Source organism: Vibrio sp. 1167, from assembly GCF_033340375.1.
GTDB classification, from domain to species: domain Bacteria; phylum Pseudomonadota; class Gammaproteobacteria; order Enterobacterales; family Vibrionaceae; genus Vibrio; species Vibrio alginolyticus.
The window spans coordinates 57,672-114,827 of sequence record NZ_JAWOWK010000001.1; the positions used below are offsets into that span (position 1 = coordinate 57,672).

The window sequence follows — 57,156 nt, forward strand, 5'->3', positions numbered from 1 at the left end:
CGTTACGTAGATAAGCTGACATAACTTTGTCGCTAAAGAGGTTGATAAGCGGAGGAACGTACTCATCGTCTAGTATAACTTCCCCTTCAGGAGTTACCTCTTTGATCCTTAAGATAGGTAACTCCACATAACCCGCTAATTTGTCATTACTCGCTTTCAACTCTAGGTTAAGGGCTGCAACTTGGATGGTTTCTTCATCTTGTCCTGTAAGGTTATCTATCACGTCGATATCTTGAAGTACATAACGAGAGACGATCGATTCGCTTACATCCGAAACGTTTTTACCTGTAACACTTGAAAGAGGGAGAGTTATTTTTACTAACGTATTTTCAGTGTTTTTATCAATAAGTAGAGGCGAAACTGAATCGTTGGATATTAACGTATTAACCAACGTCATATCTGGCAAAACAGCTTCAAGATGCTCAAGTTCAATAAGACCATCTTTTAGCGCGTGTTTTTTTACTCGACATTTCCAAACTCCCCAATTGTAAGCCCCACCTAACTGATGTAAGCCCTTGAATTCTTGAGAGGTTGCGCGTTCTTGTTGTTGGAAGTGCTGGGGACGTAAAAACATTCCTTCGCACCAAGCCGTCTTGGAGTATTGCGTCATTTATAATTAGCCAACTAAACGTTATTTAACGACCAAAGACAGATCTTCTAACAATACTTGATATGTGTTGTAACCGGTCTTATCCACTTTAATGACTTGTCGCCAATTTGAGTTTTCAATATCTCGAAACGCTACGACAATGCCTAAATATTCTGTCTTTGGAGACATACTTGCTTGATATGTTTCTTTCTGACCTGGAGTTAATGAAACTTCATATTTATTCACTAAATCAGGTCCTAAGACTTTTTCACTTTCTTCATAAATAGAAAAAAAGTCCTGGCTTTCGAAAATGGTATTTGACGTTAATTCAAATACATACACCACTACAGGAGAAGGCCTGCCGTTTGAATCAGGATTAATGTTATGACTTGCTGCTATTTCTAAATCTGAGTATGGATCAACAACTAGGTTCGCTGCTGAGCACCCAAATAAAGCTATTGAAATTAATAACAAAATATATTGGTAAAACTTTTTCATCACCCTAATTCCTAGCCTTTGTTTTTTAATGCTAATTCATAGTGCTTAGCGAAGTCTTCTAAATAGAACGGAGACTCTTTATTGATAATATCATCGGATAGCTTTTCATGAATATCCTCAAACCTCTTCCAACTTTGAGCATATTTCCTAGCTGGAATAACCTTATTAATAACCGTGTCTTTCGCTAAAGCATCTGAGTATATAGAAGTAGGTTCAACAAGTGACATAACACTCGAAACCGTACCTTCAACACCTTTCATTAAGGCTTGCTCATGACTTTCGATGTCATTAAATGCTTCTTTAATGGCTGCATTTGGCTTTAAGAAGCTAGCGGTTTGACGGTTATATAAGTTATGAATCGCATCTTCTAAGTTTGCAGAAAACTTTAAAGGGTTATTTTCTGACTTACGAAATGCGGTATGACTAAGTCGATTTGTTTGTTTAAACACTGCTCTGTTATGCAGTGTTTCCATTAAACCAACTAGCATCAAAGAAAATGACTCCCCCAGTTGTTCGAACCATTCCTCTCGGTTATCGCTGGGAATCATCATTGGATCTATACCCACCCCTCTAACAAAAGCCGCAAGTTCACCCCCATTGGTATCAAAGTTGGGAGTCGATAGGTGTTCTGATTGTCGGTTAACTTTCGGTAAAGTTTCAGATACGGTGCTCTGTTTTTCGGGCTTTGGGATATCAATAAAATCATCGACTAAACCAATATCTAGCTGAAAATCAGAAGGAACACTTTCGTTTAAGAGTTCACTAGCACTAAGGCCTAGGTCAACAAATTCTGCTTCCGATGGACTTGAGACTACTTCAGGGGGTGCGCTAGAAAGACTTTTACTTGTCTCAAGACTGACTACATCTGTATCTGTTTGAATAGAAACTGAAATTTGATAATCCCCTAAGCTAACCATATCGTCATCGCTTAGTGCTATTTCATTTCCTTGACCCACAGGAGTTACAGCATTATTTACAAAAGTACCATTAGTTGAGAGGTCTTTTATCAAGTATTTGTCACCAAACTTAATCAGTTCTCCGTGGGTTCCGGATACCACTCTTTCAGGATCTGGTAGTGTCCAATCACATTGTTCAGACCTACCAAATGTAACCTTGGCATGTTCATCACTTGATTCAAACACGAACTCACTCTCAATCTCTGGAGTAAATTTGTGAAAACTTGTTATGGTTAAAACCAACTTCATGTAAACCTCGCCAAAGACCTGCTAGATATTATTTTTAATTTTATTATTAACTACTTTCTTATTAACAGTAAGATTAATAAAAATCTTAATACTGCCATTGAAAATCATGCACGGAATAATGAATCATTTTTTTATCAAAGCAATCACGTATTGTTCAACAATTTTAATTATCCAACCAAGTTCAAATTTTTGACACTTAGACTTTCATCAATAAAAAAACGAATGTTAGTTTGGCCGAGAAATTCTAACATAATGACTTTTCATTGAGCAGAAAGGTATATATTCCCCCATCATTTATACGGAGTTCTTGTGATGGAAGACAGTAATAAAAACAATTCTATAAATAACGAAGAAAGCGGAGATAAAACTAAAATTGTAAAGACTCAAAAACGAGACAATGCAATTAAATCAACCAAACTCACTAATAATGAAACCTCCGTTAAAAATAAAAATGAAACAAATACAAAACTGTCTCAAAAAGAAAACACTCCGTTAGTTAATAAGAAAAAAAACAATAAAGATGACTCATTAAATAATAACAAAGATGTTATTAACGAAAGCTTAATAGGAGCGACCGTTAAAAATCGGTATGAAATTGAGTCGGTTATTGGGCATGGTGGGCTTTGCGATGTTTACTTAGCTAAAGATAGGATTCTTGAATCTTCAGGTTCAGAAACACCCTACGTTGCGTTAAAAATATTACAGAAAGAGTTTGCTTCTCAACCAGAGACTGCACGCATGTTAATACGTGAAGCTCAACAAACTCAAAGGTTAAGCCACCCTAATATCATTAGGGTTTTTGATTTTGGTGTTGATGGCGAAATATACTTTTTAGTTATGGAGTATATTAACGGAGAAACATTAGAGAGTTTAATACAGCGTTCTAGGCCCCATGGGCTGAAGTTTAATGCAACTTTATCAATCCTAAATCAGGTACTCGATGCACTCTCATATGCTCACTCTCTTGGTGTAGTGCACGCCGACCTAAAGCCCGCTAATGTGATTTTAACGTCTGAGGGTAACGTTAAGTTGCTTGATTTTGGTGTATCTAAAACTCATCAATTAAAGCAGGATCAATATGCGGCTAAACGTAAATCCGAAAATGTTGAAACGCTTGGTTATACTCCCAACTATGCATCACTCAACCTGTTATCCGGTAAGGAACCGAACTTAAGCGACGATATGTTTGCTCTATTTTGTATTGCTTACGAGCTATTGAGTTGCAAACACCCTTACGCAAGAACTCCAGTTAATGAAGCTCTCAAAAAGAAGATCAAGGTCTCTAAACCAACTAACATGCCTGCATCTAAGTGGCCAATATTTTCAAGCGTATTTTCAACTGGCATCATTCCGAACGAGCTGACCCCTGAGCAGTTGAAACGCAAATTGAATATGCGCTATTGGCCTATCGCTAGCGGCGCGGCAGCGAGTATATTATTAGTTAGCGGCATTGTATTTGGTTATCAGCAGCAACAAGAAACCATCGCCAATTTGGAAACCGTTATTAGCAAGCAAAATGATCAAATTGCCGGACAAGAGTGGCAGCTTGATACGCCAGCAGAAAAAAGTTTGGCACTGATTGATAGTGAAAAAAGCTTACATCCAGTCGTTAAGGCTGGCTTATTACGCTTACACAAGACCTATATTCTCAGCGAGTTTGAATCTGAAATTGATCAGGTTTTGAATTCTGATGCCAACAACTACCCGAATTATGATGAAATTGAGTCCATACTTGATAAAGCAAAAACCTACTACCCTGACTCACATAAAATAGAAGTTCTTGCCTTAGATATTCAGTCAAGCAAGCACTCCACGTTACTTTCGATAGCAAGGCAAATCAACAGTCAACTTGAAAAGTCTCGGTACAGTAAAGAAGACGGCAGTAAATCCATCTATGAGCTCAAGGATGAGTTAAATCAGATTCATCAAGGTTATCCTTTCACGCCAAGTTCGTTATCTAGCGATGTTTTCGGTCAGCACCTCACTGAAGCACTCAAAAAGAAAGACGCAGCTGCACTTGTTGCTCTTATTAAGGTTGGGAACACCTTCTTTTCAAACGTAGAAGAGCATCAAGAGAACTTACAGATAAGTAATGCGATGAAAGATGCAGTGCTGGAAATGAAATTATATGAGACAGCGCTAGATTCCAACAGCCCTCTACCGTTTCCAGAAGATGCCGCTAGAATCCTGTTCCAAGAAGAGTTTGAAAACTTTTATTCTCGCCTAGAAAAGGCAAGGACGACAACTCATCTCGATAACTTGGTGAAGGATGTGGATCTGTTCTCGAAAAACTTTCCTATTGGTTTTCAGGATGTTAACGATTTAAGATTCAAAACTGCTGATAAATACTTACGCTTCTCCGATATATTGCTTAATAAGCGAAGGACTTCAAGCGCAAGACGCGCTATGAAGAAAGCCAACGAGCTTATGAAGCAAATAGAACAGGACTCTAAGCAAAGCTAGTAATACAAAAGGGACGCGAGTCCCTTTTTTGCCGTAGATTACTTGCCAATATGCAACTAGATTGCTAATTTATACTTGTACTTAATGAGGAGAGTTAGCCTTGACTGAAGGAATAGTCAAAGTTGGCGAACGTCTGGCGTCCGTATGTAACGATAGCCTTAAACTAGGACTGCAAGACACTTACCGACTCGGCGTTTTACTTGGAAACATCCCCTTTGCTACTTGTGTTAAAAACACGCGAGTTGAAGTTTTTTCATCCCTACATTTCGACCATTGCCGTTTGGATATAAGTCAAAATATCTTTAACAATGACTTTCTTTTTGTAAGTTTATCTCAAGCGACAAGCAAACTATTTCTGCTCAAATACTGGTTATGCCATTCATACCTTCGGCTAAGCCTTCATTATCCGAAACATTCTTCTACCTCAACGTTTAATAGGGGTATACATGATTAATTTTGATGTTCTCAATACATACATGGATAACGACGTAGATCTGATCGTCACTGTTTTTTCTACATACCTTGAAGATCACACGAATGATATAGAGCGTATAGATGAGCTATATGCAAGCAAATGTTGGTCAGAACTCTATCTATTAGCTCATAGTTTAAAGGGCATTTTAGAGAGTTTCGGAGAAGACACCGCGGTCATTGCGTTTCAAAGAATAGAAGAAAAAACCAGAAACGATACAGCGCCAGATAGCTCAGATATAGCTATAGTTACTAAAGAGCTAGCTGCAATTAATCAACAAATCTTCACTTACTTGAAGAATATGCAATAAAGAAATTCAAGGCTTAACTGGGGGAAATATGGCAATGAATAATAGCAATTTCAGGGAGTTGATTGAGTCTCTCAAAGACTTAACACCAACTCAAAAAAGGTACTTACTTAGCCGTACAAAGATGGCGCTAGATGATGAAAGTAATATGTTAAACATCAGTGATATTCTAACACCAGAAGAGTTGGAGGCGTTACTATCACCGGCACCAACAACGAATACAAAATAACAATGATATACAACGCAACCGTCAGATTAACGCTAGGGACCAAGTGAAGCAAATCGACTTTGCTTGGTTGTTAGTTTCTCTCCCTATTCCTTTTCACTACAACAAACGTATTGTTTTCGAAACCTTTTTCCAATGTAAACAGGTCAGATAATTGAGCGACTAACATCAGTCCGCGACCTGAGGAGGACCAACTATCGTCATCCATTAAGTTAGGTGCCTCAATCTGTTTATTTTTATGTTGGATGAACGTCTTTTCATTGATCGGCGCTCCGCAATCAGAGACTCTCAGTTCCACGAAACCGGACACTTGGTCATCCCCAACCCTACACTCCACTTCAATTGGTAGGCCTTCTATTTCACTGTAAGAATGAATATAAGCGTTATTCATGAGTTCAACGACACAAAGCTCCAATGATTGAATTGCATTTAAGGGGATTTGATGACCCATCAAAAACCGAACAACGTCTTTGCTCGCACTTCGTGAGTGAGTAAAGGAGCTCCCGTAAGTTCGTTTAAATTCGCTCTTTGACATTCTTTTCCTTAAAATCGAGCCTCTCACCATGCCATTTTACCTGTAAAAGGCTGGCATCATCATCAAACTCATCTTCGTTATGCCAAGATTGTACTTTTTTAAAGACGTCTCCCACTTGGTCTTCAACTGTCAGCGTGCAAACAACTTTTATACTCGATGCCAATCGTTGTAGTGAAAACATCTCCTCACCCTGCCTCGCTTCAATCAAACCATCCGAATAAAGCCACAATGCATCGCCCTCATCCAGACTAATTTGGTTACCGATATATTCCATCGGCTGCATTGCACCAACGATAAAGTTATCGTCACCTATCTGTTCCATCGTTTTCGTACTCGTTCGCCAAACTAAGATCCTGGGGTGGCCAGCCGTGCAATAGCTAAGTTGCCCTGATTTTGTGTTAAGAATGGCGTAAGCCATAGTAAAGTAAAGTTGACTGTTTCTAGTTTGCTGATAACGCCGATTTAGCCGTTCAATCACAGATGCAGGCTCACTTACGCAATAGCCGTCATCTCTCAACTCCATCGTGATCGAATCAGGCCCCTGACTTTGAGATAGCGTCTGTTGAATAGAAAAAGCCATCAAAGCTGAAGAAATACCATGACCAGAAACATCAAATACATAAAACGCAACATGTCGTTCATCGAGCTCCAAATACCCCAACATATCACCACCAATCTGGGAGCATGGTTTGTAGACATAGCTAAAATTTACATTCTGAATAGTTGATTCAGCAGGGAGTAGTTGCTCCATCAGATGACTAGCAGACTGTAGGTCTTGGTGAATTGTTTGATAGGCCGCATCTAGCTCTTTATTTCTCTCAACGAGTTTGTTGTGCAGTTCTAAAGTACGAAACCCCGCACGGATTCTGGCCTGAAGTTCCTCTACAGACGTCTTCTTATCTACGAAATCATCTGCGCCAGCATCAATGCCTTTCACGATCGAACTTTGGTCATTTCTAGAAGACAGTAGAACAAAGAAAATGTAACGTTCGCTAACTTTAGATTTTAATTGGCGACACAATTCAATACCATTAATTCCAGGCATCATTAAATCACTCAGCACAAACTGAATATCAGGGCGGAGGGTTAGCACCTCAAGCGCCGCTCTTCCGTCTTCAACTGCAACCACTTCATAGCCCTGCTTTTCCAATGCACTGCTGATGTAAAGCAGTACTGTTTTACTATCATCGACCAAAAGAATGGGTTTCATCTTCCTCCTTAATACGGTTGCTTTACTGGCTAACGCAAAACACTAGTCACTGACTGCTCATTTCTAAAACGGCTGTAGTCTTCGGCTAATAATTGGTGTTGATATCGAGTGTAAGACAACGCTTCATTAGAAATTAGTATCTGATGCTCTTTTTCGATTAACTGACTTTGCAGCCTTTCAATCTGTTCATTCTGCTGTGTGTAATTGAGGTACAGTGCGAATAGACCAAAAACCGAAACCATTAACAGGGCGATTAGAATATTATTGATAGTTTTCACTTGAATACTCATGACCTCTCCTTGTCTATTATTAGACTTTCCATGATGAAAGAGAGCGTCTACGGACCAAGAGCCCAAGGCTCTAAAACGCAACGAAGCAAATTGAGGTTGTTTTTCCAATTATAGGCGATAGGAGAAAAAATAAGAAAAATCTGAAAAAATTTGAATATCCTGCTGAGTTAAGAATCGGTAAGGTGGTAGCAGCGAGCTATCATCCACTCGCTGCAATACATTAACTCTGAAATGCAGGTCTAGCTAAAATTTGGTTATACCATCGAGCAATGTTTGGCGACGTCGATAGCACATCAATTTCTAGGCCTTTAATTGCGAAACTGATCAAAATAAAGCCTGTTATATCGACGATAGTAAAATGGTCTACGGCGATAAAATCATTATGTTCAAGGCGCTTGTCTAAGACAGGCAGAAATTCGTAGACGCGTTGTTTTGATTCTTCGCCCCATGCTTCAACGCAACGTTCTCTGTCTCGATAAACTCCGGTCATGTTTCGAAACGCCTGAAATGCCGCATTTAGTCCTTGGAACTCCACCACACGATGCCACATTTCCACCTGAGCACGTTCGAGCTGGTTAGCACCAAACAGCGCCAGATCATTTTCAAACGCTTCATCTAGGTAGCGACAAATCGCCACGCTTTCACAGATCGTCGTACCATCATCCAGTTCCAGCAGAGGCACTTTGCCATTCACGCTTTTCGATTTAAACGGTTCAGATAGGTTATCGCCCTCACGAACGTTCAGCGCAATTCGCTCAACCTCGCCACCGATTTCCTTCAGAAAAATGCTAACTCGCTTACAACTTGGAGTCATTGCGGTTTCATAGAGCTTCATTTCACATCCTTTTATCTTTTTCTAACCGATTGGTTAGGATATACTGTAGTCAGTTTATAAACGATCAGTCAAGAACTTCACTATCAAAAATTTTCAAACAGTTGTGGGTCTGTTTGCTGAGCGAGATTTTTGATGCCGTTTGTGAGTTCACATGAATTTGGAGGCTGATACCCAAGCATAGATGGGTATTCATCATATTGGTTCAGTTCGAACGCTAGAGGTTCTCTGTACCATCCCTCCAAAGCAATTTAATTACCCGATAAGCAGACCCAGGCAGGTAATTTATGGCAAGAAAAGCCAACTTCGACCGAGATGAAAAGCTTCTCGTGGCTATGGATGTGTTTTGGCGCAAGGGCTTTGCGAACACGTCTATCTCGGATCTCACCGACGAGTTGAACATCAACCGCTTCAGTCTTTACAACACCTATGGTGACAAGCAACAGCTCTACTACGAAGCGCTCGATACTTACTTAAAAAAGGTCTCGCTACCGTCACTCAATGATTTGGAAAAAGACGATGCGTCTTTACCTGAGTTAGAATCGTTCCTTAAATCTTTTGCTGAGCTGCAGCGCAAACGGAACTGTGGGTGCTTTATTCAAAATGCGTTGATTGAGCACGCTGGCGAAGACGATGATGTACTGCGTAAAGGGCATTTTTTGTTTGACCATCTTATCGACATCATTGCGGATGCGCTGACCAATGCGCAAAAAGAAACCTTAGTGCCGAAAACGCTGAAACCAGAAGAGCTCGCTCGTTTTGTTCTCAACAACATGCAAGGCATGCGCGTACTTGGCAAAGCCAAACGTTATGCCGATTTGGATACGGCGCTTTCCTGCTTGCTGGTTTTGATTAGGAAGTGACATGTCGATTGAAGTGATAGCAGTACGTCTTACCAAAGGCATGGACTTAAAGCTGAGCCTAGCGAAATTGGTCGAGCAGCATGGTATCAAAGCAGGCTCGATTGCCTCATGCGTTGGCTGTACCTCTTACCTCAACCTTCGTTTGGCAGGTGCAGAGAGTACGTTAACCAAACAAGAGCCATTTGAAATTGTCTCTGTGATGGGAACCCTAACGGCTGAACATCAACACGTTCATATCTCGGTGTCTGATCGTGAAGGACGAGTTTGGGGTGGGCATTTGTTGGAAGGCACAGTGATTGATACTACCGCAGAATTGATCATCCATTCTTACTCAGAACTTGAGTTCACTAGAGCGATGGACGACTCGACTGGCTATACCGAACTACAAGTGAATCCTTGCGAATAATTAAAAGCTCCAGAGCCTTACCGTGTGGTCTCTGGAGCTTTATCCGCTTATCTCTTACGCTAAGAATTTACTCATATCGAGCAGGCAAATTTCTAGGATCATTCTTCGACTAAATAACAAACCTGATTATCGTCGACCGTTACTTGCCAAGTTTTTAGACAGTACGCTTCATCTTCCAAACACTGCCCACTCTTTAAACTGAAATGCTGTTTGTACAGTGGTGATGCAACACACATCTCACCATCGATATCACCGACAATCCCTCGACTCATCACATAAGCCTTACCAATTGGGTCCCAATCTTGAACGGCATAAACACCACTATCAGGAATGTAGAATAACGCGACATGCTCACCTTCAATCAATACAGTGGCACCGATAAACGGCATTAAGTCATCAAGCTGACACAATTTCACTTTGGTTAAAGCTGCCATTTACACCTCCTGTTTCACCGGAATACGCTGACCGCGCACACGTTGGTACGGCAAGACTTTGCTGCCCGACGTGCTGTTCAAGAAAGGACGGAAGCGTTGCAATTTCTGAGGATTATCCAGCGTACTCTTCCACTCACATTGATAGGTATCTATGACTCGCGCCATTTGCTCATCCAATGAATCACATAGGTTGAGAGAGTCATCCAAAATCACTTGTTTAAGGTAATCTAGGCCCCCTTCCATGTTCTCCATCCACACCGACGTACGCTGCAAGCGATCAGCGGTGCTGACGTAGAACATCAATACTCGGTCAATCATGGTGATCAACTCTGATTTGGATAAGTCAGATGCAAACAAATCAGCGTGTCTTGGTCTCATGCCGCCATTCCCGCAAACGTATAGATTCCAGCCGTTTTCGGTGGCGATCACCCCAATGTCTTTACTTTGCGCTTCTGCACACTCGCGAGTACAGCCCGATACGGCAAACTTAAGCTTATGGGGCGCTCGCAATCCTTTGTAGCGGTTCTCTAACTCAATAGCTAATCCGACCGAGTCATCAACACCATAGCGACACCAAGTAGAGCCGACGCAAGATTTCACGGTGCGCACCGATTTACCGTAGGCATGCCCTGTTTCAAAACCAGCATCAATTAAGGTTTGCCAGATTTCAGGAAGCTGTTCTAATTGCGCACCAAATAAATCCACGCGCTGACCGCCAGTGATCTTGGTGTACAGATCGTATTGCTGAGCAACTTCGCCTAGCACGATAAGTTTGTCTGGTGTGATTTCACCGCCCGGAACACGAGGCACTATCGAGTAAGAGCCATCTTTTTGCAGGTTAGCCATAAAGGCATCATTAGAATCTTGCAGAGATTGATGCTGCGGCTCCATGATGTGTTCATTCCACAAAGAAGCAAACACAGATGCCGCTGTAGGCTTACAAATATCACACCCATGCCCTTTGCCATGCAGTGCAATTAAGGTGTCGAAGTCTTTGATTTGTTCCACTTGGCAAATATGGAACATCTCTTGGCGACTGAGCTCAAAGTGCTCACAAAGGTGGTTGTTAACCTCTACCCCCATGGCTGCCAATTGAGTATCCAATACCGACTTGACCATATTGCTACAGCCACCACAGCCAGTACCGGCTTTGGTGTTGGCTTTAAGGTCCGTCAGGTTGGTAGTACCAGCTTGAATCTCGGCAACTAAGTCGCCTTTTGTGACGTTGTGACAAGAACAGATGATGGCGCTGTCTGGCCTTTCTCCGTCCAGCATTCCGGTATCAAACAGCAGGTTCGCTGCATGGTCTGGCAAGACAGTTTTGTTCAAATAACACTGTAAGAGCGCATCGTAGTCACTGTTGTCACCAACGAGAATCGCACCAAGTAATTGGGTGCCGCTCGCATCAACCACCAGCTTTTTGTAGATGCCTGCAACCGCATCTTGCAATACCATTTCTTGAGCGCCTTCGGTTTGCATTTGTGCATCGCCGATAGACGCCACATCCACCCCAAGCAGCTTGAGTTTGGTGCTCATGTCTGCACCTTTAAAACCTTCGCTCGGCATACCAGTCAAAACATCGGCAGTGGTTCTCGCCATGGTGTAACCGGGAGCGACCAAACCAAAGATCTTCTGCTCCCAAAGGGCACATTCGCCAATCGCGTATATGTTCTCATCGCTGGTTTGGCATTGGTTATTTATCACAATGCCGCCTCGCTCACCGACCTCTAGCTCGGCCAATCTTGCCAACTCATCTTGAGGGCGAATGCCTGCGGAAAAGACAATCACATCCACTTCGAGAGGATCTTTGTCTTTAAACACCATACGATGCTTAGCCGTTTCACCATCGCAGATTCGCTCCGTACCCGTTGAGGTGTGAACGGTTAGCCCTAGCGCTTCAATCTTCTCTTTTAGCACCAAGCCTGCACCATCATCTAATTGCACGGGCATCAGGCGAGGCGCAAACTCAATGACGTGAGTTTCTAACCCCAATAGTTTGAGTGCGTTTGCCGCTTCTAAACCCAACAAGCCGCCGCCAATCACTGCGCCTGTTCTTGCGCCTTCACATGCCTTTTTGATTTGTGAAAGGTCATCAAGCGTGCGGTAGACAAACACGTTGTCTCGGTCTTTACCTTCAATTGGAGGCACAAACGGGTAAGAACCGGTCGCGAGCACGAGTTGGTCGTAACCCAGCACATCTTCACCATCAAGCAGAATACGCTTTTGCTCTCTGTCGATGCCTGTTACTTGGCTGCCAAGTACGAGTTGGATGCCATGCATGTCGTACCATTCTTGGTTACTCAGCATCAAATCATCATGAGACTTACCCGCAAACAAAGAGGACAACTGTACACGGTCATACGCGATAAAGCGCTCTGCACCAATCACGGTAATTCGGTGCTCCAAATGCGCGTTTTTCTGCACTAATTGCTCGACGAGGTGTTGCCCGACCATACCGTTGCCTACCACAACGATGTGGCTCAATGCGTTCTTTACTGGAATCGTTAAAGGACTGTTCATCGCTGTCTCCTTATGCCGTTTGCGCTGCGGTTTTGGGTTTGTCTTCTTTCGAAGCAGGAATCTCGACTTTGGATTGCTTCTCGTAAAGGAACTTCAACACGGCTTGGCGACACTTCTGATACTGCGCATCATCCGCCAGTGCGACACGCTCACGGGGACGCGGTAAATTCACTTCTAACACTTCACCAATGGTTGCCGCCGGTCCGTTAGTCATCATCACGATTTTGTCGGATAGCAACACCGCCTCATCCACATCGTGGGTAATCATGATGACGGTGTTGTTTAGCTCGGCTTGAATCTTCATCAGTGCATCCTGCAAATGCGCACGAGTTAACGCATCCAACGCACCAAATGGTTCATCCATCAGCAAAACCTTTGGTTGAAGTGCCAGTGCTCTGGCGATGCCGACTCGCTGCTTCATACCACCCGAGATTTCATCCGGCTTTTTGTGCGCGGCATGCTGCATTTGAATCAACTCCAAATAGTGATTCACTTGCTCCTGAATCCACGCTTTGCCCTTTTTGCCGGCAATTTGTTTTACAGCTAGCTCAACGTTTTGATATACGGTGAGCCAAGGCAACAATGAATGGTTTTGGAACACCACTGCGCGGTCAGGTCCCGGTCCAGCTACTTCTCGTCCATCGACGATTACGCCGCCGTCTGTTGGCATGTGTAGCCCTGCAACTAAGTTCAATACCGTTGATTTACCGCAGCCAGAGTGGCCAATCAGCGATACAAACTCGCCTTTATTGATTTGTAAATCGACGTTCTTAAGCGCGATGAACTCGCCATCTGGCGTTGGGAATCGCATCCCTAAACGCGTTAGATCTAATAATGCTTTTTCCATGATCTTTTCCCTTATCTCAACGCTTGTTGTTTATTCCAAGACAGCCACTTTTGAAGTTGCAACATGCCTCTATCGAGCATCAATCCAATAAAGCCGATGGTGATGACGGCGACCATAATACGACCCAATGATGCCGAGCTGCCGTTTTGGAATTCATCCCAAACGAACTTGCCTAACCCTGGGTTCTGAGCGAGCATTTCTGCCGCAATCAACACCATCCAAGCGATACCTAAAGAGAGACGTAAACCTGTGAAGATCATTGGAATGGCAGAAGGTAAAACGATAGTGCGGATGTGCTGCCACCACGAAAGTTGAAGCACTTTACTCACGTTGATTAAGTCTTTATCAACGCTCGTTACACCCACAGCGGTATTAATCAGCGTCGGCCATAAGCTACACAGCGCCACGGTGATCAGTGAATTGATGAACGACTTAGCAAACATCGGGTCATCACTCACATAAGTGGCACTTACAACCATAGTGACGATAGGCAGCCAAGCCAAAGGTGATACAGGCTTGAGCAATTGAATGATTGGGTTGAACGCTTGATACAGCCCTTGATTAAGACCAAGCACGATACCAAGCGGAATTGCGATAACCGTCGCCAGTAAAAAGCCCGCGGTTACAGTCACTAGGCTTGTTATGATTTGATCGAAGAACGTCGGTTTACCTGTGTAGGGACGAATCTTCACTTCCGCGTCCGGATTCTTGGCTAACTTCGCAGCATTGCGCTTTTCCTGACGCTCGATAAACGCTTGTTCCTTTTCTCGCTCTTGCCAATGGTCATCGACAAGGTTGCTGAACTGCTGAAAAGTTTGCACAGGCCCCGGTAGCGTACCTAATGAGGTTTGCACTTCTCTCGCTGCTAAGTGCCACATTGCCAAAAAGATCAGCAAACCAATGACGGGCAAAAGTACCAACCGACTTCGGTTCACTACCTGCTTAGCAGGAAAAAGGGAAATGACATTACTAGACATACTCACTCCTAAGAAATTTACATCCTTGTTACCACAAGCGAATTCCCTCGCCTGTGGCATCTATACCCAAGTGACCTCAAAGGGGCGGATTCAGAGCGTTGTCACTGATTCAAATTCAAGGCAAACAATGCCGTGGAAGAACCTTTTCTTTCCAAATTGTTTAACGATGAAGTTGTGTCAGTGACACGCTCCCACAGGGCGAGTTGTTTTTGCTTGTATACTTCGTTAACGACTTTCAATTTAGAACCACTAGATTTTCAACTCGTTGCCTCGTCTTCAAGCAAATACATCCTCGCTGAACCTCGCCTCTTGGGGTTACTTGGGTATACTGTTATGGTTAAACCTTGTCTTTTCCTTTAAGCCCGATAGAGAACTTCTCTAAATATTTATTTGGCTCGCGACCGTCATAAACGATGTTGTCGATAAAGTGTGTTTGTGGCGCACGGAAACCATCTTCAGCACTAAAATCTGGGAAGTCTTTTTTGCTCAACACACCATCTTCAATCAGCGCTTGAGCCGCTTGTTGGTAGATATCTGGACGGTAAACCTCTTTTGCCACATCCATGTACCAATCATCGGATTTCTCGCTTGAGATTTGTCCCCAACGGCGCATTTGAGTCAGATACCAAATCGCATCGCTGTAATACGGATAAGTGGCGTTATGACGGAAGAACACATTGAAGTCTGGCACGTCTCGTTTGTCGCCTTTCTCGTATTCAAATGTGCCGGTCATTGAGTTGGCAATAACTTCGGCATCGGCTCCGACGTATTCGCTTTTTGATAGCATCTTCACTGCTTCTTGGCGGTTGGCATTGTCGTTTTCATCCAACCAATGTGCAGCTCGAATCAAGGCTTTCACTACGCGAATGTGCGTGTTTGGATACTTCTCAGCCCAAGCTTTGGAAACACCAAATACTTTCTCTGGGTTGTTCTTCCAGATCTCGTAGTCGGTCACGACTGGCGTACCAATGCCTTTGAATACAGCTTGTTGGTTCCATGGTTCGCCTACGCAGTACCCTTTGATCGTGCCCGCTTCCATTGTGGCTGGCATTTGTGGTGGCGGTGTAACACTCAAAAGAACATCAGCATCCAGCTGGCCACTGTTATCGCCTGAGTCTGGTGCGTAAAAGCCTGGATGAATCCCCCCTGCCGCTAACCAGTATCGCAACTCATAGTTGTGCGTCGATACAGGGAACACCATCCCCATGTTGAACGGTTTGCCTTTATCCAGATAGCTGTCGACCACAGGCTTCAGTGCATCCGCTTTGATTGGGTGAACAGGTTTGCCATCTGGTTGTTTTGGAATGTATTGCTTCATCTGCTCCCAAGTATCATTGGAAACCGTGATTGCGTTGCCGTTCAAATCCATACTGAACGCAGTAATCACTTCTGCTTTTGTGCCAACACCAATCGTTGCGCCCAATGGCTGACCAGCAAGCATGTGCGCGCCAGCAAGCTCACCGTCGATGACTCGGTCTAATAGCACCTTCCAGTTTGCTTGTGCTTCTAAAGTGACGTACAAGCCTTCGTCTTCAAAAAAGCCTTTCTCATAAGCAACCGCCAGCGGTGCCATATCGGTTAACTTAATAAAACCAAACTTCAGGTCTTCAATTTCTGGCTCACCCAACTCTGCCTTTACGCTGACCGTGGTGAATACCGATAACGAAATTGCTGACACTTTCAGCATCGAACTCCATTTCATTGGTTTGCTCCCATAAAAAAAGCGCCACTACTCCGAAGAGCAGTAGCGCCGTTGCTAAGTCTACAATTACCGCCGTTGATAATTGAGATAAGCGATTCAACAATAAACCCAATTCTACTAATCCAATTACTGTGCCAACTTATTTTTCACAGTAAATACAATAAATTAGCACATTCCGCAGTTCGTTATCCCCCGTTATTGCTTGCTGATAGTGCAACACGCACCACGTTAGAAAATGCGCCCTAACCCTAAAGTGGTAGAGCAACTAATCCAACACTTCCAAAGTAGTTATCAAATTCTTGGCAACTTGTGCGAGCGTTTGGCTCGATTGCATGGCTGAATTTCTTAGCGCTTTATACGCCTGTTCTTCATCAACGCTGTGCATCTTCATCAGCAGACCTTTGGCTTTTTCCACCAGCTTGCGCTCTTCAATCTTATTGGTCAGTAATTTAATTTCCGATTGCATACTTTCGAATTTCGCTCTCACTAATGTCGCATGTTCAATCCAAGGTTGAAGTGCAAACTCACTATCATGCGGCATAAGTACATAGTCCATTTTTTCTGATAACCGATTGATATCATTAGATGATAACTGCTTTAAGACGATAAGAAGTGGTGCCGATTTTCTGCGGCAGAAATCGACGATCAAACGCAGTTCCGCGGTTGGTTGCTGCCATCCAACCACAACGCTTGCCGACGGTTCTCGTTGCATTAACGTTTCTAGTTGTGCCAATTGGCAGCCGATGATGTTGTCGTAATCTTTGCTCAATAAGCCGGACAATCGAGCCTGCTCTTGGAGGCTATCACAGCATACTATGATGGGTGTTTTTGACGTTGATTGAGTCATGCACATTCCTTGTTTATATCTCACTCACTAAGAGAGACATAACAAGGAATGTGCCAATTAAAGTTGAAGCGTTTTAACTAGAGGCGAGATGTTCTTTGAAGAAACCTAGTGTGCGTTCCCACGCGAGCGCCGCTTCTTCTGGTGCGTAGCGAGCCGTTGAGTCGTTATGGAAGCCATGGTTGACGTTTTCATACATTAACGCCTGATATTGCGCATCGTTCGCGATCAATTGCTGCTCATAGGCAGGCCATGTGTCGTTGACGCGCTTATCGAGCCCTGCGAAGTGAATCATCAACGGCCCTTTGACTTGCTTTTGGATCTCTTGTGCCGCTGGTGTTCCATAAAAAGGCACACCTGCATCGAGCTCTTCAGGCATTACCGCTGCAAGCATATTGACAATGTATCCACCGAAGCAAAATCCAACCGCGCCCAATTTACCGTTGCCACCCTCGTATTGTTTGAGGAAGTTAGCGGCTGCAATAAAGTCTTGTTCGATCTTGGCTCTGTCCATCTCTTTCTGCATCGCGCGACCTTCATCGTCGTTCCCCGGATAGCCGCCGAGTGGATAAAGCGCGTCTGGAGCGAAAGCAATAAAGCCATCTTTTGCAAGTCGTCTTGCGACATCTTTGATATAAGGGTTCAGACCTCGGTTTTCATGAATCACCAACACGGTCGGCGATTTCAAGGTCTTCTTCTGTGGCATCACCAAATAACCACGCCCTTCTCCATGCCCATTTGGAGATGGAAAGGTTTCGTAAGTTGCTTTGATGTCAGGATCGTTAAATGAAACTTGTTCTGCGAGTGCGTAATTCGGGGTTAGCGCATCGACCAGTGCTGTCATGCTAAAGCCAAGCACAGCAAGGCCACCCAGCCTATTTAGAAACTCACGGCGCGAGATTTTTCCGTGGGCGTATTCGTCGTACCAATCGAAAGCTTCTTGCGGGATCGGGTGGGAAGCCTTTTCACTAGGAGTGGTATGCTTTAGAACCATTATCCATGTCCTCTGTGTCTTACCATATGGGATTTTCTCATTCTCAAAAGCGAAGCGAGAAACGAACGCGATTGAGGCTAAAACTGCGGTTTCACCACTCTGATACGGAGCAAGGTGGTGAAACACATCATTGGCGAGCTAGGATCTTTTACCTTCTTCAAACAATAGATAATGGATTCAGATTCAACAACTTTGCGTCGTTGGTTTTGCATTAATTGACAATAGTTCGTTATTGCTGGCCGCAATAGGCCTGCCAGTAAGAGAAGGCGCGTTCGAATGCTTTTTCTCTGTCGTGCATTTGTGCAAACAAGACCACTGTCATCGTAGCGAGAACCGTATTCGCCATTTGGTTCATGTCATCTTCTGACGTCCCAAACGGGCAGTTCGCAGGCATTGGTACCTCAGACAGCATTTGTTCCGTCCAGTAATGCGATGTCACGCCGCTTGTTTGGCTTAGCCATACCGTTTGGCTTACTTTCGGGTTGTATTCTGACTCACCCGATTGTCCTTTGAATGACACAACGGCATGAGCGGTTTGACCAATCTCGTATTCGACTTCAGCATGAAGTTGTTGGAACCCAGGATGGAAGCTACCACGAATACCAACCGTCGCCTGCCCCGGATTCAATGCTCGAACCACGGTATTAATCGGCGTTCTAAGCCCATAACGATTCTTCCAACCGATCATGGTTTCTGCTTGAGGAGCAAACGCACTCAGCGGCAGATACACAATGTTTTGTGTTTCTAATACACGCTTTGCGTCTTCTGCTGATTCCGCTTTCGTAATAGCAAATTTGTCGAGGTAGTCTTCAGCGTGTAAACGACCAGATTGGCGGTCGTGATAGCCGTGCATCAACACTTTATGACCATTATCGGCGAGGATCTTTGCTGCCAACAGGTGCCAAGGTTGACCTGCCGCTTCACGTTTGCCTGCATAACATGGCCAGTCGATGTCTGCACCAATAGCAGGCATGCGGGATTGGAATGCTTTCACAAAGCCAGCGATTTCTTGTTGAGTCTCGTTCTGTACACGAATCAGCATCAATAACATTGCCATCTGATCGTCGTCGCACTCACCGTTTAGGTATTCATCCATAACTCGAAACGCTTGGTCAAAGTTCAGTGGTTTTCTACCACGTTCGCCACGACCGACTGTTCTAATACATTCCAAAATGCTGCTCATATTCCCTCGTATTCCGTCACTGACTGTACGGTTTCTATTAGTTGTTCGCGCAGTTTGACAACTTCTCCCATCACAATCAATGCTGGGCTCACGCCTTTAAGTGTAATCGATAAATCATTGAGCTGATTGAGTTGTGTAACGTGCACTTGTTGTTGAGGGCTGCAACCATGAGTGATGATCGCGACTGGGAAATCTGCTCTCAAACCGGAGTTGATTAAACCCGTTTGTATTTGAGATGACTTTTCTAACCCCATATAGAAAACTAACGTTTGTCCGCTTTGCATCAGTTGGCTCCACGCTTCAAATGCGCCTGTTACCACTTGCCCCGTCACAAAGGTAACGCTACGAGCAACGCCACGATGAGTCAGCGGAATCAAGCTGTTTGCTGAACATCCAATCGCAGCGGTAATGCCGGGAATGACTTCGTACGCGATTGAGTGTTTGACGAGTGCTAACGCCTCTTCGCCTCCACGGCCAAATACGAATGGATCTCCCCCTTTTAAGCGCACAACTCGCTTTCCTTGTTGAGCGAGCGATACCATCAAATCACAAATTTCTTCCTGACCAATGCTAGGTTGTCCGCATCGTTTGCCCACGTAAATCCAATCGGCTTGTGGCGAAGCCAACTCCAAAATATCTTTGTTCACCAAACGGTCGTACAGCAGAACCTCTGCCGACATAATCGCTTTCACAGCCTTTACCGTTAACAATTCAGGATCGTGCGGCCCTGCTCCGACAATCGAGACAAAACCTTTGTGGTTCGCGTCCAGGTCTAGTGAATGGTCTTCTAAAAGTTGGTTCAGTTTGCTTGCTTGATCATGCTTAGAAAAGCGAGACGAGCGTTCTTGTTTCTGACTCGCTTGTCCTTTCTTAAACCAAGACTTTTGATAAGGCGCTTCCATGTGCTTATCCTCTTTATGACTTACTTTATTTGAATAGCCAAACTTTGCTGGTTCGCTTGCTGTTTGCCCTTTTGATGCTGATGGCTGTCGACCATTTGTTTGATTTGAGAGACGCACGAGCCACAGTTAGTACCGCATTTGAGTTTGTTTTGAAGTTGGGTCACTGACGTGCAGTCTTGTTTCTCCATCGCGTCATGTATTTGTTTATCGGTAACGCGGAAACAACTACAAACCAGTTTGGCACTGCTTTGCGATTGAGTGATGGTAAGCAGTTGCGATAGCTCCATCGGCTTGCCAATCAAGCCGGTAAAGTTGGTGTAGTCGGTTTGAATCGGTTCACTAGACACCACCAAAACAGAGCGAATGATACGAACGTCTCCAACAAGGTCGTAATCCACTGCTAACCAACCTTGGGCAATATCTATCGTAATTCTGCGGCTCTTTTCCGTTCGACAAAAACTCTGCTTCTTTGGTCGCTTATCATGTGCAAAGCGCCAAATGCCCAAATTGCTTTCTGCTTGAAATGCGCTGTAGAGAAATTTAACGGAATCAAACTGTGTACCGATGAACATACCGTAGGTTTTGACCGCGGCGTCTTGCACTTCAACATAAGACGACTTAAATGCAGGCTGCCCTGAAATAGGGTCTTTTGCGCTGTTTACTATCGCATTAACACTGCTTTCACCGCCATATCGACCCGCCCAGTGCATTGACATAAACAGCTCCTGAAAACCCAAACCTTCATCAATGGCAACTTTGGCATAAATACCGGTGTTTGAAGCAGGCTGAAACAGCTTGGTGAGCTGTCCTGCTTTTAAGCGATTTTGAGTGGCAGAGAGCGTGTTCATGTACACGGTTGGTTCTAACTCTGAGGCGGCAAGGTGGGCAATATGCCCTGTGCGCGTCATGGTATGCCATTGGTCACGTTGCCTGCCCGTATTGAGCCACCAGCCTTTTGTTCTTTCTAAGCGCGTTGGAGATTCACTGGTCACGACAAAACGCGCTTTTCCATCTGGGTGTGAATAGACGCCATCAGCAAAAGGGCGCTCTCCTCCCCATTGTGTCGGCACCCACTCTTCGTATTCTTGCTCGGTTAAGTTGGCGTATTGAGAAAGATCTAGCTTCAATGGCGAATCTGCATTCATGCCTGTCATCGCGGCATATTCCCTGAATACCGCCCGCTCAGAAGTAAACGCAAAGCCATTTTGTGTCTTTTCCAATGCACACAGAGCTTGCCCAACTTGGCTTATCGCCCACCAATCTGATTTTGCTTCACCGGGAGGCGTTTGAAACTGGCGCTGCCTTGAAAGTCGACGCTCAGAATTGGTCACCATGCCTTGCTTCTCCCCCCAGCCAGCGGCGGGTAGCAATAGGTCCGCGTAATGCGCTACATCCGAATCCGCTGTGATATCGGAAACAATCACAAACGGACAAATCTCTAGTGCACGTTTTACCAATTGGTTATCTGGCAAAGAGACAACAGGATTGGTTGCCATGATCCAGAGAACTTTAATCTCACCACGTTCTACCGCCTCAAACAGTTCAACAGCTTTTAAACCGGGCTGAGTGGCAATTTCTGGTGAATCCCAAAACGCCTGCACTTGCTTTATAGACTTTGCGTCAAAAGCACGATGAACCGCTAACTGGTTTGCCAATCCACCGACTTCTCGCCCACCCATCGCATTGGGCTGACCTGTAATAGAAAACGGCCCACAACCTGACTTGGCAATTTTACCCGTCGCCAAGTGTGCATTAATGATTGCATTGCCTTTGTCGACGCCATTTTCGGCTTGGTTTACCCCTTGGCAAAACAACGTAATTGCGGTTGGGCTTTGCGCAAACCATTGGAAGAATGTCGTGAGTTTTTCTTCTGAAATGCCAATGGAAGACGTCAAATTAGTGACATCGTAACGCAAATCAGAAACTTCTTCTCTAAGTGCATTAAGTCCGTCGGTATAAGAATTTATGTATTCAGAATCAATCAATTGTTGTTCAATAAGAAACTTGAGCAGCCCATTGAAGAGTGACACATCACCATCGTTTTTAATCGGTAGATGCAAATCCGCTTGCTGTGCGGTGACCGTTTCACGCGGGTCAATGACCACCAGCTTGAGGTTAGGATTGTTTTCTCTCGCTTGTTGAATACGTCGGAATAAAACAGGGTGCGTCCAAGCGGTATTAGCACCGCAAATGATCAATAGCTCAGTCTTATCAATATCGTCGTAATTGACGGGAACGACATCTTCACCAAATGCTCGTACATGAGCCGCAACCGCCGAAGACATACACAAACGCGAGTTCGTATCGATGTTTGCGCTGCCAACATAGCCTTTCATGAGTTTGTTGGCGACGTAATAGTCTTCCGTTAACAACTGCCCTGACACGTACATCGCGACGGAATCCGGTCCAAACTCCGCTTTCGCTTGATGAATCTTTTCAGCAATCAGATCCGTGGCTTGTTGCCATTGCACCTCTTGCCCTTGAGGTCGTTGCTTGGTGATAAGCTTTGGATACAACAAGCGCGAAGGCATATTCAAACTCTCTGCCAGCGCGACACCCTTCACGCACAGTGATCCCGCATTTGCAGGATGACACGCATCCCCAACGATTCCTTTCGCATTGACCTCGACACCACATCCAACACCACAATAGGGACAAGTGGTTTTTTTGCATCCTTGCGACATAACACCTCCAGTGCGATTCAGCCCAACTTACTAGCAAAAAAAAGCCTCTCCCGAATCGAGAGAGGCAGCAATGCCTTTAACGCTGTTAGTACATTTTCAAAAAGTAATACCCTATACCGCTCTCGCCTGCTATTAAGAGCGGCGCATCGAGTTATCGATGAACGTTTATGTAAAGCAAGTGAGGTGCCAAGATTAAAAACCCTTATCATACAAATGGTTAGCTTAAAACCAATTATAGCAACGTAATGCTACGCACTGATTGTGTGCAAATTTCGGTCATTATCGTGCAGTATTACTTTACTAATTCCATAACTAACCTGGATTCTTCGTCACCAAAATAATGCGCTTCTTCTTCTAACGTTTTAAAGCCAAGGGAGAGGTATAAAGACAATGCAGGTTGGTTCTTAGGATCGACAGTCAATTTCACGCTTGAGCCTAACGTCAACGACGCAATAACGTTTTCTAGGAGGGAACGCGCAATACCTTTACCTCTATGTTGAATATCGACGGCCAATGACATGATCCAATATTGATGTGCATTTGTGCTAGTCGTTAGCAATATATACCCTGCGACCTGCTCTCCCTCTTTTGCTACCAGTAAACTCTCTCCCCAACAATCAAAAGCTTGCCGAAAGAAAAATTGAGGATAGGCGTGTTCTCCAAATAAAGTATTTTCGAGCTTATATATGGCAAATAAGTCCTCTTTTTGCGCAGACAAGATGTCCATTCAATGACTCCTTCTTTAACATGAATGGCAGCAGTATACCTAAATCTCATCTAAATGACGGGACACAAACATCTCAATTAAGTGCTTAAGAAATGTAATATTCTTCCTGAAAATTAGGCCTAACTCACTTAGAACATACATCCGTGATTAAGTTTTAACCGCAAAATCAAAAACCACACAAGATGAAAATTTCAATACATACAACCATTAAATGCATTAAAATTAAGAACTTTATTCTGGTTTATTGAAAAATTCATAGTTGGATAATTTACAACCACCCCAAATCCACAGCATTATTCACCAAGCTTCGCATGTGATAATAAACACTAAAACCTTTACCATTTTCAGCATTATTATTTTTATAAAAGCGAGTTTTAAAGTGAAAGAATCTCGAAATGCCTTAAATCCTAGTGAAATAAACACAACCACAGCTTGGTCAAAACATGATACACATTGGGTTCTTAGCCTATTTGGAACAGCCGTTGGCGCAGGCATCCTGTTTCTGCCAATTAACCTTGGGATTGGTGGTTTTTGGCCTTTAGTCGCGATGGCAGTACTTGCTTTTCCAATGACCTATCTTGCGCACCGTGGCTTAGCTCGTTTTGTACTATCTTCTAAGATCAAAAACGCAGACTTCACTGATGTAGTGGAAGAGCACTTCGGCGCAAAAGCAGGTCGTTCTATTTCACTGCTGTATTTTCTTTCGATCTTCCCGATCCTGTTGATATATGGGGTTGGGATAACAAACACAGTAGATAGCTTCATGGTAAATCAGGCTGATATGGCTTCTTTACCTAGACCTTTGCTTTCTGGCGTACTAGTGTTTGCACTAATTGCTATTATGATGGCGGGTGAAAAAGTAATGCTACGGGCCTTTGCCATTATGGTGTTCCCACTTGTTGCCATTCTTGCCTTTCTATCATTTTACTTAATACCGAACTGGACCATGCCTGTCATGGATGTGCCAGAAGCGTCAGCTTTTGCTAGCACTATGTGGTTAGCAGTTCCTGTAGTGATTTTCTCGTTTAGTCACGCAGCTGCAATTTCAAGCTTTGCAAATGTACAACGTCGCCATTACGGTAAGCAGGCAGATGCCAAATCCGAAGTTATTCTTCGCCGCACTAGCATCATGCTGATTGCCTTTGTTCTTATTTTTGTATTTTCCTGTGTGCTAACACTGTCACCTGAACAATTGGCTCAAGCAAAAGAACAAAACGTATCCGTATTGTCTTACCTAGCGAACGCAACCGATAATCCATTTATTGCAACACTTGGTCCTTTAGTAGCGTTTGTTGCTATCACTTCATCTTTCCTTGGGCATTTTTTAGGTGCGCGTGAAAGCTTAAATGGTTTAATTACCAAGCATTTTAACCTATCTGAGAAGCGTGTTGATCGTATCAGCGTGGCAGCACTGTTCTTCTCAATCTGGGCGGCGGCGATCATGAACCCAAGTATTCTTGGTATGATGGAAGCATTGTCAGGGCCTGTTATTGCAATGATCTTATTTATTATGCCAATGTTAGCGGTGTATAAAATCGAGGCGATGAAACAATATCGAGGAAATGTCTCTACTTACTTTGTTCTAGCAGCAGGCATTGTGGCGGTAAGTGCATTGATTTTTAGCTTCTTCAGCTAATAACTAAAGACTAGCTTGGATTTTCAGGGGAATACCTTACACAAGGTTAAGGTGATTCCCTGAATTTTCTTACTCTTTAAAAGGTAATCATCGTTACCCTTGACTCTTAAATAAGAGCGAAAACACCCGCAATCATAAGTACTGAAGCAATGCAGGTACGGCCGATAATGCCGAAGTGCGAAGGTTGAATCATTTCATTATGCATAGTTAATCTCCTATTTATTATAAATAGCCATTTTTTATTGGCTTAATAACACTATGTCTAATATCCAGTTTTTTAACAACCCATACAAACATTAAATATTTATGACAGAAACGTAATTTTTTACACTTCACCCTGATTTCGAGCGATGAATCCGCGGCTTAAATCATTAGATTGAGTCCACCGAATATGCTCACTTACCTTCCATCGTTACCCTACCTATGCCATCTTCCAATCATTACATAAGTTTTCAATAGATTTTGTTTTTATAAATCATAATATTATAGAGATCCTTCTCGTCTCTCACTCCCAAAGCACTTTGCCACTGGGAATCCATCCGCACTTAACCAACAAGAAATGGTAGACTTAACTGGTATTCGGTTAAGAGATCACATTTTATTAATACGCTCATGCACTTCTCAATTAAAACACTGGCTTGCGCACTTTGTACTGCACTTGGACTTTTCTTGCATCCGACCAACGTACTGGCGAGTACCGAAAAGCAAGCTTATCTGGAAGAACACATTTCAGCAGAAAGCAAGCCCATGTTAAAACTCTACTTTCGCTCGATGGGTAAGCCGCGATCAATTCAAAAAGATGAGTTAAATGCGCCACAGAATGCATCAGCGGAGTCTCTTGCTCTGTATTACTTTGCACGAAAGTACCTTAAGCGTTACGAAGGCGTTCCATTACCGAAAGATATGCCCGATTTAATCGAATTCGGTAAAAAGCACCATTTGGAATGGGTCGTCGCTGAAGCACAGCTCAATAAGGCTGTAACAATGATTGAGCAAGACGATAACTGGAACGCAGAATTGTTACTCCATGACGTTGTTTCTACAGCCCGTGATCTTGGTTATCTAGCATTAGAAGGCCGTGCTTACCGCTGGTTAGGCAATCTAGAAGTATCTCGAAATCAACTACGCAGTGGCCTAAAATATTATCGCAATGCCTATGAGTTATTAGAAAAAACAGTATTTGAAATACAAGTCGCGATGACACTGAACAACATTGGGACGGTCTACATCGACGCATCAGATTGGGCTCGGGCCAACAGTTACCTAACGCAAGCTCTCGACACTTACCTAGAGAGCGAATATCAATACGATAATAGCTTTTTTATGGGGGTTATCTACGCAAACCTTAGCATCGTTCACTCGAGCCTCGGAGATAACAAAAAAGCGGAATATTATTTCAATGAAGCCATTCGACTTTCAATGCAAACAGGATCGGACACAGTCAAGCACCACTCTTTATCCAGCTTTTCACAAATGTTGAGCTCGGTAGGAAAAATTGATGATGCATTAATGGTCGCACAGCGTTGCGTAGACCTGCCCATTCCAAAAAATCTAGAAATGCTAAAAACGTCTTGTTACGAGGCATTTGCAGAGGCTTACCTCGCAAACAAACAATACGATAAAGCTATTACAACAGCACTTAACGTTCTAGAACAAACCAAATCAACCAGTGAATTAGAGCTGCGTCAGCGTATTGATATGCTTTCGGTACTGGTAAACGCTCATCAAATTCTTAATGACTATGAAGCGGCTTTTCATTATTTAACCCAATTAAGAGAGCTAGAGGCTGAGTTTTCTCATCATATTCATGGTGAAGAGATGATTAACATTAAGTTTGACCTCGAAGCTAAGTTAGCCCAGAAAGAACTCAAATTGCTAGAAACAAAAAATGCGCTACAAGCCTCTGAACTGCGTTCACAGCGCTATCGAGAAATGTTCTACTTTATCGCTATTGCGGCAATTGGAGTCGTTGGTTTTCGTTACGTACTGCGCGTTAGACGTATTAATAAAGCACTCACTCAAGAAAATACTACCGATCCATTAACTCAACTGCATAACCGTCGCTATCTTCACATTTGGTTGGACAAAATGGCTCGTAGAAGCCCAGATAGAACATTTGCCTTAGCCGTTTTAGATGTCGATCATTTTAAAACCTTTAATGATCAATATGGACACGATATTGGCGATAAAATGCTGACTCATATTGCCACGCTATTTAATGAATCCACTCGCTCTGGTGACCTACTCATTCGTTGGGGTGGAGAAGAGTTTGTCCTATTATTCGAAGTACAGCGAGTTGAAGATTGCGCTAAGTTTTTGGAGCGATTGAGATATACTGTTGAAAACACACCATTGGTGGTTGACTCTAAACCATTAAGCGCGACAATTTCCCTTGGAGCAGTGGACAAGCTGTCGGCACAAACAATTAAACAAGAATGGGATCAGTGGTTTTTCTTGGCAGACCAAGCTTTGTATGATGCGAAGCAAGCTGGCAGAAACCAGTTCATCATTCACCCTACATCATAAAAAAGCACACATGAAAAAAAATCTAATCATTATTACTTTTGCGCCTCTATTTCTTATGGCGTGCAGTAATCAGCAAGCATCTCAACTGGGAATGCGCAGCAGCAGTGTCAACGTATATGCCCAGCAAATGAGTAACACTCAACTATGTGAAACTCTCTACTACAACCGTGCAACTAACCAAACCAAAGTGGCGATTGGTGCTGAGTTCAATCGACGTGGATTAAACAAAAAGTGGTGTGATAAAGAATTCGATAAGTTGTACATTAAAAAATGGATTGATAACGTGCTGCCTAAGGAAAAAGCCGAACCTAAAAAACCAATGGCAACTATTCAACCCGCTTCAACTAAATAACTCCTCTCTTGAAGCAGACGGTACACTCGTATTTTCTGCTTTTCACTTTTCATGCATGTTCGATACGACATATAAAAACCTCATAGTTTCAGCAAATTAACAAAGACTTATGTTGTCCATCGAACTTTTAATGTAAACAAGTTGTAAATGGTTTTCGTCCTTATTCTTTGTCGTTAGCTTTGTTTGTTCCTGTTAGCGGAATATGAAACAGGAACTAAAAAATTCCAAACAAAGACATGAGGTCAAAAATGGAAATACGCATTAATCGCCTATTTGCTGCTATGTTGGCAGTAGGCATTGCACCTGCCGTCTCGGCGTTTGATCCACTCTATTCTGAACAATGGCACTTAGACAACACGGGGCAAACTGCGTTTGCGGCTAATCCTGCTGTTGCTGGGAACGACTTAAACACTAAGCTCACTCAGGCAATGGGGATTGCAGGTGTTGGTGTGAAAGTTGCCGTCATTGATTCTGGAGTGCAGATCGATCACCCCGACCTTGCAGGTAATATAGTTACAGGTAGCAGAAACTTCGTCGAAGACTCTTCATTCCCATCAAGTTATCCGGTTGATACTAATGGTCATGGCACTGCTGTAGCCGGTTTGATTAGCGCCGTCGGCAACAACGGTGAAGGCGGACGCGGTGTCGCTTCTCACTCTTCCCTCATTGGTTTTAACTGGTTAGCCAACCAGACATTAGAAGGTTGGTTAATCTCCCATGGCATGGACCCAGCAACACGCGATGTTCGCGTATTTAACCAAAGTTACGGTTTCAGCCCTATAAACCCGATTACTTTTGATGAAAGCGACCCTCAACTAAAACTTGAAATGGACGTGATGAAAAACGTCAGCGAGAGTAACGCCTGGGGTCGAGGTGCTGTATTTGTAAAGTCAGCAGGTAATGGTTACCGCTATTTCAATGCAGGGCAATTCTTCGTATTGCCAAGTAACTTCTTTGCTGGTGGAGACAATCAAGGCTTACCGATGCACAACTCTGCTCAGTCTTATGATAACGCCAATTACTTCAATTTAGTCACTAGTGCACTACGAGCGGATGGTACGCGAGCGAGTTACTCATCGGTGGGTTCGAACGTGTGGGTTGCAGCACCAGCAGGTGAATATGGGCAAGATTTCCCCGCTATGGTCACCACTGATTTAATGGGTTGTGAAGAAGGGCAAAATACCAGTGAAGGCCTTGGCATTAATGGGTTACACGGCGGAACGGATCTCGACCCGAACTGTAACTATACCAGTACGATGAACGGAACCTCATCGGCTGCGCCAAACACATCGGGTGCCATCGCGGCAATCATGTCAACCAACCACGCACTTTCTGCTCGTGATGTACGTGCTTTACTAGCGGAGACAGCAAAAGTAACGGATAAAGCGCATCCAGGCGTACAGCTTGAATTTACTAACCATAAAGGTGAACAGGTTAGCTACGAGGCAATTGCCCCTTGGCAGAAAAACGCAGCAGGCGTAGATTTCCATACTTTTTATGGCTTCGGCGCTGTAGATTTAGATGAAGCGATTCAACGTGCTCGCATGACGAATCGTGTTTTACCAGCTCAAAGCATTACGCCATGGGTTCATAACGCTACAGAAGTAAGTGTACCCGATGCAAGTCTAGTTGGTGGTTCTTCAAGTATCGCCATTGCCGATGAGCTGACAGTAGAATCCGTTCAAGTGACATTGACATTGGACCACGCTCGTCTGCCCGACTTAGCTATCGAGCTCATTTCGCCATCAGGGACTCGTTCCGTTTTGCAAACACCGCGCAATGGTCTTGTTGGTCAATCTCTTGATCCAACGATTACAGGCTACAAAAATCAATTAATGTTGTCTAACCAATTTTATGGCGAAGATGCAAAAGGCGAATGGACGTTGCGAGCAATAGATACGAACGGCGATGAAGTCTATTCTTACATTGCATATTTCAATTCTTCCACCATCTATGACGTTCCGATGGCAAACAACGCTCAGCCCGGTGTTATTAAGAACTGGTCGATGCGCATATTTGGACACTAAGGAGTCAATAACATGAAATACAAATCATTTTCTATGCTGGCTCTCGTTATCATGACGTCGAGTGTATACGCTGAGCAACAGCTCTCTCAACAACCTGCACCAGAACTGTTTGTGCCATCAGAAGCGGTTGAGATTAATGGCCAAGATTATCGAAAAGTGCAAACTGGCACTGTTAGAACCCTATCTGAAGACGTAAAACTTCAAGCGGGTGATGAGGTGTTTAAGAATGCGTTTAGTAACGTATCCAAAGCCACTGGACTGGTTTATATCACCGTAAACAATCCTAACGAAGCGAAAGCAGTTGCCAAAGAGTTAAAATTAGAAGTTATCTTCGCAGAAGAGGAATCAGCGGTGTTAAAAGCATCTCAAGATCAAGATCTGCTAAGTATTAGCGACTACCTAAACGCAGACAGCCGGGTAAAAGCGTCTAAAATTGAACTAAACAGCGGTAAATACCGTGCACAATAATTCTCTAACAAGAGAAGTTGGCCTGTAAAACCATGCCTCAGCGATTGCTGAGGCATTTTTATGGGTAGGAACAGATACGCTATTATTCTTTAGTAACATTTCGCATAACTAGTATGATACCTAAACACCCTACTCGCCTGCGCCTGTCATTTCTTAAACAAAATAATTTCCGTTCTTAGCTCTTCTTCCGTGGTTTCCTTCGGACTATTCAGATAGCGTTCGATTCCTAAAGGACTGGTTTTGACTTTCATACCACTCTGACGAACCAAGTTCATCGCTAAAGCCCATGCATTTCCCAAAAACTGATATTCACCTCGGTGTTCAACGACAAATGTTTCACTCTCAGGAATGGTACCGGTAACCGCCCCTTGAGGCGCTGGTACTGAGTTATGAAGAGGAAAGCAAGTGATAAACTCGAATGTACCTTTCTGCATATCCATCGACTGGTAATAACAAAACAATTCACCATTCACGGATAGGGTTTCGTCACTAATTAACTGTTCTAGTTGCTGAACATGCTTCTCAATTACCGAACCTAATTCCTGCAAGCTAGCCACACCCTTGATCCCAATGTAATGAATTTGAGGCAACGTTCGGTTACCTATTTCGACTAAGTCTGAATGCACTCTTCCGGTTTCAAGCTTACTTTTGAGCATGCGTAACCCACGTTGATAATCCATCTCTATCATCGACTTAAACATACTTTTCAGAAAGAACAGATACCAAGGGACGCGAGATTGCATTTGCCATTCGACTAAACAGCCATTTTGTGACGGCGTCACGATTAGAGTCACCTTTCCATGGCTCTTGATTGGGCGAAAGAAATGTAGCTCCATATCTAATCGATGCTCTTGAGTACTTTCCAGTACAATCGCGCCAGTCCCAATACGCTGACCATTCCATTGATAACCAGCTCCAACGTGGCCCTGATTATCACTGAATGTCAGCTCGCAGCTTGGTTCAAGAATGATCCATGGTGACCAGCTGGGCCAGTTATTGAAGTTCTTGAGATAGCCAATAATTTCACTTTGATTCTTATTAATTTCAATACTTCGGCTGACCTGATAAGAGAGCATAACGGTTCCTCGAGTTTCCGCTTCACTAACTTCAGTCTAATTCAAATTCCAGTTTTTTCTTGTTTGACTACGGGTTAGATGCGTACGACAAGAAAAATCCAGAGCGTTAATTCTCACTTGAATCAATACGCGCAAAGCTAAGAGCAGAACTCCACTTTTGCACTAAATCGAACACCATCATCGTCCAGTACTAACGCCCACCCCATCCGTTCACATATTCGTTGTACGATAACAAGCCCACAACCATAACCAGCGTTGTACGTCTCGTTGCCATCGTGACGGTTTAGGATCTTAAGCGCATGACCTTTCAACTCAATTTCAATATCTCCCACACTATAGCTAAAGGCGTTTTTAATCAGATTGTTGATAACAATGGTCACAAAACTCTCTGGTGCCTTCACTACACCACTATGTTGTTCGTGCAAAGCGTAGTTCGAATCTTGCTTGGCAAATAAAGGAGCCAGCTCTTCCAGTTGTTTTTGTAAACAAGTAAGAAGCTGATGCTCTCCGTAATGTTGAGGCTCTATTTTCTCTTTACCAAGTAAGAGAAACGCTTCTGTCAGTACACGCATCTCGTCACAAGCTGACTGCATCCTCGTGATGGCTTTTTGCGCAACTCGAGGTTGATCAGGAAGACGCGTCAGAATGTCTGTTGAGCCTTTAATCACCATGATTGGCGTTCTCAACTCATGCGATGCAAAACGGCTAAATTCTTGTTCTCGTTTGAAATAGCCCGCGATATCGTTCTTATTATCCAGCAAAGTCTGCTCTATCTGGCGTGTTTCGCTGAACTTAGTTTCAACTTGGAAAGCGGGTTGATCCGGTGACATTTGGCTAATTTTGTCTTCAATTTGCGCTAATGGCCGAGACAATATTCGCACCATGTAAATGCCATACCCAACCATGACAAATGAAAACAAACCACCGAGCAGCAGCGTAAACTGATGCAGCGAGCTTTCGTATTCGTCCAAGTAATCATCTGAGTCATCTTGAAATACAATGTACATAAGCCCCTTCCCTGAGGGGTGGTTCAATACAACAAAGTGTTTGTCTTCTTCACCAAGCAGGTATTCGTAAAAACCAGGTGAAGTAAAAGAGAGCAACCAATCGGGTGTCGGTGCTTCACTCCAATATGAGTTGAATTCCAATACGTTTGGCAATGGCGCATCCCAGCCCTGTTTCTCGAAATTCTCACTATAAAGCGCAGCTTCAGTATCTAGCCAGTGATGTAAACTCAGCACTTCCAGTTTGTTTTCTGCCACATAAATCAGCGACCAAAAAAGAGTAAACATCACAAACGTCATGACCCCAAAACCCCAACGGATCTTGCGATAAATGCTTGGATATTCGTTATGCTTTAAGTCGGTAACCTTGTCCATGAATAGTCTCTAATCGTGATTCTTCAAAACCTTTGTCTAGCGCGGTTCTTAAACCGTAAATATGGCTACGAAGTGCATCACTTCCGGGTGGTTCGTCTCCCCACACACTATCGATCACTTCTGTGCGCGTGACCGCTGCTGGAGCACGTTGGAGGAGCAATTTTAAAATTTTAGTTTGAATTCGACTCAGCTTAATTTCTTTGTCTTTTCTCGTTACTTTTCCTGTCCGCGCATCTAAACAAATATCTGCAAATTTGAGCGTTCCGATATCTTGTCTTGGACCACGATTAGCCAAAGCATGAACACGCAAACTGAGCTCTTCCATCGCAAATGGCTTCATTAAATAATCATCTCCCCCCGCTTTAAAAGCCGCGATTTTGTCCTCTAGCGTATCTTTTGCCGTTAGGAAGAGAATTGGCGTTCCACATAACTTATCTTGTCGAAGCTTCTGTACCGTACTGATGCCATCGAGCTTCGGCATCATGATATCCATGATGATTACATCGTAATGATTTTCCTCGATTAACTTAATCGCAGCCTCTCCATGAAACGCACAATCGATAATCATGCCTTCTAGCTCAAGATAGTCTGCAATCGTCTCCGAGACGTTATGGTTGTCATCTACAATTAAAATTTTCATAAAATCACATTTCTTCACGATCTCTTCACGATATGCCCAATAAGATACAGGCAATTTCCTAAACTCGCTCGTAAATTGAGGTTAATACAATGAAAAAACTCGCTCTTATTTCTGTAGTAGGTTTGGCATTGTCTGGTTGTGGTGGTTCAGGTGGTGGCAGCAATAGCGATAGCACATCAACTCAACCAGCAGTGAAACCAAGTGTAGCGATTGGCTCTGTTGAAGCGGTCAACGCTGAAGAAAGCACGTTAACCGTCAATGGACATACGTATCGTGTGTCTGAGGTGGTTTATGACGACACACAAGTGCAACTGGCCGATGTAAAACCAAAAATGGTGGTTCGCGTGGGGTCAGATATTCGGCAAGCTTCGAATAATGGCGTCCGAGTCACACTTGAACCAACCATTACAGGACGTGTCACAGCGATTGATCATGTGAAGAAAACATTTACGGTAAACGGCGTAGATCTGCAGTTTGACGGTTTAAGTGATGATATAGAGGTCAACGACTGGGTGATGGTGTCATCATTGCCAACTGCTGATGCGGGTTATCGAGTGTTGTCTGTGGTCGAAATCGACGTAGATAACGATTACCCAGCCCTTGGAAGCTACTACGAACTGGAAGGTCGCATTACTAGTACCGATGAAAATGCTGGCACGTTTGAGCTTGGTACAAATATAACCGTATCTTACGACAACATTAGCCAACTTAGCATCGGCCAATGGGTGGAAGTAGAAGGTGAAATGCAAAACGGTATCTTCATGGCACATGAGGTACAAGTTGAAGACTACGACGATCTAAAAAATGACAGCGATGTGGAAGGTATCGTGACTTGGGTTGCCAAGGATTATAGTGAGTTCTCTCTAAACTACCGAGGAGCATTCTTCATCGATAACGCAACACGATTTGAAGACGGCAGCAAAGCGAACCTAAAACAAGGCCAAGAAGTGGAAGTAACGTCTGTCATGAAAAATGGCAAACGCATCGCTACCGTTATTGAGTTTGAGCAACCAGACTTTGACGATAACAACCAATGGCAAGGTAAAGAATTTGAATGTGAAGGATACGTATCAAACTACGATGCTGAAGCAAGAACATTTGAAATCGAGCGTTGCGAAAACGACGCAGATCAATTGCTAAACAACACGACCGTTGTGATTGATGCACAAACACGCTTCCAAGGCATCGAAGAACTTAACCTAAATGGTGCTCGTGTCGAAGTCGAAGGTGTGATCATTAACGACCAAAATATTGCCCGTGAAGTGGAGTTAGACGTTTACGACAACTAATCCCTTCTACGCTTAAGAAAAAGTGTCACTTCGATGGCACTTTTTCTTTTTACCTTACTTTGCTTCCCAAGCTCAAACCAACAAATTCTCAGCCAAAACCTTTTCTCTCCGTTACACTTTACCTATGTTTCACAACATTGGTGACAACTATGAAAAAACGCAACCTCATTTTGTTAATCTTGTTTTTTGGTTCAGCCACGAGCTTAGCTAGCGTGATGGATCCTGACTGCGATGCAGAAAAGGCAGCTAAAGCCGCTGCGACAAAAGCCGTGGTTGGTGTTGGTGGTCGCTGTACGCCTAAAGAGGCACTGAAAGATACCGCAGTTGATGCAGGAAAAGACAAATTGCCAGATGAAGGGATGGCGGGTAAAGCTGTTGATGCAATGACACCGGAAAAAGAGAAGAAAACGGTGAAAAGACGTGACAAAAAAGCTCAATAAAAATTAACGTCTACACCATAGAGTTTGAGCGTAGAAAGCATGTTGCCGAAATAAACTGATTACTTACCTGTTGTTTGATGCCCAAGTTCAACCTTGTTTTCTCATATTCCAATACAGGACTTTGACCTCGTACTATTTTTACTACACAAGTCAATTAATTAGTAATAGTTTCTCTTAACTCTGAGACTTTGAGCCTAATGAAAAGTGCCATAACTTGCATACAAATCACTTGTCTATATTGTACACATACAATATATGAAAAAAGGAGGTCTAACGATGGTTAGAGGTTATAGTGAGCAGACGCTAAAAACCGAACCTGTAGTTCAGTTGGCGATACTGACAGGCTTAGATGCAGATTTGAGTTTTATCAGAAACAACAGAGAAAAGGTTTTGCCTGTAATAACAGGTGTCATTTTGTATCGACAGCTCAATCGACTCGACCAAAGAAAAGTCCTTGAACAAGCACAGGCTTTAGAGAATCCGAAATTTTTCGGTAAGGTTCAAATGCTGATAGCGCAAAGTATTGCTAAGCCCATGTGGAACCCTTGGAGTCTATCAGATGGTGAGTTGCGCCAGTATTTCGATACTCATCAGGCAGTCGCAGACTTCCTTTCTACATGGTTTATCACCATCGATATTAAACTTGAGGTCGGCTTTGCAGCAGCTGTTATATACGGGCTATCAAAAGGTCAAGGGGCTGCATTGATTAAAGAAATGGCTTCTGTGCACATCGCTGAAGAGACTTTCAAGAAACTCAGCCTCTCATCAACTGCGCAACGAGCTGGCGCGAGAGCATTTTTTGTAGCGGTTATTCTCGCGAGTGTACTCAAAGGCTTTAACGAGGCTGATGCGCTAGCTGCAAAGCAAGAGTTATTACGACGTAACATGCTTAGAATAGAGGATTTGTAAGCTATGTTTTGGATACTGGGTCTTTTTATCTCCTTGTTTATCATGTACTCGGATTATGCGCATTATTTCTATACCAAGCGGCACGGAAAGAAATCTAAGGTTTCTCGCTTATTAAGCTTGCTGATCACGGTAACGCTTCCTATGATTGCTACTACCGAGATTTTGAACGATCTTGGGGCAGGGAAAGTCACCTACCAAGTGTGTGTAATTTTCGTTTCGGCTTTAGTTGGTCTTCTGGTCTGTTTGTCGGAACAGTATCGTTTTAAGGCAGAAAGAGATTAGTCGTATCATGTTGTGTAGCTATCAACAAAGGCACCAAATTAGCGCCTCTTTCATTCTTGGTGTATTAATAACCGATTCGGGCAGGTAAGTTTGGAGCAAATGTTTCCTCACGTGTATCCTCGATCACGCGACCGCTATTATGACTTCCTGAATGAAGCAAAATGTATCTTTCGGCTAATTTTTGACTCGCTGACTTAGAACCTTTAATCACCTGAATACGCATAGTTCATGCCCACCATTGAGCCGTCTGAACTATTCGCTGTACCATGATAGAAAATAGTTTCTGTATTGAAACATATATCCCTTGCGCGTGAATATTTAGCTGACTCGGACATATCAAATCTAGCCTCAACTGATATCCAAGTGAACTTTCAATTTGCAAGACCAGTTGTTCATAATTTATTTAAAAGTTAAAAACTAGTTAATGGCGAGCTAATACAAAAAAGAGCGCCGATTGACGCTCTTTCCGATCTCTAATTGATAACCAATTATGCTGTCTCTGTCTGACCTATCCAATGATAATGGTGGTTGGCTTTTTTACCCACTAAACCGAGCTCTGCCAATTCCTCAAACACCTTGTCTACCTCTTCCGCAGATAACCTAAATTGTTTGGCAACGGCTTTTTTTGTGCACGTAATTTGATGCGTTTTAAGTGCATCGCTCACTTGCTCTAACAGAGTTTTCGGTTCTTTTGGCTCTTCAGGCTCCGGCGTTACTGGTATTTCTTGCTCTTCCTCCTCTTTGATATGAGGAAGATATCCCGCTGGCTCTGGATCGATATCGCGAACCGTTTTCAGTATCATGCCCTCATTTCGGCGATAGAAATGTCTGAACCGTTGCTCTTCACCAATCAGGCCGACAAAAAATGCAGCAAAGAAATCCAACAGAATCGAAAGAAATACAACCAAGCCAAGCTGAGCTTGCTGAGAGGTAGTACCAAATGCGTTAGCTAGGCTATCAATCAAACCAATAACTGAGCCTTGCGTGACCGGTGGTAAGCTATCACGTTCCATAGCCAAGCGTTGCTGCTCTTCGCGTAAGGTTTTGTTTTGCTCCTGAATGCGAGTTACACCAGTCGCGATACGCTCCATCTCGATGTATTTCTGCGCTGCCATATTGTTGAGTTCAATCTGTTTATCGATTGCCGCAATCTGGCGATTAAACGCTTCCACTTTCGCCTTCTCTACCGAAATATGACTTTGTGCGCTGTTTGTTGCACTGTTAATGCCACCAATACTACCGCCAATGGAGATCGCAGCTAAGACTAAATAAAACACGAGAGCGGTTGCCGCCCCTGTATAGTTGCGATGGGCTCGGCGCTCACCGTATTCATACCAAGCGTAGAACTTACCCGCTTCAAAAATAATCGCTAAACCACCAAATAAGGTTTGCATCATCGGGTTTTCGTCGATCGACAAAAACAGCAATAGAGAAAAAATAGTCGATGCTAAAATCGCAGCACCAGTGAATGCGTATACACTCACCATGGCAAATCGACCTTTAGGGTATCGATATCCAATCTGTTGTTCGTATTTCATTTGAGAAATTTCTTAAGATTAATCGCCCCTCCGACTAAGTAGGACGGACGTTCTAGCATGTACAAAGGAGCGCAGAATACCGTATCCTTTATTAAATTACTGTCATAATTCCGTTAATGGAAAACAAGTGAAGATTCGGTGTGCATTTTGAATCGATATCAGCCAAATCTAGCACGCAAAAACACCACCACGACACCCACTAACCGAAGCTTCAGTGACATATAGAGAGATTAATTCGGTATCTTCAAAAGCGACGAGGCAAGACTGACAAGTTGAATTAGAGGTTGTGAATGCCAGCCGAATCAAGACATTAAAGCGTTAAAAATAGGCAATAAAACAAATAATGCACACTTGCATCACCTTTTAGTAAACTGATAATTACATTGTTTGGTTAATTTGTTAGTATCCCGCGCCGAAGAAGATAAGCACTCAATTGTATGGAAAACACTCTAATACAGCATAAACACCATCGCTTGCACGCTACTGCGGTTATTATCGCGGTGTTGTTTCAGTTGTATTTAGCGTCCACAGCGACTCTTAACCCAACACAAGTTCACAGCACAACATGGCTTAACAAAGTTCAAAGTGAAAAGGTCTTACTGTGTACCGCAGATGGTTTCAAATGGGTGGATATCAATACGCTGATTGAAGCTAACGCTCAACCTTCTTCTACGCTCATTCAAGATCTTAATTTACATGAAGGCTTTCAGTTTGAGTGTCCGCTTCTTCAAGCGGTTCAATTCTTTCTTTTGGTTGCGATTGGGCTATACCTGACTACCATCCATTGGCTGCGCCGAGTCAAGAATGCCCTGACGCCTTACCGATTTTCAAAATGCGATAGGCTCGTTTACAAACACATTGCGCCTAAGCACTCTCCGCCGAGTGTTTTTCCTGCCTAACAGGCATCTAATCATTAACAACTTTATTCAAAAATAACGATGACTCTGTTTGTTGTCCATTCAGAGAAGCCATTCATTCAAAAGGAAAAACACATGCTTAAATCATTTAAAACCGCCGCTATCGCGCTTATTGCTGTCATCGCTAGCCCGCTGAGTTTAGCGCACGATTATGAAGCAGGGAAAATTCATATCGATCATCCATGGAGCCGCGAAGCGCCACCAAACGCACCTGTTATCGGTGGTTTTTTTCAATTAACCAACCACGGTAACAGTGAAGATACATTGATCGCAGCAGAAAGCCCAATCGCAGGACATGTCGAAATTCACACGCATAAGAAAGAAGATGGTGTGATGAAAATGATTAAGATTGACGAAGTGCGCGTTCCAGCCAATGAATCTGTGTTGTTTAAACCAGGCAGCTTCCATTTAATGATTTTTAACCCAACACAAACTCTTAAAGAGGGTGACCGCTTCTCTATGACATTAACCTTTAAAAACGCAGGTAAGGTTGAAGTGGAAATGGCGGTTGAGAAACAAGGCCACATGGAAAAACACATGCATCATTAATGACGCAAACAAAAGTGCCCGCTGATTTAGCGGGCATTTTTATCTCAGCTTAGTCAAAATCATTATCCAATAGGTCCTAACTCGACTCTTCAGAACAATGGTGATAAATAACGCTTGGCGAAACGGCGTCATATATCATAACAGCGTGCTCGGGCAAGAGATTCTAAATCACGCTCGTCCCTCACTGTTCAGAATGACGTTAAAAGATTTAAGAATCCCAAATAGGTTTCCTACTCGCATGAAACTCAATCTCTCAGCGAAATCTTCCAACCATCATTTGATAAGCCTAAGCGAAGTCATAAATTTGGTAACAATGCCCATAGCGCAATTAGTTTTCTTTCTACTTGAAACAAACCTCAGCCCAACGAGCTAAGCCCGCAGTTACTGAGCCAAAATAGTTTCCACTGACAACCGGAATACTTGGCAGTACGGTTTGCACCGCATCGCGCAAGATTGGCGAGCGTGCCGAACCTCCAGTCATAAAGATAGCATCGGGGTTAACTCCAGCTTGCTCTACCGCTTCTGTCACCAACGCCGTCATTTTATTCTTTGGCGACTGGATCGCTTCGATCATTTCGTCACGTTGTACATCAACTTCAATCGTTTCTGATAGTAAGTTGATGCCAGTTCGGTAAGAAGCTTGTTCTGAAAGTGCCACTTTTGCCTCTTCGGCACGGCGAACAATGTTGTAGCCTAAAGACTCATGATACACCTCTAGCAAACGAGCAAGTTTTTCTGGCTCTTGAGCCTGCTTTTGAAGCAACTTTAACGCTGATAGGTTCTCTCGCGAATAGAAGTCACTCTGCGCTTCTACATTATTGATTGCTATCGGGTTCCAGAATTGGGTAGTCGGCATCACAATACCTGACTCCATTTTACTTCCCATGCCAAAAGGGAACATGAGCTGCTTAAATGCTAGCGCGATATCAAGATCATTCCCGCCGACACGCTGGCCACTGTGAGCTAACAAGCTTGCGGTCCTATCTGCTTTGCCGCGCCAAGACGGTCCCATTTGGATCAACGAACAGTCCGTTGTACCACCGCCAATATCGACTACTAGAATGATTTTATCTTCGCTGAGTGTCGCTTCATACTCTAGGCCCGCCGCGACAGGCTCAAACTGAAACTCCACATTTTGGAAGCCCGCACGTTTCGCTGCCCGCAACAAAATGCGTTCAGCCTGAATGTTAGCCGTTTCACCGCCACGCCCATGAAAGTTAATTGGTCTGCCGATCACAGCATCGGTAATACTTTGCTGCGCATCGCTTTCGGCTTGCGACTTAATATTGTCCATCATCGCGCAGACAAGGTCTTCGAAAAAAGCCAATTGCACATCACGCAAGCCAGATGCACCAAGAAAAGACTTCGGCGATTTCACATAATAGATATCGCGAGGATCTTCCAAATAGAGATTAAGTGCATCCTGACCAAACGCAATGTCGTCGGATTCTAAGTCAATACTTTCTTCTCGGTTTAAATTGATTGCCCGGCGTAAAACCTGCTCACCAACTTGATCTAATGGTTTAATATCTCGATGGCGAAATAAATGCTCGGATACCGATTCACGACTCGGTGCAGCAAGGGTGGAAGGAATAAAAGGGCTGTTTCCTTCTAGATTAAGCAGTACTGGCTCACCCGGTTCCATTTTAGCCACTGAACAGTTTGCAGTACCATAGTCAAAGCCGATAAACATTGTTTCTCCCACTGTCCCACTGATTAGTGGCCTTTTGACCGTTAAAAAGCTGGCAATGCTAACTTAATGGCATAAGAATTACTATCCTAAAATCGAATGTAATTTAACGTGGAAAACCTATCTAAGGTACACTATTTTCTCTTTTTGCAGATGGCACAACAACCGCTACCAATAAAGCTAACAGCAGGAACACAGGGCTAAGCATTAATCCATGCCAGATTGAATACCCATCATGGAACAGCCAGAATATACCAAGCGTCAGTAGGTACGAAAAGTAGCTGCAAAACACCAAGCTAATCGCGACAAAGCGCTTTTGATTAATAATAAGAATCCGCACTAGATACTGGCTAAGAATACCAGAGCAGCGCATGGCAAGTTGCCAATTAATGATAAAGAAAGCAAGCGCAATAAACCCAGCTACGACCAGTGCATCATGCGTGCTTAAAATGAAGTAGCTACCAAATCGGCTTATGATGACCGGATAATCGCCTTCGTATATCGTTGACCAAGATATTGCGTTCGCTGCTGCTACGTAATTGGCAAAATAAGCAATAGCGTAGAAAGTCGTTTGAGAACTGAACGGCTGAAATACATCCCTACAAAATCCTCGCCATTCTTCTTTGTTGGCGGTAGGCCCTACCCAGTCACGTTTTTTTGGGGCGGTACGCCCGGCAAACGCAGGCCCGTTGCGAAACAACAGCCAAAATATATAGAGTGCAAGTATAACCAAGAGTATTGAAAACATACCCTTTCCCCTCATAAATTATCGGCGCCACTGCCAATGGCGTTGGGGTCGTAAACTGCACTTCCCTGCTATACCTATTTGATTTATCAAAGACTTATTATTTTATTACCACCAAAATTCATTTAATGGCATGCTAAACAGCAACATTTTCACGCTTTGTGCGTGAAGTTCGAAAGCCTACTTTTAGGTTTAGCACAAAAATAACTACAGCAAAGCGTAAGAGAGGGATTCCTCACCCATCAATGAAGATGAGGCGTTAAGCAGAAGCTGCGACCGCAATGAGAAGAGAAGGATTCAAAGCGGTCATGCATGGGCGAGAAGAGCAACTATTTCTCTAACTTTTCTTCAAATACACCAATCTCTCTGCCCAACCAAATCGCGCGTTCTGTGTGATCGAGCAACTCTTCTTCGCTTACTGGGTGAATAAGCACAGAAAAATCGCCTCGAATCGTATCAAGCCACGCCAAGAACTCTTCACTCAATGATTCTAGGTGAATTTCAAACATCGGCATCTTGTGTGGGCCAACTAACCTTCCAACTAATGGAAACACACGCAGCACATCTTGACGCTCTTGACGGATGATCTCGTTCAAGGCTTGCGCTTTATCTTGTTCTCTTAGGGGAAAATAAACATGAGCGTGGTACATAACTTCTCCATAATCACTTCCACTTGAGCACCACCTACTTTGGATAAGCTCAAGGACTGCCGAGGGTATACATTTGTAATGCCGTCACCCTACCTTGATTCCACTCAGTTGGGAAGAAGTTATGCATTCTCATAAGGTCGAGGCTTCGAGCACAACAAAAATTTGCAATTCATCATATAGCAACTGTTTGAGTTGATTCATTAATAATGACTCACTTTGTCAAATTTTACAGCCAAATTTTGTTGCAAATATGTTTCATTAACCAGTAATTAAATTCGAGTTTAAAAATACCACCAACAAAATGGCAGCATATTACTCTGCAAAATCAGGGTGTAAGCAAAACTTTACTACTGAGCGAAAGTCAAAATGAAGCATAATTTAACAATTTGTTTACACTTATTGTATCTGGCTATACCACGATTTAGTTAGAGGGTTAGATACAGAAAAGCCTTTCTCTGTATCTTGCGGTGAAATAGTCGCAGCGATGTTATCGACAAATAGTTTAAGGGACGAACAGATGCCTACCGCTATCGAAAGCACACGCAACCTTAGGTATGGCCTTTGCGCTGATATCAGAGTTTGAGTACCCATACAAACTCTGGTTTTGTATGAACAGCTGCAGTCCAAAAGACCCGCAGCGTCAAAAGGAGCTTGAGATGAACGTTCAGGCATTACCCATGCATCGGTTTATCGACCATCGTGGGGACCTAGTCGGCCAACTACCCAACTGGGCTGACACTGAAACATTGGTCGGGTTTTACCGAGATATGGTATTAACTCGCACTTACGACAACAAAGCAGTTGCCTTGCAACGCACCGGTAAGCTAGGGACCTATCCCTCACACTTAGGCGCGGAAGCCATAGGCATTGCGGTCGGCAGAGCACTTAAAGCCGATGATGTGTTTGTCCCTTACTACCGCGATATGCCTGCGATGTGGTGTCGTGGCATTGGCATGGAAAAGAACCTTCAATACTGGGGTGGCGATGAGCGCGGGAGTGATTTTGCTCCTGAAGGCAGTCCGGTTCCTAGCCGAGACCTTCCCTACTGTGTACCCATAGCGACGCAATGTACGCATGCTGTCGGGGTGGCTTCCGCGCTAAAAATTCAAGGTAACCATGAAGCTGCGCTAGTCATGTGCGGCGATGGTGGTACATCCAAAGGGGACTTTCTTGAGTCAATAAACTGCGCAGGTACTTGGAATATTCCACTTGTTTTCGTCGTAAACAATAACCAATGGGCAATTTCAGTGCCGCGTAGTCTCCAATGTGCCGCCGATTTCTTATCAGAAAAAGCGCAAGGTGCAGGTATACCGGGTATTACTGTCGATGGTAACGATGTCGTCGCCGTTTATGATGCAACTAAAACCGCCCTTGAGAGAGCAAGAAAAGGGAAAGGCGCAACACTCATCGAAGCGGTGAGTTACCGACTGAGTGACCACACTACGGCCGATGATGCGACTCGTTATCGTAAAGAAGATGATGTTCAAACTGCATGGCAATACGAACCTATCGCACGTCTTAAAACGTACCTCCTTAATCAAGACGCTTGGAGCGACGAACAAGAACAGCAATGGCTAGATTACTGTAAAGAGCAAGTAGAGTTAGCTGTTGAACGCTATCTGAGCTTACCGCCACAAGCACCAGAAACCGGTTTCGATTATTTGTATGAATCGCTACCTCAAGAGCTTCATGCACAAAGAGATGAACTCATCAACAAGGCAATGAGAATGCAGGGAGGCAGACATGGCTGAGCTAACGTTGGTTGAAGCAGTAAACCTTGCCCTGCACCACGAAATGCAACAAGACCCCAATGTTGTCGTACTAGGTGAAGACGTGGGCGATAATGGTGGTGTATTTCGTGCCACTGTTGGACTCAAGCAAGAGTTTGGTCTTAAACGAGTCATCGATACGCCACTCGCTGAAGCCTTAATCGGCGGGGTTGCGGTCGGTATGGCAACGCAAGGATTACGACCTGTCGCCGAATTTCAGTTTCAAGGTTTCGTTTTTCCTGCGATGGAGCACTTAATGTGCCACGCGGCTCGAATGCGTAACAGAACTCGCGGTCGGCTCACTTGTCCCGCGGTTTTTCGTGCGCCATTTGGCGGCGGTATCCACGCTCCGGAACACCACTCAGAAAGCGTGGAAGCGCTATTTGCTCACACTGCTGGATTTAAAGTGGTGATTCCTTCTTCTCCACAACGCGCATACGGCTTACTTCTCGCTGCAATTAGAAGCAATGATCCCGTCATGTTCTTCGAACCGAAGCGCATATATCGCACCGTTAAATCTGAAGTCGTTGATAACGGCGAAGCACTCCCACTCGACACCTGCTTCACCTTGCGTAAGGGGCGAGATATCACGCTCGTTACTTGGGGCGCATGCGTCGTAGAGTCACTTCAGGCCGCGCAAACCTTGTCTAGTCAGGGAATTGAAGTCGAGGTGATTGATTTGGCGAGTATTAAGCCAATTGATACCGCGACGATTTTCAGCTCACTAGAAAAAACTGGACGTTTACTCGTTGTTCATGAAGCGAGTAAAACTTGTGGTGTGGGATCTGAGCTATTAGCTCGAACCGCTGAACACGCCATGTGCTTACTTAAAGCCCCACCTAAACGAGTAACTGGAATGGACACCATTATGCCTTATTACCGTAACGAAGATTATTTCATGGTTCAGAAAGAAGACATTGTGACCGCAGCGCGCGAACTCGTGGAGGATTGGAAATGAAGACGTTTAACTTACCCGATCTCGGCGAAGGCCTCGCTGAATCAGAAATTGTAAAATGGCACGTTAATGTCGGTGACATGGTTAAATTAGATCAAGTGATCTTAACCGTAGAGACAGCAAAAGCGACGGTAGACGTCCCTGCCCCCTATTCGGGCCGTGTGGTCAGCCGTCATGGTGAGGAAGGTGAAATCGTCAATATTGGTGCATTACTGCTAGAGATTGATGAAACAGGTGCCGGGAGAGAAGTAACGGCAGAGAAAAAAGCCACTGCTGACGCCGCAACCGTCGTCGGCAGCGTTTCTCACCAAGCGCATCATGTAAACGTTGATGATTTCTGGATAGGTGGCAACCACAACACGACAGAAAGTAACCTCGTTACCGCCCTGCCTTCGGCTCGCTTGTTGGCACAAAAACTTGGGGTAGATCTTAACCTCGTGTCAGGTAGTGGCCCGAACGGACTTATCGTTGATGCCGATATTTACGACGAAGCCGGAAAACAGCGTCCAGGCACCGAAGTTTTGAAAGGCGCTCGACGTACCATGGTATCGTCTATGACCGAATCGCACGAACATGTTGCTGCCGTAACCATTACGGAAGAAGCGTTGTTGGAAGATTGGCTGCCAAACGAAGATATCAGTATCCGCCTTGTTCAAGCGATTGTTCATGCGTGTCAAGAAGAGCCCGCTTTAAACGCTTGGTTTGATGCCGAAACCATGACACGCTGTGTACACACAACGGTCAATGTAGGAATTGCAGTAGATAGCCGTCATGGATTGTACGTGCCAGTCTTGCGCCACGCAGATGAATACGAGCCACAAGATGTTCGTCGTTGGCTCGATCAAACCGTTGAAGGGATCAGAGAGAGAAAAATCGGTCGTGAGCAATTGCAACACGCGACGATTACGCTTTCCAACTTCGGCGCGATTGCCGGTATTTACGCGACACCTGTCGTTACACCGCCACAAGTCGCTATTGTCGGCGCGGGCCGAATACTCGACCGAGTTGTGATAAGAAATGGTCAAGCAATTTCGGTGAAAGCAATGCCGCTATCCGTAACGTTTGATCATCGCGCTTGTACTGGTGGTGAAGCTGCAAGGTTTACAAAAGTACTTGCAGAGCACCTGCAACGTCCGAGCGAAAAGTAACTTATAAAAATCAAATGATAAAGGCTTCCAGTCCGGAAGCCTTTTGTTTTAGGAAGCAAGACTATATCTACAGCTTCTCTAACAGCTCAGGCATTACCACAAACAAATCGTCGACCAATCCATAATCTGCAATGGCAAAAATAGGCGCATCAGGGTCGCTATTAATTGCAACAATCACCTTGGAATCTTTCATTCCCGCCAAATGCTGGATCGCGCCAGAAATTCCGACGGCAATGTATAACTCCGGTGCAACAATTTTGCCGGTTTGCCCGACTTGATGGTCATTAGACACATAGCCCGCATCGACCGCCGCTCGTGACGCCCCTACCGCTCCACCTAGCTTGTCAGCCAATTGTTCTACTAAAACAAACTTCTCTTTACTCCCGAATGCACGACCACCCGACACTACTACTCTAGCCGCTGGCAATTCTGGTCGCTCACTTTCTGGCGTTTGTTGCGAAACAAACTCACTAAGTTTATTGATAATCACCGTGTCGACTTGAGTAAGCTTAGGGACAACTGGCGTGTCAGATAGCTCTGCGGCATCAAAAGCCGTACTTCTTATGGTCATCACTTTATAGAGATCATTCGACGTGACTCTCGCCAATGCATTTCCAGCATAAATTGGACGAATCACCGTATCGATAGACTCGATTGTCATCACGTCAGAAAGTTGACCAACATTAAGCAACGCCGCCACACGAGGCATCACATTCTTACCAAATGTACTGGCAGGAGAAAGAATGTGTGAGTAGTTTTTGGCTACTTGTGAGATCAAAGGTGCGATATTTTCCGCTAAGCCATGTTCATATCCCTTCGCATCAACCCAGATAATTTCTGCAACACCCTGAACGCAATTCAACTCATCCAAAACTGATTGGCACTGATAACCAATAAGCAACACAGAAACAGGAAGCGATTTATCATCATCCTTAATCTCAAATGCCGCTTTAATTGCACACAGCGTCCCTACAGCCAACGATTGGTTGTCATGCTCTGCGAGCACAAGTGTTGCTAATGGTCGGTCTTCCATGGTCATGCCTCATATAACACGTCAGATCCATTACTTGAGCTTAGTCCACTTCACGTTAACGTCAACTGAGCTATAGTTTTCTGTATAGAAACCAAAACCTGTCACGCAGATGACGATAATAGAAAGGAAGCATAAAGATGGAACGAGAATGCATGGAGTTTGATGTCGTGATCGTGGGGGCCGGACCTGCAGGCTTAAGCGCCGCTTGTCGGCTAGCTCAACTCAGCCAAGACAGTGAAGGTGACGCACTTTCAATTTGCGTTGTAGAAAAAGGCTCAGAAGTGGGCGCACATATTTTATCTGGCGCTGTTTTTGAAACTAGTGCCTTAGATGAGCTTTTCCCCAATTGGAAAGAAATGGACGCCCCGCTAGCAGCCTCAGTTCAACGAGATGATTTCCTTTATCTTACTACTGAACAAAACCATATTCGCGTTCCCCACTTCCTTACACCGCGTCCAATGATAAATGGCGAGAATAATTACGTAATTAGCCTTGCCAACCTTTGCCGTTGGCTCGCTAACCAAGCAGAAAATCTTGGGGTGGAAGTTTTTCCGGGCTTTGCCGCTGCAAGCATCAATTATGATCAGACTGGCGCCGTGACAGGCATTAACACGAGCGATATGGGACTAGATAAGAACGGCCAGGCCAAACCTAACTTTGAACCAGGTATCGAGCTAAGGGCAAAATACACCCTTTTTGCTGAAGGTTGTCGCGGACATCTGGGTAAAGAACTTATTCAAAGGTTCGACCTAGACGCAGGAAAGCAACCACAGCACTACGCGCTTGGCCTAAAAGAGATATGGGAGTTACCCACTGACAGTAAGGATGTATCTGGCAGTGTTATCCACTCCGCTGGCTGGCCCTTGAGTGAAACAAATACCACAGGCGGCGGTTTTCTCTATCACATGGAGAACAACCAAATCGCCGTCGGGCTTATTGTCGACTTGAATTACAGCAATCCTTACTTGAGTCCGTTTGACGAATTTCAACGCTTTAAGCACCATCCTGCTATTGAACCACATTTGAAAGGTGCTCAGCGCATCGCTTACGGCGCAAGAGCCATTGCGAAAGGTGGGCTTTCCTCTCTGCCGAGACAGCAATTCCCTGGCGGTTTATTGATTGGTTGTGATGCGGGGACTTTGAACGTCGCAAAAATTAAAGGCAGCCACACAGCAATGAAATCCGGAATCATTGCAGCAGAAGCGGTACATACGGCCCGACAAACTGGAGCTTCTGAGCCAGACTACCAGTCTTTGTTTGAATCATCATGGTTGTATGACGAACTCGCCGAAACGCGTAACTTTGGCGCGAACATTCATAAGTTGGGCAGCATACTTGGCGGTGCTCTTTCGACTTTTGAACACAACCTGTGGCAACCACTGGTTAAGAAGCCGTTACCTTGGTCTATCAAGGACTATTCGCACGATCATGAGCAGTTAAAACCTAAACAAGAGTGCCACCCAATTGCATACCCAAAACCAGATGGTGAAATCAGTTTTGATAAGCCTTCGTCGGTATTTTTGTCGGGAACACAGCACGAAGAGAATCAACCTTGTCACCTTGTTCTGACTTACCCTCACATTCCAATTGATGTGAATTTAGGTATGTATGACGAACCGAGTCAGCGCTATTGCCCCGCTGGGGTTTACGAAGTGGTGGAAGTGGACAATAAGTTGAAGTTTCAGATAAATGCCGCCAACTGCGTGCATTGCAAAACCTGTGACATCAAAGATCCTTCGCAAAACATCACGTGGAAAGCACCAGAAGGTGGCGGTGGACCGAGCTATCAAAACATGTAGATACGTTAGTATGTTGACGATCTAACAAATGGATAAACAAACCGATTGGCAGAGCCTCATTACTCCTGCCAATCGGCAAAATGATCAAGCAAGAAGTCGATAGCCAATCGCGCTCGTAGTGGTAGAAAGTGACGATTCTGATAAACAATCCAGCTGCTGTTGCCACTTCCCCAATAGGGCTCTAGGATTGGCACCAAACGACCAGACGAAATAGCATCGTTGAAACTGCTCTTCGGTAAGTACGCCACACCTAATCCTTCTGCACAGGCTTGCAAGACCGTGTGTGCGTTATTGCTCTTCCATCTGCCCTGCACTTTTACGCCATCTAAAGGCTTGCCATCTTTTTCAAACAACCAAACGTCTTTGTTGGCAATAATGCAGCTATGACGCTTGAGTTGCTCGGGGTGCGTTGGCAAACCATGTTCATCGAGATAACGCTGACTGGCTGCCGCTGCCATGGGACGATCCACCAGCTTTCTCGCAACCAAGCCTGAATCACTCAACCTACCGTAACGAATGGCAAAATCGAAACCATCTTCAATAAAGTTGACCATGCTGGTGTTGAAGTTGATTTCTACCGTGAGATTAGGATGTTGCTTGGCAAACGCCATCAAGGCAGGCGCTACATGGTTTTCAGAAAACGCACCAGCGGCACTCACACGTAACGTACCACTCAATTGAGTTTGCTGCGTGGTGAGTTGCTCATTGGCTTGCTGAAGCCCAATCACCAACTCTTTACACTGTTGATAATACGCTTGCCCCGCTTCCGTTAGACTCACCATTCTTGTCGAACGTGCTAACAAAGCGACACCTAATCGCTCTTCTAGTCTTGTGACTTGGCGACTGACGTGACTGGTACTGCAACCTAACTGTTTTGCCGCTGCAGAAAACCCTAAGCTCTCAGCAACCGTAACAAACTCATTGATGCCTTCAAAACTGTCCATACTTACCTTTGCTATATAGCAATAATGTTTTGCCAATTAATCGTATTATCACTTATTTGATTAGCAATTAGTATGAAGGTGTTCAACAAATACACGTAAGCCAAAAAGGAAACCATCATGAAGAAAGTACTCATCATTGTGACGAACCATGCGACCCTAGGTGAAACTGACCAAGCAAACGGAACTTACGCGCCAGAGCTCACTCATGCCCTTAGCGAACTGCTGGGTGCAGGCTTCGATTACGACATTGCCTCTATCAAAGGCGGGCAAGCACCACTGTACGGAACCGACATCGAAGGCGACGCAGTGAACGAGAAAATTTTGGCGGATGATGATTTCCAGAACCGCATCAACAACACGATTCCAGTGTCACAAATCAACGGTGACAACTACGATGCGATCTTCTATCCGGGTGGTTTTGGTCTTCTTTCAGACCTAGCGAGCAACGAAGATTTTGCCAAGATTTCCGCAAAACACTATGAAGATGGCGGTATTGTGGCAGCAGTTTGTCATGGTCCGGGCGCTCTTCTTCCTATCACGCTTAGCAATGGCGAAAAGCTGCTTGCGTCTAAATCAGTAACAGGTTTCACTCGCGAAGAAGAGATCGACTTCGGCACCATCAACGATATCCCATTCCTATTGGAAGAATCTCTTGCACGTGGCGCAGCGCGCTACTCTAAAGTGCAACCATGGCAAGAGCTTGTAATTGTGGATGATCGTGTCATCACAGGTCAAAACCCAACGAGCGCACACGGCGTAGGCAGAGCGATTGTTGAACACCTAGCTTAAACGCGCCGGAAACTACAACTATCCTAGAAGAGGAAAGCGTGCTTTGTCATGCTTTCCCTTGCTACAGGCGATCGCAAGATGCGCTTATACTTCTTCCCCTGCCTCGTCCTCTTCTACGATATCCGTTTCTTGGCTCGCCTCTTCCAACCATTGCTGTAAAGATTCACTTGCTAGCACCTTCTGTTGGTAAGCTTTGGCACCTTCGGATAACTCGATACCGTAAGTTTGGAAACGCAATGCCACAGGTGCATACATAGCATCCGCTATCGACCATTCTCCAAATAGCCAACCGTTGGGATACAGTTTGGCTTGCTCTGCCCAAATAGCGTCAATGCGAGCAATATCTTTACGTGCCCCCTCCGTTAGATCGACTTTTCTGCGTGCGCGGATGTTCATTGGGAGTTCGCTTCTTAAGTTAAAGAAACCCGAATGCATTTCTGATGCGATGGCGCGTGCTTTAGCCCGTTCTGCAGACTTACTTGGCCATGCTTTGCCTTGTAAGTATTGCTCGTTAACGTATTCCAAAATCGCTAATGAATCCCACACTGTTGCGTCACCATCCACTAAGGTAGGGACTTTCGCGGTTGGTGTAATATCTTCCAAGGTCTTATAAAAATCTTCTGTGAATAATTTGAGCTTGGTGACTTTCACATCCAGTTTGAATTGAGAAAAGATCAGCCATGCGCGAAGTGACCAGCTTGAGTAGTTTTGATTAGCAATAAACAGTTTCATGACGCCTCCATGCGGTTCGTGTTTTGAGTACCCATTCACAATATCTGATTGTATTTAAGGGGACTAACGGATAGTTTTGATGGAACACTTCAACAAAAACGATGGATGAGTTTTAGATATGGATATCGATGCGTTACGCAGCTTTCTGGCTTTTGTCGAAACGGGAAGTTTCACTCGTGCAGCCAAGCAGATCAATCGCACCCAATCCGCGTTCAGTGCTCAAATGCGTAAGCTAGAAGACGAACTCAGCGTCAGTTTGTTTGAAAAAGAAGGTCGCAACCTAGTATTGAGTGAAGCGGGACTGGCACTGCGCTCTCACGCCGAACTATTGGTTAACTTGCACAATCAAGCACTGAAACAAGTGAAGCGCTATGAAAACAAGCGCCCTCTTCGCTTAGGTTGCCCTGAGGATTACAACGACAATATCCTGCCTAAAGTCATCCGCGTATTACAGCAATCTGAGCCCACATGTTCAATTCAAGTCTTCAGTGAGCCAAGCATCACCTTGAGAGAAAAACTTGATGAAGGAAAGCTAGACGCAGCTATTGTGACAAGAGCACCGGACAGTGAGGAAGGTTACTGGCTAGCAAGCGACAAAGGCGTGTGGATTGCTCATCCTGATTTTGACATTGAGAACGCCCAACCTCTCCCTCTCGCCCTATTCCAAACCGACTGCAAATACCATGCGGCAGCAGTAGACGGATTAACCAAACGTGGTACTCCTTATCAACTACTGGCGTGTTGCAATACGGCCTCCGCACAACGAGCGATTGTACGTTCGGGCATGGCTATCGGTGCGATGGGCAGTATTAGCGTTAGCGAGGATCTTAAGATCTTAGGCAATATGCCATCGCTGCCTTCCGTAGATATTGTACAGGTCACGGGCGTCGAGCCTCATCCGATACTGGATAAAGAATGCTTGGCGCAATTGGTTGAGTTAATGGCTTAACCGGATTAGCTAGCCAATCACAAAGTTAAATTGGCCCGTTAACCGCCCGTCGATTCGTATAGTTTCAAACTGCAGATAATCACGGGCTTTGCCTCCCCACCATTCATCGCCAGTATTGCCTTTCAAGTACAACTGAGTGGTCAGAAGTTCTTGATTATCTCGCAACAACTTAACGTGAATGTGCGGTGGGCGAGAAGCATAAGGTACAGGGTACAAGGTCTGAAACAAGTAGTGACCATCCGATTGAGTTAAAACTGCACCAAAGCCAGCAAAGTGCGCATCAAACTTATCGTTATTTGGTTGCTTAGGATGATCGTAAATCCCCTGCCCATCGCATTGCCAGATTTCTACTTTGATGCCTGAAACTGGGTTTCCCGATGTATCTACTACTCTGCCTTGCAACACGATAGGTTCACCGACCAAGCCTTCTGATTGCAGAATCAAGTTTTGACGAAGAGGAATATCCACTACTGGATAAAATGGCCCTTCTGTTTGTGCTGGCGTCGGCCGCATTGGTGTCGTCGCTTTTAAAGAGGGTGCGAACAACAATGTCCACAGCGCTAAAAAGTGTCTTCTTTCCATGGTGCCACCAATACAATTGCATTGAATTAAGTTTGGTGGAACTTGAGGGATTTGCCATAACGAATATAAAAAATGCCCCTGCAAGAGAGTCATTTGCAAAGGCACTGTGGAACGAGATGATGAGTGTTGATTGAAGGTTTATGCGGCTTCGAACGCCAATGCTTTCTTCTCTACCTGACGGAAAATGAGAGTTAGCACACCATTTACTGCTAAGTAGAACGCGCCCGCAATACCAAATACCGTCAACGTATCGTAGGTTTGTGCGTTAATACGCTGCGCGTAACCCATCAGATCCATGATCGTAATCGTGCTTGCTAGTGACGTGCCTTTGAAGACCAAAATCACTTCGTTCGAGTAAGCAGGAACAGCACGACGAATAGCGTATGGTAGCAGCACTTTCAGCGTTGCGGTTTTGCTCATACCCAGAGCACGACACGCTTGCCATTGACCGGAAGGAATCGCGTTAAACGCTCCTTTGAACAACTGAGTGCTGTATGCAGCGGTATTCAACGCTAGCGCCAACATCGCACAGAACCAAGGTTGGCTTAACCATGTCCAAAATACACTTTCTCTTACAGCATCAAACTGACCCGGACCGTAGTACACCAAGAAGATCTGTACCAACAAAGGCGTACCTGTGAACAAGGTGATGATGCCACGACTTACCCAATGCAAACCCGGAGTACGTAGGATCAGAGTCAGCGTCATCATCAAAGCTAAGAGACAGCCCACAACCAAAGAAGCGGCGGTCAATTGGAGGCTAGTGCCTAAGCCATCCAACATTTGCCAAACGTGTTGTTCGTTCATGCGGTCGCCTCCTGTCCCATGCTCATGCCTTGAATTGAGAACTTCTTATCAATCAGTTTCACGGCACGTTGCGTAATCAAAGTAATGCCTAAGTAAATCGCCGCAGCAGTTGCGTACCATGTAAACGCTTCATGCGTCGCTGCAGATGTTAGCTGCGCTTGCTTCAATAAATCCGTTACGCCAATCAGTGATACAAGCGCGGTATCTTTCAGCAAAACCAACCATTGGTTAGTTAAACCTGGCAGTGCGTGTCTTACTGCTTGTGGCAAAACAATGCGAACAAAAGCGTGTGCTTGACTGATGCCGAGTGCACTTGCTGCTTCTCTCTGCCCTCTTCCAACGGCTTTTAATGCGCCACGTAGAGTTTGAGAAGCGTAGGAAGCGAAGATCAATGACAACGCCACCACGCCAGACAAGAACGGGCTAACTTCAATAAAGTCGCCGGTGATTAAAAACAGAACCTGCGTCGAACCAAAATAGATGAACAACACGACAAGGATTTCTGGCAAGCCACGTACAATCGTCACAAACGCCGTCATTGGCCATTTAACGAAAACGCGGCGAGACATTTCACCACTGGCGAATACCACTGCCAGAATCAAACCGACTAAGAGGCTTGTGAAGGCTAGCTGGACAGTCATCCAACTAGCTTGAACAAGCGATAAAGAGTAACCCGTTAGTGCCATATTACTTACCGAAGTATTTGTTGTAGATTACGTCGTATTCGCCGTTTGCTTTCACTGTTTTCAGTGCTGTGTTCAGCTTGTTCACTAGCTCGTCGTTACCTTTATTTACTGCGATACCGAAACCGTTACCGAAGTATTTAGGGTTAGTGACGTGCTCACCCACGTAAGCTAGGTTGTCTTCTTTCTTGAACCATTCTGCTACGACTGCTGTGTCACCGAATACAGAATCAATACGGCCATTTTTCATATCGATGAACGCGTCTTGGTAGCTTGAGTAAGGAACCGCGGTTACGCCCGGCATTTGCTCAATCAGGTAGCTTTGGTGTGTTGAACCGTTTTGAACACCAACACGCTTACCTTCTAGTGCTTTTTGATCAGCCACTTTTTCTTTGATAGAAACAAACGCTGCTGAGTTGTCATAGTATGCATTCGTGAAATTCACTTGCTCCAAACGCGCCTCAGTAATGTCCATTGCAGAGATTGCCGCATCGTAGCGCTTGAATTTTAATGCTGGGATCAAGCTATCGAAAGATTGGTTGTGGAAGGTGCATTTTGCTTCGATTTCTTTACATAGTGCATTCGCCAGATCCACATCAAAACCTTGGATTTGGTTGTTTTCATCCATGTATTCGAATGGGGCGTACGTCGCTTCCATCGCAAATTTGATCTCTTCTTGTGCTGCTGCGTTCGCTGAGACAAGTCCGATTAGTGAAGCTAGTAGAATCTTTTTCATTGCAATACTCCGTGTGTACTTAGTGGGCTGACACTCGCAATGACAGCCGAGCTTATCTGTTAAATAGACTGAATTTTAAAAACGTAATTTAGTGATTTAAGTAGTCAGCAAACTGGGCGGTTTGCGGGTTAGAAAACGAATCATTTGTGCCGTGCTCGACGATGTGTCCTTTTTCTAAATACAGTACGTGGCTAGCGATTTTCTTGGCGAAATCCACTTCGTGCGTCACAACTACTTGTGTAATTCCGGTTTTGCTTAAATCTTTAATAATCTTAACGACTTGGTTAGTAATTTCCGGATCAAGCGCAGCGGTCGGTTCATCAAAAAGCAAGACTTCCGGTTTCATCATCAATGCACGAGCAATCGCCACACGTTGTTGCTGACCACCAGAAAGTTGCATCGGCCATGCATCCGCTTTGTCTGCCAAATGCAGCGTTGCGAGAATTTGCATTGCTTGGTTCTTCGCTTCTTCTTTATCCATGCCAGATACTTTTACCGGAGCCTCAATCAGGTTCTCCATCACTGTCATGTGCGGCCATAAGTTGTACTGTTGGAACACCATGCCTACTTTACGACGAAGTGCTAAACCTTGTTTCTCTTTGATTTCAGTAGAGAAATCAAAAGCATCATTTGCGATGTTTAGCTTGCCGTTATCCGCCCCTTCAAGAAGGTTAAGAACTCGTAGTAGAGAGCTCTTCCCTGCACCACTTGGACCAAGTAACACCAGTGTTTCGCCGCTTTCACACTTAAAGCTGACATCGTGAAGCACTTGTGTCTCACCGTAGGATTTATTGATTCCGCTTACCTGAATAGTCATGCTGACATACCGCATTAATTGTCACTTGGCATTTATATTACTCAAAAGGATTTTTTATGCAATAAAAATGTATAAAAATTAATTTTGTTAAATTTTTGTATGATAAGCAATCAATACAACAGAGAATATGACTGGTTTAATCAGTTGGTTTTAACTGAAATTGTTGATGAAAATCCAACAATATGATGGCAATCGAAACAAGGTTAAAATTCTGGTTACTTTTGTGCTTGTGTAGACGGAATTTTGAGTCTTTGAACGTACTACACCCGACGCAGACCTTCTCATTTTTGCCGGGCTTCCCCCCCTCGATTTCCGGTAAAGCCTTCTATCGGCGGGTTCCTGATTAGGACTTTGTGAATAGACTATAATTTCTCTTTGTATTCTGGCCCTTAATTCGAGTCATCTAAGTATGAGTGAGATAACCCCATGTTGAAGTCACATTGTTTTTCTCTCATTGCACTTGCTTCTCTGAGCTTACTTTCTATACCCAGCGTTTGGAGTAGAACAGCAATCGTGTTACCTGGATTGCATGAACAGGGTATTAATCTTCAAGATAAGCCTATCTCTGCTGCGGCTACACGTGAATGGGA

General features: G+C 44.3%; 57 protein-coding genes (2 of these 57 running past the window's edge). 23 read left to right on the plus strand and 34 right to left on the minus strand.

Annotated features, from left to right (window positions below; translation table 11 throughout):
- The 3 genes in view from tssK to tagH are tightly spaced (at most 21 nt apart) and all read right to left on the minus strand, a layout consistent with a single transcriptional unit that may run on beyond the window.
- A protein-coding gene (gene tssK, locus R7Z78_RS00255) for a type VI secretion system baseplate subunit TssK (protein WP_104976050.1) crosses the window boundary here: on the minus strand, positions 1-610 show its 5' portion. It extends 716 nt beyond the left edge of the window; only the first 610 of its 1,326 coding nucleotides appear in the window; the start codon lies at positions 608-610; its stop codon lies beyond the left edge, outside the window.
- 21 nt (positions 611-631) lie between these two features.
- A complete protein-coding gene (gene tssJ / locus R7Z78_RS00260; RefSeq protein WP_005375933.1) occupies positions 632-1,087 on the minus strand; it encodes a type VI secretion system lipoprotein TssJ in 456 nt (151 codons plus the stop codon).
- A gap of 11 nt (positions 1,088-1,098) precedes the next feature.
- Positions 1,099-2,292: a type VI secretion system-associated FHA domain protein TagH gene (tagH, locus tag R7Z78_RS00265; RefSeq protein WP_054578971.1), complete on the minus strand. Its 1,194-nt coding sequence runs from the start codon at positions 2,290-2,292 to the stop codon at positions 1,099-1,101.
- A gap of 312 nt (positions 2,293-2,604) precedes the next feature.
- Between tagH and R7Z78_RS00270 the strand changes: the two genes are divergently transcribed.
- The 3 genes from R7Z78_RS00270 to R7Z78_RS00280 all read left to right on the plus strand — a co-directional run bounded on the left by R7Z78_RS00270 (position 2,605) and on the right by R7Z78_RS00280 (position 5,763).
- Complete coding sequence (locus R7Z78_RS00270; RefSeq protein ID WP_169644551.1) at positions 2,605-4,755, plus strand: serine/threonine-protein kinase; 2,151 nt, start codon at positions 2,605-2,607, stop codon at positions 4,753-4,755.
- A 446-nt stretch (positions 4,756-5,201) separates the two neighbouring features.
- Entirely contained in the window at positions 5,202-5,537 is a 336-nt protein-coding gene (locus R7Z78_RS00275) for an Hpt domain-containing protein (RefSeq protein WP_031781126.1), read from the plus strand.
- Positions 5,538-5,571: 34 nt separating this feature from the next.
- Positions 5,572-5,763 carry a hypothetical protein gene (locus R7Z78_RS00280; RefSeq protein WP_025767706.1) on the plus strand — a complete coding sequence of 64 codons (192 nt, stop codon included), beginning with the start codon at positions 5,572-5,574 and terminating at the stop codon, positions 5,761-5,763.
- A 70-nt stretch (positions 5,764-5,833) separates the two neighbouring features.
- Here the strand turns inward: R7Z78_RS00280 and R7Z78_RS00285 are convergent, their stop codons facing one another.
- The 4 genes from R7Z78_RS00285 to R7Z78_RS00300 all read right to left on the minus strand — a co-directional run bounded on the left by R7Z78_RS00285 (position 5,834) and on the right by R7Z78_RS00300 (position 8,630).
- Entirely contained in the window at positions 5,834-6,295 is a 462-nt protein-coding gene (locus R7Z78_RS00285; RefSeq protein ID WP_104976586.1) for an ATP-binding protein, read from the minus strand.
- Positions 6,276-7,505, minus strand: a complete 1,230-nt coding sequence (locus R7Z78_RS00290; RefSeq protein ID WP_104976585.1) for a PP2C family protein-serine/threonine phosphatase — start codon at positions 7,503-7,505, stop codon at positions 6,276-6,278. Before R7Z78_RS00290 ends, R7Z78_RS00285 begins: the two co-directional genes overlap by 20 nt.
- A gap of 29 nt (positions 7,506-7,534) precedes the next feature.
- Entirely contained in the window at positions 7,535-7,795 is a 261-nt protein-coding gene (locus R7Z78_RS00295) for a hypothetical protein (protein WP_017820228.1), read from the minus strand.
- 220 nt (positions 7,796-8,015) lie between these two features.
- A complete protein-coding gene (locus tag R7Z78_RS00300; protein WP_104976584.1) occupies positions 8,016-8,630 on the minus strand; it encodes a glutathione S-transferase family protein in 615 nt (204 codons plus the stop codon).
- Positions 8,631-8,914: 284 nt separating this feature from the next.
- Between R7Z78_RS00300 and R7Z78_RS00305 the strand changes: the two genes are divergently transcribed.
- Both R7Z78_RS00305 and R7Z78_RS00310 read left to right on the plus strand, forming a co-directional pair.
- On the plus strand, positions 8,915-9,490 hold the full coding sequence (locus tag R7Z78_RS00305; protein WP_005375904.1) for a TetR/AcrR family transcriptional regulator: 576 nt from the start codon (positions 8,915-8,917) through the stop codon (positions 9,488-9,490).
- A 1-nt stretch (position 9,491) separates the two neighbouring features.
- On the plus strand, positions 9,492-9,896 hold the full coding sequence (locus tag R7Z78_RS00310) for a PPC domain-containing DNA-binding protein (protein ID WP_005375901.1): 405 nt from the start codon (positions 9,492-9,494) through the stop codon (positions 9,894-9,896).
- A gap of 98 nt (positions 9,897-9,994) precedes the next feature.
- Here R7Z78_RS00310 and nirD read toward each other — a convergent pair whose 3' ends face one another.
- The 11 genes from nirD to R7Z78_RS00365 all read right to left on the minus strand — a co-directional run bounded on the left by nirD (position 9,995) and on the right by R7Z78_RS00365 (position 23,710).
- Complete coding sequence (gene nirD, locus R7Z78_RS00315) at positions 9,995-10,330, minus strand: nitrite reductase small subunit NirD (protein ID WP_005375895.1); 336 nt, start codon at positions 10,328-10,330, stop codon at positions 9,995-9,997.
- On the minus strand, positions 10,331-12,850 hold the full coding sequence (gene nirB / locus R7Z78_RS00320; protein ID WP_104976583.1) for a nitrite reductase large subunit NirB: 2,520 nt from the start codon (positions 12,848-12,850) through the stop codon (positions 10,331-10,333).
- Positions 12,851-12,860: 10 nt separating this feature from the next.
- The gene (locus R7Z78_RS00325; protein ID WP_005450080.1) at positions 12,861-13,697 is read right to left on the minus strand and encodes an ABC transporter ATP-binding protein; all 837 of its coding nucleotides are present in this window, start codon (positions 13,695-13,697) and stop codon (positions 12,861-12,863) included.
- A gap of 11 nt (positions 13,698-13,708) precedes the next feature.
- Positions 13,709-14,674 (minus strand): ABC transporter permease, encoded by a 966-nt coding sequence (locus R7Z78_RS00330; protein ID WP_005375889.1) that lies wholly within the window; start codon positions 14,672-14,674, stop codon positions 13,709-13,711.
- Between the two features lie 337 nt (positions 14,675-15,011).
- Positions 15,012-16,376 carry a CmpA/NrtA family ABC transporter substrate-binding protein gene (locus R7Z78_RS00335; RefSeq protein WP_005375887.1) on the minus strand — a complete coding sequence of 455 codons (1,365 nt, stop codon included), beginning with the start codon at positions 16,374-16,376 and terminating at the stop codon, positions 15,012-15,014.
- A 265-nt stretch (positions 16,377-16,641) separates the two neighbouring features.
- Positions 16,642-17,223 (minus strand): ANTAR domain-containing response regulator, encoded by a 582-nt coding sequence (locus R7Z78_RS00340; protein ID WP_169644553.1) that lies wholly within the window; start codon positions 17,221-17,223, stop codon positions 16,642-16,644.
- 73 nt (positions 17,224-17,296) lie between these two features.
- On the minus strand, positions 17,297-18,214 hold the full coding sequence (locus tag R7Z78_RS00345) for a dienelactone hydrolase family protein (protein WP_104976580.1): 918 nt from the start codon (positions 18,212-18,214) through the stop codon (positions 17,297-17,299).
- A gap of 229 nt (positions 18,215-18,443) precedes the next feature.
- Positions 18,444-19,397, minus strand: a complete 954-nt coding sequence (locus R7Z78_RS00350) for a glycosyl transferase family protein (RefSeq protein ID WP_104976579.1) — start codon at positions 19,395-19,397, stop codon at positions 18,444-18,446.
- The gene (gene cobA / locus R7Z78_RS00355) at positions 19,394-20,299 is read right to left on the minus strand and encodes a uroporphyrinogen-III C-methyltransferase (protein WP_104976578.1); all 906 of its coding nucleotides are present in this window, start codon (positions 20,297-20,299) and stop codon (positions 19,394-19,396) included. The genes R7Z78_RS00350 and cobA overlap by 4 nt, the downstream gene beginning before the upstream one ends.
- Positions 20,300-20,319: 20 nt before the next feature.
- On the minus strand, positions 20,320-22,983 hold the full coding sequence (locus tag R7Z78_RS00360; RefSeq protein ID WP_104976577.1) for a nitrate reductase: 2,664 nt from the start codon (positions 22,981-22,983) through the stop codon (positions 20,320-20,322).
- 292 nt (positions 22,984-23,275) lie between these two features.
- On the minus strand, positions 23,276-23,710 hold the full coding sequence (locus tag R7Z78_RS00365; protein ID WP_017634213.1) for a GNAT family N-acetyltransferase: 435 nt from the start codon (positions 23,708-23,710) through the stop codon (positions 23,276-23,278).
- A gap of 379 nt (positions 23,711-24,089) precedes the next feature.
- Between R7Z78_RS00365 and R7Z78_RS00370 the strand changes: the two genes are divergently transcribed.
- The 5 genes from R7Z78_RS00370 to R7Z78_RS00390 all read left to right on the plus strand — a co-directional run bounded on the left by R7Z78_RS00370 (position 24,090) and on the right by R7Z78_RS00390 (position 30,719).
- The gene (locus R7Z78_RS00370; protein WP_005375868.1) at positions 24,090-25,346 is read left to right on the plus strand and encodes an aromatic amino acid transport family protein; all 1,257 of its coding nucleotides are present in this window, start codon (positions 24,090-24,092) and stop codon (positions 25,344-25,346) included.
- A gap of 612 nt (positions 25,347-25,958) precedes the next feature.
- Positions 25,959-27,872, plus strand: a complete 1,914-nt coding sequence (locus tag R7Z78_RS00375) for a tetratricopeptide repeat-containing diguanylate cyclase (RefSeq protein ID WP_005375864.1) — start codon at positions 25,959-25,961, stop codon at positions 27,870-27,872.
- 10 nt (positions 27,873-27,882) lie between these two features.
- Positions 27,883-28,224, plus strand: coding sequence for a hypothetical protein (locus R7Z78_RS00380; RefSeq protein ID WP_033906993.1), 342 nt, complete (start codon positions 27,883-27,885; stop codon positions 28,222-28,224).
- A gap of 248 nt (positions 28,225-28,472) precedes the next feature.
- Positions 28,473-30,251: a S8 family peptidase gene (locus R7Z78_RS00385; protein ID WP_169644555.1), complete on the plus strand. Its 1,779-nt coding sequence runs from the start codon at positions 28,473-28,475 to the stop codon at positions 30,249-30,251.
- A 12-nt stretch (positions 30,252-30,263) separates the two neighbouring features.
- Entirely contained in the window at positions 30,264-30,719 is a 456-nt protein-coding gene (locus R7Z78_RS00390; protein WP_104976575.1) for a hypothetical protein, read from the plus strand.
- 146 nt (positions 30,720-30,865) lie between these two features.
- Here R7Z78_RS00390 and R7Z78_RS00395 read toward each other — a convergent pair whose 3' ends face one another.
- From R7Z78_RS00395 to R7Z78_RS00405, 3 genes are all read right to left on the minus strand, one after another.
- The gene (locus tag R7Z78_RS00395; RefSeq protein ID WP_017820241.1) at positions 30,866-31,795 is read right to left on the minus strand and encodes an SRPBCC family protein; all 930 of its coding nucleotides are present in this window, start codon (positions 31,793-31,795) and stop codon (positions 30,866-30,868) included.
- Positions 31,796-31,932: 137 nt separating this feature from the next.
- Positions 31,933-33,174, minus strand: coding sequence for a sensor histidine kinase (locus tag R7Z78_RS00400; protein ID WP_017634216.1), 1,242 nt, complete (start codon positions 33,172-33,174; stop codon positions 31,933-31,935).
- Positions 33,146-33,814, minus strand: a complete 669-nt coding sequence (locus R7Z78_RS00405) for a response regulator transcription factor (RefSeq protein WP_025998582.1) — start codon at positions 33,812-33,814, stop codon at positions 33,146-33,148. Before R7Z78_RS00405 ends, R7Z78_RS00400 begins: the two co-directional genes overlap by 29 nt.
- Before the next feature lie 89 nt (positions 33,815-33,903).
- Between R7Z78_RS00405 and R7Z78_RS00410 the strand changes: the two genes are divergently transcribed.
- From R7Z78_RS00410 to R7Z78_RS00425, 4 genes are all read left to right on the plus strand, one after another.
- Positions 33,904-35,103 (plus strand): DUF5666 domain-containing protein, encoded by a 1,200-nt coding sequence (locus R7Z78_RS00410; protein WP_104976574.1) that lies wholly within the window; start codon positions 33,904-33,906, stop codon positions 35,101-35,103.
- Positions 35,104-35,252: 149 nt separating this feature from the next.
- Positions 35,253-35,543, plus strand: coding sequence for a hypothetical protein (locus R7Z78_RS00415; RefSeq protein WP_104976573.1), 291 nt, complete (start codon positions 35,253-35,255; stop codon positions 35,541-35,543).
- 276 nt (positions 35,544-35,819) lie between these two features.
- Positions 35,820-36,452, plus strand: a complete 633-nt coding sequence (locus R7Z78_RS00420; protein ID WP_225502354.1) for a hypothetical protein — start codon at positions 35,820-35,822, stop codon at positions 36,450-36,452.
- A gap of 3 nt (positions 36,453-36,455) precedes the next feature.
- The gene (locus tag R7Z78_RS00425; RefSeq protein WP_046875328.1) at positions 36,456-36,734 is read left to right on the plus strand and encodes a hypothetical protein; all 279 of its coding nucleotides are present in this window, start codon (positions 36,456-36,458) and stop codon (positions 36,732-36,734) included.
- 488 nt (positions 36,735-37,222) lie between these two features.
- Here the strand turns inward: R7Z78_RS00425 and R7Z78_RS00430 are convergent, their stop codons facing one another.
- On the minus strand, positions 37,223-38,272 hold the full coding sequence (locus tag R7Z78_RS00430) for a Preprotein translocase subunit SecY (protein ID WP_104976572.1): 1,050 nt from the start codon (positions 38,270-38,272) through the stop codon (positions 37,223-37,225).
- A 437-nt stretch (positions 38,273-38,709) separates the two neighbouring features.
- Between R7Z78_RS00430 and R7Z78_RS00435 the strand changes: the two genes are divergently transcribed.
- Together R7Z78_RS00435 and R7Z78_RS00440 are read left to right on the plus strand one after the other, a co-directional pair.
- Positions 38,710-39,171 (plus strand): hypothetical protein, encoded by a 462-nt coding sequence (locus tag R7Z78_RS00435; protein WP_104976571.1) that lies wholly within the window; start codon positions 38,710-38,712, stop codon positions 39,169-39,171.
- A gap of 93 nt (positions 39,172-39,264) precedes the next feature.
- Positions 39,265-39,738: a copper chaperone PCu(A)C gene (locus R7Z78_RS00440; protein ID WP_104976570.1), complete on the plus strand. Its 474-nt coding sequence runs from the start codon at positions 39,265-39,267 to the stop codon at positions 39,736-39,738.
- Positions 39,739-40,078: 340 nt separating this feature from the next.
- Here the strand turns inward: R7Z78_RS00440 and yegD are convergent, their stop codons facing one another.
- The 4 genes from yegD to R7Z78_RS00460 all read right to left on the minus strand — a co-directional run bounded on the left by yegD (position 40,079) and on the right by R7Z78_RS00460 (position 43,414).
- Positions 40,079-41,431: a molecular chaperone gene (yegD, locus tag R7Z78_RS00445; protein ID WP_104976569.1), complete on the minus strand. Its 1,353-nt coding sequence runs from the start codon at positions 41,429-41,431 to the stop codon at positions 40,079-40,081.
- A 121-nt stretch (positions 41,432-41,552) separates the two neighbouring features.
- Positions 41,553-42,176, minus strand: coding sequence for a hypothetical protein (locus R7Z78_RS00450; protein ID WP_104976568.1), 624 nt, complete (start codon positions 42,174-42,176; stop codon positions 41,553-41,555).
- Positions 42,177-42,502: 326 nt separating this feature from the next.
- The gene (locus tag R7Z78_RS00455; RefSeq protein WP_005375836.1) at positions 42,503-42,823 is read right to left on the minus strand and encodes a DOPA 4,5-dioxygenase family protein; all 321 of its coding nucleotides are present in this window, start codon (positions 42,821-42,823) and stop codon (positions 42,503-42,505) included.
- Between the two features lie 396 nt (positions 42,824-43,219).
- Positions 43,220-43,414 carry a hypothetical protein gene (locus tag R7Z78_RS00460; protein ID WP_127891143.1) on the minus strand — a complete coding sequence of 65 codons (195 nt, stop codon included), beginning with the start codon at positions 43,412-43,414 and terminating at the stop codon, positions 43,220-43,222.
- Positions 43,415-43,479: 65 nt separating this feature from the next.
- On the opposite strand from R7Z78_RS00460, the gene pdhA reads away from it, so the two are divergent.
- From pdhA to R7Z78_RS00475, 3 genes are read left to right on the plus strand one after another with little or no spacing between them, the layout of a single operon-like run.
- Positions 43,480-44,574, plus strand: a complete 1,095-nt coding sequence (gene pdhA, locus R7Z78_RS00465; protein WP_017821215.1) for a pyruvate dehydrogenase (acetyl-transferring) E1 component subunit alpha — start codon at positions 43,480-43,482, stop codon at positions 44,572-44,574.
- Complete coding sequence (locus tag R7Z78_RS00470; RefSeq protein ID WP_042521051.1) at positions 44,567-45,550, plus strand: alpha-ketoacid dehydrogenase subunit beta; 984 nt, start codon at positions 44,567-44,569, stop codon at positions 45,548-45,550. The genes pdhA and R7Z78_RS00470 overlap by 8 nt, the downstream gene beginning before the upstream one ends.
- Positions 45,547-46,695, plus strand: coding sequence for a dihydrolipoamide acetyltransferase family protein (locus tag R7Z78_RS00475; protein WP_005375831.1), 1,149 nt, complete (start codon positions 45,547-45,549; stop codon positions 46,693-46,695). Before R7Z78_RS00470 ends, R7Z78_RS00475 begins: the two co-directional genes overlap by 4 nt.
- A 67-nt stretch (positions 46,696-46,762) precedes the next feature.
- Here R7Z78_RS00475 and R7Z78_RS00480 read toward each other — a convergent pair whose 3' ends face one another.
- Positions 46,763-47,728, minus strand: a complete 966-nt coding sequence (locus R7Z78_RS00480) for an electron transfer flavoprotein subunit alpha/FixB family protein (protein WP_104976567.1) — start codon at positions 47,726-47,728, stop codon at positions 46,763-46,765.
- A 137-nt stretch (positions 47,729-47,865) separates the two neighbouring features.
- On the opposite strand from R7Z78_RS00480, the gene R7Z78_RS00485 reads away from it, so the two are divergent.
- On the plus strand, positions 47,866-49,527 hold the full coding sequence (locus R7Z78_RS00485) for an electron transfer flavoprotein-ubiquinone oxidoreductase (RefSeq protein ID WP_104976566.1): 1,662 nt from the start codon (positions 47,866-47,868) through the stop codon (positions 49,525-49,527).
- Between the two features lie 59 nt (positions 49,528-49,586).
- Here R7Z78_RS00485 and R7Z78_RS00490 read toward each other — a convergent pair whose 3' ends face one another.
- The gene (locus R7Z78_RS00490) at positions 49,587-50,471 is read right to left on the minus strand and encodes a LysR family transcriptional regulator (protein ID WP_005388553.1); all 885 of its coding nucleotides are present in this window, start codon (positions 50,469-50,471) and stop codon (positions 49,587-49,589) included.
- A 117-nt stretch (positions 50,472-50,588) separates the two neighbouring features.
- On the opposite strand from R7Z78_RS00490, the gene R7Z78_RS00495 reads away from it, so the two are divergent.
- Positions 50,589-51,260, plus strand: coding sequence for a type 1 glutamine amidotransferase domain-containing protein (locus R7Z78_RS00495; RefSeq protein WP_017821211.1), 672 nt, complete (start codon positions 50,589-50,591; stop codon positions 51,258-51,260).
- A gap of 84 nt (positions 51,261-51,344) precedes the next feature.
- On the opposite strand, the gene R7Z78_RS00500 is transcribed toward R7Z78_RS00495, so the two are convergent.
- On the minus strand, positions 51,345-51,992 hold the full coding sequence (locus tag R7Z78_RS00500) for a glutathione S-transferase family protein (RefSeq protein ID WP_017634240.1): 648 nt from the start codon (positions 51,990-51,992) through the stop codon (positions 51,345-51,347).
- 118 nt (positions 51,993-52,110) lie between these two features.
- Between R7Z78_RS00500 and R7Z78_RS00505 the strand changes: the two genes are divergently transcribed.
- Positions 52,111-52,941, plus strand: a complete 831-nt coding sequence (locus R7Z78_RS00505; RefSeq protein WP_169644557.1) for a LysR family transcriptional regulator — start codon at positions 52,111-52,113, stop codon at positions 52,939-52,941.
- Between the two features lie 9 nt (positions 52,942-52,950).
- Here R7Z78_RS00505 and R7Z78_RS00510 read toward each other — a convergent pair whose 3' ends face one another.
- From R7Z78_RS00510 to artP, 5 genes are all read right to left on the minus strand, one after another.
- A complete protein-coding gene (locus R7Z78_RS00510; RefSeq protein ID WP_104976564.1) occupies positions 52,951-53,523 on the minus strand; it encodes a protocatechuate 3,4-dioxygenase in 573 nt (190 codons plus the stop codon).
- 138 nt (positions 53,524-53,661) lie between these two features.
- Complete coding sequence (gene artM / locus R7Z78_RS00515) at positions 53,662-54,330, minus strand: arginine ABC transporter permease ArtM (protein ID WP_104976563.1); 669 nt, start codon at positions 54,328-54,330, stop codon at positions 53,662-53,664.
- A complete protein-coding gene (gene artQ, locus R7Z78_RS00520; protein ID WP_005388570.1) occupies positions 54,327-55,016 on the minus strand; it encodes an arginine ABC transporter permease ArtQ in 690 nt (229 codons plus the stop codon). The genes artM and artQ overlap by 4 nt, the downstream gene beginning before the upstream one ends.
- 1 nt (position 55,017) lies before the next feature.
- Positions 55,018-55,749 (minus strand): arginine ABC transporter substrate-binding protein, encoded by a 732-nt coding sequence (locus R7Z78_RS00525; protein ID WP_085568965.1) that lies wholly within the window; start codon positions 55,747-55,749, stop codon positions 55,018-55,020.
- An 88-nt stretch (positions 55,750-55,837) separates the two neighbouring features.
- Positions 55,838-56,566 (minus strand): arginine ABC transporter ATP-binding protein ArtP, encoded by a 729-nt coding sequence (gene artP, locus R7Z78_RS00530; RefSeq protein WP_104976562.1) that lies wholly within the window; start codon positions 56,564-56,566, stop codon positions 55,838-55,840.
- 426 nt (positions 56,567-56,992) lie between these two features.
- Between artP and R7Z78_RS00535 the strand changes: the two genes are divergently transcribed.
- On the plus strand, positions 56,993-57,156 hold the 5' portion of the coding sequence (locus R7Z78_RS00535; RefSeq protein ID WP_104976561.1) for a hypothetical protein. The gene runs 2,071 nt beyond the window's last position; only the first 164 of its 2,235 coding nucleotides appear in the window; the start codon lies at positions 56,993-56,995; its stop codon lies off the right edge, out of view.

What these genes read in the sequence shown, in the direction of transcription:
- tssJ (WP_005375933.1), bottom strand. Translation starts at nt 1,087, where the DNA reads ATGAAAAAGTTTTACCAATATATTTTGTTATTAATTTCAATAGCTTTA.
- tagH (WP_054578971.1), bottom strand. Translation starts at nt 2,292, where the DNA reads ATGAAGTTGGTTTTAACCATAACAAGTTTTCACAAATTTACTCCAGAG.
- R7Z78_RS00270 (WP_169644551.1), top strand. Translation starts at nt 2,605, where the DNA reads ATGGAAGACAGTAATAAAAACAATTCTATAAATAACGAAGAAAGCGGA.
- R7Z78_RS00275 (WP_031781126.1), top strand. Translation starts at nt 5,202, where the DNA reads ATGATTAATTTTGATGTTCTCAATACATACATGGATAACGACGTAGAT.
- R7Z78_RS00280 (WP_025767706.1), top strand. Translation starts at nt 5,572, where the DNA reads ATGAATAATAGCAATTTCAGGGAGTTGATTGAGTCTCTCAAAGACTTA.
- R7Z78_RS00285 (WP_104976586.1), bottom strand. Translation starts at nt 6,295, where the DNA reads ATGTCAAAGAGCGAATTTAAACGAACTTACGGGAGCTCCTTTACTCAC.
- R7Z78_RS00290 (WP_104976585.1), bottom strand. Translation starts at nt 7,505, where the DNA reads ATGAAACCCATTCTTTTGGTCGATGATAGTAAAACAGTACTGCTTTAC.
- R7Z78_RS00295 (WP_017820228.1), bottom strand. Translation starts at nt 7,795, where the DNA reads ATGAGTATTCAAGTGAAAACTATCAATAATATTCTAATCGCCCTGTTA.
- R7Z78_RS00300 (WP_104976584.1), bottom strand. Translation starts at nt 8,630, where the DNA reads ATGAAGCTCTATGAAACCGCAATGACTCCAAGTTGTAAGCGAGTTAGC.
- R7Z78_RS00305 (WP_005375904.1), top strand. Translation starts at nt 8,915, where the DNA reads ATGGCAAGAAAAGCCAACTTCGACCGAGATGAAAAGCTTCTCGTGGCT.
- R7Z78_RS00310 (WP_005375901.1), top strand. Translation starts at nt 9,492, where the DNA reads ATGTCGATTGAAGTGATAGCAGTACGTCTTACCAAAGGCATGGACTTA.
- nirD (WP_005375895.1), bottom strand. Translation starts at nt 10,330, where the DNA reads ATGGCAGCTTTAACCAAAGTGAAATTGTGTCAGCTTGATGACTTAATG.
- nirB (WP_104976583.1), bottom strand. Translation starts at nt 12,850, where the DNA reads ATGAACAGTCCTTTAACGATTCCAGTAAAGAACGCATTGAGCCACATC.
- R7Z78_RS00325 (WP_005450080.1), bottom strand. Translation starts at nt 13,697, where the DNA reads ATGGAAAAAGCATTATTAGATCTAACGCGTTTAGGGATGCGATTCCCA.
- R7Z78_RS00330 (WP_005375889.1), bottom strand. Translation starts at nt 14,674, where the DNA reads ATGTCTAGTAATGTCATTTCCCTTTTTCCTGCTAAGCAGGTAGTGAAC.
- R7Z78_RS00335 (WP_005375887.1), bottom strand. Translation starts at nt 16,376, where the DNA reads ATGAAATGGAGTTCGATGCTGAAAGTGTCAGCAATTTCGTTATCGGTA.
- R7Z78_RS00340 (WP_169644553.1), bottom strand. Translation starts at nt 17,223, where the DNA reads ATGACTCAATCAACGTCAAAAACACCCATCATAGTATGCTGTGATAGC.
- R7Z78_RS00345 (WP_104976580.1), bottom strand. Translation starts at nt 18,214, where the DNA reads ATGGTTCTAAAGCATACCACTCCTAGTGAAAAGGCTTCCCACCCGATC.
- R7Z78_RS00350 (WP_104976579.1), bottom strand. Translation starts at nt 19,397, where the DNA reads ATGAGCAGCATTTTGGAATGTATTAGAACAGTCGGTCGTGGCGAACGT.
- cobA (WP_104976578.1), bottom strand. Translation starts at nt 20,299, where the DNA reads ATGGAAGCGCCTTATCAAAAGTCTTGGTTTAAGAAAGGACAAGCGAGT.
- R7Z78_RS00360 (WP_104976577.1), bottom strand. Translation starts at nt 22,983, where the DNA reads ATGTCGCAAGGATGCAAAAAAACCACTTGTCCCTATTGTGGTGTTGGA.
- R7Z78_RS00365 (WP_017634213.1), bottom strand. Translation starts at nt 23,710, where the DNA reads ATGGACATCTTGTCTGCGCAAAAAGAGGACTTATTTGCCATATATAAG.
- R7Z78_RS00375 (WP_005375864.1), top strand. Translation starts at nt 25,959, where the DNA reads ATGCACTTCTCAATTAAAACACTGGCTTGCGCACTTTGTACTGCACTT.
- R7Z78_RS00380 (WP_033906993.1), top strand. Translation starts at nt 27,883, where the DNA reads ATGAAAAAAAATCTAATCATTATTACTTTTGCGCCTCTATTTCTTATG.
- R7Z78_RS00385 (WP_169644555.1), top strand. Translation starts at nt 28,473, where the DNA reads ATGGAAATACGCATTAATCGCCTATTTGCTGCTATGTTGGCAGTAGGC.
- R7Z78_RS00390 (WP_104976575.1), top strand. Translation starts at nt 30,264, where the DNA reads ATGAAATACAAATCATTTTCTATGCTGGCTCTCGTTATCATGACGTCG.
- R7Z78_RS00395 (WP_017820241.1), bottom strand. Translation starts at nt 31,795, where the DNA reads ATGCTCTCTTATCAGGTCAGCCGAAGTATTGAAATTAATAAGAATCAA.
- R7Z78_RS00400 (WP_017634216.1), bottom strand. Translation starts at nt 33,174, where the DNA reads ATGGACAAGGTTACCGACTTAAAGCATAACGAATATCCAAGCATTTAT.
- R7Z78_RS00405 (WP_025998582.1), bottom strand. Translation starts at nt 33,814, where the DNA reads ATGAAAATTTTAATTGTAGATGACAACCATAACGTCTCGGAGACGATT.
- R7Z78_RS00410 (WP_104976574.1), top strand. Translation starts at nt 33,904, where the DNA reads ATGAAAAAACTCGCTCTTATTTCTGTAGTAGGTTTGGCATTGTCTGGT.
- R7Z78_RS00415 (WP_104976573.1), top strand. Translation starts at nt 35,253, where the DNA reads ATGAAAAAACGCAACCTCATTTTGTTAATCTTGTTTTTTGGTTCAGCC.
- R7Z78_RS00420 (WP_225502354.1), top strand. Translation starts at nt 35,820, where the DNA reads ATGGTTAGAGGTTATAGTGAGCAGACGCTAAAAACCGAACCTGTAGTT.
- R7Z78_RS00425 (WP_046875328.1), top strand. Translation starts at nt 36,456, where the DNA reads ATGTTTTGGATACTGGGTCTTTTTATCTCCTTGTTTATCATGTACTCG.
- R7Z78_RS00430 (WP_104976572.1), bottom strand. Translation starts at nt 38,272, where the DNA reads ATGAAATACGAACAACAGATTGGATATCGATACCCTAAAGGTCGATTT.
- R7Z78_RS00435 (WP_104976571.1), top strand. Translation starts at nt 38,710, where the DNA reads ATGGAAAACACTCTAATACAGCATAAACACCATCGCTTGCACGCTACT.
- R7Z78_RS00440 (WP_104976570.1), top strand. Translation starts at nt 39,265, where the DNA reads ATGCTTAAATCATTTAAAACCGCCGCTATCGCGCTTATTGCTGTCATC.
- yegD (WP_104976569.1), bottom strand. Translation starts at nt 41,431, where the DNA reads ATGTTTATCGGCTTTGACTATGGTACTGCAAACTGTTCAGTGGCTAAA.
- R7Z78_RS00450 (WP_104976568.1), bottom strand. Translation starts at nt 42,176, where the DNA reads ATGTTTTCAATACTCTTGGTTATACTTGCACTCTATATATTTTGGCTG.
- R7Z78_RS00455 (WP_005375836.1), bottom strand. Translation starts at nt 42,823, where the DNA reads ATGTACCACGCTCATGTTTATTTTCCCCTAAGAGAACAAGATAAAGCG.
- R7Z78_RS00460 (WP_127891143.1), bottom strand. Translation starts at nt 43,414, where the DNA reads ATGGGTACTCAAACTCTGATATCAGCGCAAAGGCCATACCTAAGGTTG.
- pdhA (WP_017821215.1), top strand. Translation starts at nt 43,480, where the DNA reads ATGAACGTTCAGGCATTACCCATGCATCGGTTTATCGACCATCGTGGG.
- R7Z78_RS00470 (WP_042521051.1), top strand. Translation starts at nt 44,567, where the DNA reads ATGGCTGAGCTAACGTTGGTTGAAGCAGTAAACCTTGCCCTGCACCAC.
- R7Z78_RS00475 (WP_005375831.1), top strand. Translation starts at nt 45,547, where the DNA reads ATGAAGACGTTTAACTTACCCGATCTCGGCGAAGGCCTCGCTGAATCA.
- R7Z78_RS00480 (WP_104976567.1), bottom strand. Translation starts at nt 47,728, where the DNA reads ATGGAAGACCGACCATTAGCAACACTTGTGCTCGCAGAGCATGACAAC.
- R7Z78_RS00485 (WP_104976566.1), top strand. Translation starts at nt 47,866, where the DNA reads ATGGAACGAGAATGCATGGAGTTTGATGTCGTGATCGTGGGGGCCGGA.
- R7Z78_RS00490 (WP_005388553.1), bottom strand. Translation starts at nt 50,471, where the DNA reads ATGGACAGTTTTGAAGGCATCAATGAGTTTGTTACGGTTGCTGAGAGC.
- R7Z78_RS00495 (WP_017821211.1), top strand. Translation starts at nt 50,589, where the DNA reads ATGAAGAAAGTACTCATCATTGTGACGAACCATGCGACCCTAGGTGAA.
- R7Z78_RS00500 (WP_017634240.1), bottom strand. Translation starts at nt 51,992, where the DNA reads ATGAAACTGTTTATTGCTAATCAAAACTACTCAAGCTGGTCACTTCGC.
- R7Z78_RS00505 (WP_169644557.1), top strand. Translation starts at nt 52,111, where the DNA reads ATGGATATCGATGCGTTACGCAGCTTTCTGGCTTTTGTCGAAACGGGA.
- R7Z78_RS00510 (WP_104976564.1), bottom strand. Translation starts at nt 53,523, where the DNA reads ATGGAAAGAAGACACTTTTTAGCGCTGTGGACATTGTTGTTCGCACCC.
- artM (WP_104976563.1), bottom strand. Translation starts at nt 54,330, where the DNA reads ATGAACGAACAACACGTTTGGCAAATGTTGGATGGCTTAGGCACTAGC.
- artQ (WP_005388570.1), bottom strand. Translation starts at nt 55,016, where the DNA reads ATGGCACTAACGGGTTACTCTTTATCGCTTGTTCAAGCTAGTTGGATG.
- R7Z78_RS00525 (WP_085568965.1), bottom strand. Translation starts at nt 55,749, where the DNA reads ATGAAAAAGATTCTACTAGCTTCACTAATCGGACTTGTCTCAGCGAAC.
- artP (WP_104976562.1), bottom strand. Translation starts at nt 56,566, where the DNA reads ATGACTATTCAGGTAAGCGGAATCAATAAATCCTACGGTGAGACACAA.